We start from the raw sequence: 55,824 nt of genomic DNA on the forward strand, positions 1-55,824 counted from the left end.
AAACGGCTTCGTCCGTTTCGGCAGGTTCACCGAAGCGCCGGTCGCGTTCAACGATCCTGTCCTGTATCGACATAAGGATTTCATACCGAGCGACAACGCTCGTCAGGATTTCCTGATGACGGGAGACTTTCCGCGCTACAATTGGGCATAAAGTCGAAGGCGTTCATAAAGAACTGCCTCCTCGAACTCGCCCTCCGAGAAGAGTTCCATAGCGCTCACGCTCAGGCGCCCCGCCCGCTCGCTTCCTACTGGAATGCTTTCCTCGGCGCATACACGATCAAAGACCTGCTTCAACAGAATCAGGTCGCCAGGATAGGCAATGCCACTCATTGAGCTGCTGCTGGTCATAGACTGTTCCCATTGGGGGCGGACGCGGCGGGCTCCCTCTAGCCGAGCCCAATGCCAAATCGCCTAGGCTTCAAGTCGCACGACCCAGAGCGGATGAAACTACAGCCGCTTCCGTTCCCGGCAGTTCGAACAGCATGGGCAGATGGCGACACTCGGCTTCGTCCACGATCAGCTCCTCGATAGTCGCGATGGAAAGATGGCTTTTAAGGCGCAGCCGGACAACCGCCGCGAGTTTGTGAACGGGGACCGGCACCGCCCCGGCGTGATGGGCTAGCAGACTATTGATCTCAGCAACTACCTTTGGATCGACGGCGTGGGGTAATGGTAGCATGGAAGCCTCCCCTTTCGGAAGAATAACTATAAGCCGATGGGGACGATGAGTCTGGCCACGTACGTTTTTAACCAAACATCGTGGGCAGTTCACGGCCAACACGTACTCACTCGTTGTCGGCCTGATCGATTTCATCAAGCAAAGACCTATGCTCATCCGGCAGCCCCTCTTCTAGGGGAAGATTTAGCGCCTTGCGAAGGTAGTCGCGGATGGCTTCTGACGTGATCCACCGTCGTATAAGGCCGGCGATAACCTTCTGCTTCCTTTTGTCGACCTCAACCATTGGCCGAGCCTGCATGCTACATACAACGAACCAGCGAGGAGCCGGACTTGTTCCTCGGGAATGTTTGGTAGAAATTTCTGAGCGGGGGATGAGTGGCTCGCGTGCCCCCCCGGCGCGCTATGCGGTTCAGTTCGAATTCCGTCCTGGCACGTGCGGCGGGAAAACCGGGGCGGCTTCTACGTCCGTCACCTATCCATCGCGAACGGCTCATGCTCGGGAAGGTGATGATGCAGCACTTCGACAAGGTTTCGCTTGTCGAATGTCTGCCCGCACATTGGACAGAACTCCAAATGCCCCGGTTCGTCGTTGTCCGGCGACCCGTGGATTTTGCCCTTCATAGTTGGCGGATTGTGCTTATCCCGTCTCACGTCGTCACCCATCATAACCTGTTGGGATAGCCCGACGGCATTTGGGGGACGATTGGCCGCTGGGCCTACCTACCGGCTGAGAGCGTTCGCCCCAGCTGGGCCGGATAATACGCCCGTTCATGCATCATTGCTAATTTAATAAAATGATCATGGTACGTTCCCCTAGGCGCCAGTGCGATCGGGCCTAGACTGATTCCGTGCGTAAACCAGTGAGTGCAAGGGCCGCCTCGAGTTCATTCCGCCGATGCAGCCCAAGCTGGTTTCAAAGCCGCCCGAGGGCGAACACTGGATTCACGAGGTCAAGCTCGACGGCACCGCAACGTCAGTGGATGCGGATTGTTGCCCACAGCGTATATTTCTGGAACCTAATATAACCAGAAGGATTGAATGGCGGTCTCGTGAGTGCCGTTCATGCCTTTGCCGTTTGTAGAGCCGTTGATGCCGACCTTGGTGGATAAGCCTCCAGAAGGAGGCGACTGGATCCACGAGGTCAAGTTCGACGGCTACCGCTCGCAGGTCATCATCGACGAAGCGGGCACGCGAATCTTCACGCGCAACGGAATGGACTGGACGGCGAAGTATCCCGACCTGGTCGAGACGGCCAAAGGACTTGTTGTCGACAGCGCCATCATAGATGGGGAAATCATCGTTCCGAATGAAGCTGGTCTCGCCGATTACGCTGCTTTGCGGAAGGCGATTACCCGTCGCCAACATGACCTCTATTTCGTCGCCTTCGATCTCCTGCACCTCAACGGTCATGACCTACGCGACGTGCCCCTTGAACATCGGCGCGAACTGCTGGTTGGCTTGATCCCTGCGGCAAGTCGCATCCAATTCAGTGAAGCTCTTCCGGGGGAGGCCAAAGCTATCTTTCATCTACTTGATAAGGCCGGTCTGGAGGGGATGGTCTCCAAGCGCCGTCGCAGTAAGTATCGCAGCGGGCGGTCGATCAACTGGCTGAAAGTGAAGTGCTACACCGTTGAGGAATATGAACTGCTCGGCGTCGAGCGCGAGGCGGGCAAGCCAGCCTTCGCCCTGATGGGTGAGATCGGCACGCGCAAATATGTCGGACCTGCTTTCATCAATTCGAGCCGAGCGATCCGCGAGCGGCTATGGAAACGGGCCCAGGAACATGCGGGGCCACCGCCCAAGGGCATGAAGCGGCCAGCGACGCAATGGGTCAAGCCGGGGATCAAAGCCCGCGTGAAGCACCTCAGGGGCGAGGAGGACTTACGACACGCATCGTTGCAAGATTTTTGGGATGAGAAATAATCCTACCGGGTCAGCCGTTCGACTGTTTCGATTATGGCCTTGGCCAGAGCCTCGCCCTCGTGCACGGGGCGGGGGCCGTAGAGCACGTTCACCGGTTCCTCGCTTGGCAGCACGCCGGCCGGACAGGTCAGCTCGATCGCCATGCGCACGAGCTGCAGGCCGCTGCGCTCGCCATATTTGTAGTTTTCATCCATCCCCGGATTCTGGTGCGACTCCGGCGGCCGTCAAGCACCTAGTCAAGGGAACCGACCATTTGCAGGATCAGCGTCAGCAGGATAAATCTAAAGGCTGACCCAAAAACTCCCGCCAAAAAAAGGTGCGTTCTTTTCGACGCATGGCCTCCCTCCCAGAAGTACCCCTTGAGGCCTTAAACCACGTTTTTTCGCTTTGGCGAATATGCGCCATCGACTTAGGTGCGGGCCTGTGGATAAACATGGGGGACACCAAACTCCGCCTGGCCAAGGATGCGGGTCCAGTTCGTCGCTCATCTGGTCCTTTCTCGGCTTAGATTGGTCGAAAAGATTCCACACCCGGTCTTGACGATCAAGGAAAATGTTCCTTTTCTGTTCTCATGGCGCACGATCCTATCGACACGCTGGGCAAGGCGACCCGGCACAACATGCTTGTGAAGGCAGAATGCAGCTGCGGCAATGTCCGCTACTTCCGCTCCGCTGACCTGATGATGGTGTATGGCGGCGGCGTCGATCCCCCAAAGCTGAAGTTCGATTGCAGCCGCTGCAAGCCGACGGTGAAGATCACGCTCCTAGAGGTGCACCCGGAGCACCTGCCGAAACGACTGATGATCCACAAGCCAATGAAGATCGACGGCAAGATCCATTGGGCCACCGAACGGTTCCGGGGGTGACAAAAGGCTGGACAGTTCAGGGGCTGATCGTAGCTGGGGCGGCGAAGGGCACAATCGGGTATGATCGTGCCGTACTCACAGCCGGTGCCGAGCAAAGCCGTCGAGCGAACAAGCGATCTGTGACCGACCCACTTGAACCGGCCGAAGCCGCACCCGGCGCTTGAATAATTCAACCGCTGCAAAACTCAAGCTTGATCAAGCCGAAAATCTGTAGACTAAAAACCCGCTCGTTGCAGAACTTGCAACTTCGGGCCAAAGTGGTGCCCCGAACGGGAGATAGGCTGTACCCTATCTCCCCGCCCTCCGGGGAGCCAACTGGCATCCGGGGTTTGCGGAACTTGTCGCTTATTAGGGGACACCGCGAACCCCATGAAGTCAAAAGCGTTTCGGGATTGGCTGTTTGATGCATCCAAGCGACGCCCTTATGGCAAGACTGAAATGCGCCCAAGAAGAGCCACCAGTTCCGCCTGACGTTTCGTTTCGGTCTTGGCGAACAGCGAGGCAAGCTGGGAGCGGATCGTGGTGCGGCTGAGGCGCCAACTGCGGGCAATTTCCAAAGGCGCATCGCCCTGAGCCAAACGCAACGCGAGGTGCGTTTCCGCGCTCGTCAAGCCAAACATCTTTTGCAGTGTCTGAGGATTTGGCCCCGACCTGTTCTCGCGGTCCAGCAACGCCACAATGCTCGTTCCGTCAGGAGCGATAAACCCGTCCTCATCCAATATCACCGGCCTGTCGCCGCTGCTGCGGATCACTACCCACGATAGTGAGCCCGGCAGGAAATGGGCCGGAACATTCGCGATCAGCCGCCTCAAGGCCACCGAAAGCCCGCTGGCCGTATCGGCCACTTCGCCCTGGCGCTCCAGCGTGGTTTGAGCGGCGGCGTTCCATTCGACCACTTTCCTCTCGCGGTTCAGCACGAGATAGCCGCAGCCGATGCGATCAAGCATGCCGGTTATGGATTCCAGGCTGCGTGCTCTTGGCTCCCCGACCCCTGCGCCCAGTCGATCTGATGCACGATCTGAATAGGCATAAGAGGGCCCCTTCGTATGCGCCTCACGGTCATACTTGGTCCTCATCACAATGTATCGGTTGCCGGCTGCAGCTTCAGTGTGTCTATCGATCAGAGTCATTTTCTACCCCTGCCCAAAGTTTCACCAGCCCGAAGCAAGTGGATTCCTCAATCCACGCTTCCACAATACGCGATTCTATACGAACCAAATTGAAGATTGTCGTTAGCTTCGCATCCAGAAACTTATCTCGGAATGCATTTCTTAAGATTTCTTCATGCCGCCAAGCTGCCGATAGTATTCCTGCTCACCTGTTTCCGACACCACACAGCCCTCCCACGAAACGGCAAGATTATCAGAACTTCGTACAGCTCTTTTATCTCAAAACTGACCATAAATATGGGAGATCCCCATGACCACCACGGCCACCACGCCCCGCTCAACGAGCGTTACGAGCACCACCGAGTCAGCCAAGCCGTATCGCGGACGGCGGATGTCAATTTCCCGAAAAGCTCAACCTCAGGGGGCAGCATAGTAAGCAATCTGCCTACGGTCTGCAGGACTAGCATCAACAGAAAAAACCCAAAGAACGACCCAAGAACCCCCGCCACCATAACGGTGCGACGCTTGCCTCGCATGCTTCCTCCCTAGAAAGCGCTTCTCCCTCAGGGGGTAGACATCGCTGCTAGCTAGAAAGCCAGCTAATTGTCGTGGGTGTGTTGCTTGCTCGACCACCAGATCAGGTAGATTGATCCCATCCTAAGCACCGGGACGCGCCTGTCGCGCTCACGGGTAGGCAACTCGCGATAGGTTTTCACCTTCAGAGGCGCGACAACGCAAAGTTCACCGGCCCGGCCTATTTGACAAGCGCGCAAATGGCATATGCTGTCAGCGTCCAAGCCGTTGGGAGCGTAGTGGCTACATGCGCTTGTGCTACCCACCCCGGAGCTGGGGAAGTAACCGGCAAGCTCCTAGAAATTAGAGCATTTGAATTTGACGCGCTGGCACCGCCACCTATCACGACTTTTGGCTTGGGACACCAAGCCTGTGCGGATTTGTCTGGGCTTGTATCACTCGCACTTGCATAGCGGGTGATTTCCCAACCGCTGACGCCGTCCTTCCCCGCTGGACCCTCAGCCCCCATTGCACCTTTAGGTCCCTGCTTGCCGGGCAGACCTTGTGGACCGACAGGCCCTTGGGGCCCTGGGGGGCCCGCCGTTGCGCAACCTGCAAGCAACGCGACACATGCTAGAGTGGTAATAATTCTCATGATCACCTCCCCGGTTTCCCGGTGAGTTTGACGACAAAAACATTCGCCAAATCGAGCGAATGTATCACCACGCGATTGTCGTGGATAGGAACGCGATCGGCGGCTAACCGAACGTCGTATATGCGCCGTGACGACGGGCAGCCAGCAATCGTGGCGTAAAGTGTTGACGCACCTTCCTTGCGGAGTCTTCTCGGTTTCGCCTCATGTGAAACCCTTGCACAATTCCCAGGCGCTCGCCCGGTCATTTTTGCCCGCCCTGGGGCGCCGACAACGCTGCGTCCTTCTTCTTTTTCAAGCGCTGAGGCACTTTAGATCGGACCTCCGCTACGCCGTCAGCAGACTTCTTCCGCAATTGAGGCGTAACAAATTTGTCGGTGATGAAGTGTTCCAAGCTGCCAATGAGAGGATCGAGATCCTTGAACGAAGGGTTCCAGCCACGATGGGCGGAAGCATTGCCGGCATTTATCAGCACCTCGAAATTGTCGCGTTGTGACGGGGTATCAGGCCCGAGTCCTCCATAGTTTTGAGCTTGGCTTCAAATGCCTGCTCTGGATCGATGCCAAGAACTTCCGATGCCACATCGAAGGCAGAGCGGATCCCGATTGCTGCGAGGATATTCAGATCGTGGTCAAGAGCTTTATAAATCTGAAACAGGCAAGCTTCTAGATCGGCTGATTTGTCATGCTCAATGTAGCTATTCAGCCTGTCTAACCAGGCGGTCGCGCTTAAATTTAGCCGGCCAGCTCTTAACTAGAATGTCGTGTAACTAGAATGTCGTGCTCATACTCGACGTTTCCAGCGCTGTCATATCCAACAGGATAGTGCGACTCGGAATCGGTGAACTCCGACTGGGCAAAGACATGATCACAGCCGCAGCAGACGAGCAGATACCAATCCTTCCACCATCGTAGTTCCCTTCGCTGCCAGTTACGCGGTGGTGACCTTTGATTTCACAATTCCGCTCGCCTTTGCACGATGCGCAGAACGCTTTCTGCCTTGAACCGATTCTGTTCTGCTCGCTCACGCAACTGCCCTTGTAATTCACGCCTATTTAGATAGACCTTGTCGCAGGAAATGAGTGAGAGCGCGAGCCAGAACAACCGAGGAACGAGTTGCTACGCTTTTTGCAACGCAACGCTACGGTATCGAACGGGGCGAGGCGTCACGAACAGCGCAAGCAAGCTTCGAAACCGTTGAGGGATAAGGCTTTGCGGGTACGCGGCGGGATGGCTAGGGATGGCTGGTAGCGAATTTCAAGTCCGGTGCCTTGGCAACAGCGCGTCGCGACTGAACGGATTCATGCGACGCGCCTTCCCGCAGCCTTTTGCCGACGAGACTTGACCGCCTCAAGCAGTTCGCGCTCGCTGGTGTGAGCATTTCGAAAAATGGCCACAACCATTACTGTCAAGATTTCGGCCGCCTGGTCCAAAGGGTCGAGATGCTCATCCGCGCAGACCTGATCGAACACGCGTTCGCAAATAGCCAGGTCATGAGGGCTGAGGCAGGTGCGATTGAAATGCCGACGCAGCATCTGTGCGAACCTTTCAGGGCCCGCTACCGTGCTTGCGGCGGGCTTTTGTTGATGAACCGCTGAAGCGATGGCTGTTTAAGTGACAACGTCATCCGCAGTGCATAGGAATCAATTTACTTGGTTCCTGACTGCTCCGTTATTAGTCCTAGCATAAGCGCACACTCACGGGCTTTATATTGTCCGGTAATCATAAGTCTATAGTAATCCTGCCGCTTGTTTTCCGGGACGTGAAATCCGCGCCGAAATTCGGCTGCCTCTTTCGGAGTTCGAGTGCAACCGAGTTTGCTGGCGGTGACTTTCAAACTCGCCAGTGAGCATCCGACCTTTGCCGCAATGTTTTTCAACGGCTCGTTGTTACCGTATCCATCCAGAATTATCCTGCGACGAGCTTCGCTGTTGAGCCTAGTGGCCATTTTGGTGGTCTCCTCAACTGATATTCCACGATGCCCGATTCTATACGCACCAGGTTGAAGAGTGTCGTTGGCGTCGCATCCAGAAACTTATCTCGCAATGCATTTCTTGCCGTAATCCAGCGTGATCGCCGTTTCACTCGACTCGAGTTCACCAGTCTTGCCAGATGCCCGAAGTACACCACATGATTGAGACGGGCATGGGCATACCCGATTCGGATATGGCACCACGCGATGGACACTAAGAGGCAAGACGAGGTCCGTGCGGGGCAGCCGCGGGACCGTGATCGGCGTCGTTGGCCACGCGAAGATCAACCCCACAATGAGGACGCTCCATCGCCCGCGCCGGCGTTCGAACCTCTGCCCTTTTCGACGCTGGAACTGGCGCCAGAGGATCAGTTCGCCGCTTGGCAAGCGCATATGGCGCCGCTTGTCGAGGTCAGGTTGCCGGATGACAAATCGTTGAACGATGGCTTTCCCGCCGACCACACGGCTTGGAATCTCGGTGGCATGCTGATGATTCAACAGCGCGCGCCGGCACATAGCTTCATGCGTTCCGCCGCGAAGCTCCGATCCAGTTCGATCGATCACTGGTATATCGTCTTGCCTCGTACCGGCCGGTCGTGGACGGAGATCGATCGCCGCGTTGCGGAAAACCAGCCGGGCAAGTTGGAGATCAGATCACTTGGCTATCCGTTTCGCGGGAGGGTAACTGACTCGGAAAGTCTCGTTCTCTATCTGCCGCGTGATTTGTTCTCTGATGCGGCGTCAACCCTCGATGCAAAGAACAATTCAATTCTGTCCGGTAACTTTGCCAACCTCTTGGTCGACTACGTCAACAGCATCGAAGCAAGGCTGCGCAGTCTCACCGCTGACGATCTACCCCGCATTGTGCACGTAACACGCAGCATGATCATTGCCTGCCTCGGGCCTCCGGCCGAACAGGCTGCGGCCGCCGAACAATTGAGAAGTGTCGCCCTAATGGAGCGAGCGCGTCGATACGTCCAAAACAATTTGGATGCAGCTCATCTCACACCGGATTCAATGGGCCGGGCGCTCGGCGTATCGCGCTCTCGTCTCTATCAGGTGTTCGAACCGAGCGGTGGCGTTCTCCATTACATACAAAGTCGCCGACTTATGGCAGCCCATGTTGCGCTTAGCGATCCAGCGGACAGGCGGCGCATTGTTGAAATTGCTGAGGCCTTTGGGTTTAGTTCAGCGGCTAATTTCAGCCGAGCATTCAGCAAGGAATTCGGTTACAGCCCCCGCGAAGGCCGCAGTACTGTGGTATTGCCGCGCCCCGCACACTCTGTTTCGCATGCCGGAGACAAGGAGGCCTCTACCTTTGAAGGTTGGCTCAAGGCGCTCGGAAACTGACTACAGGATCGCGAAGCTGATTGGGCTGACTCAGGTGCCCGGGGCGGCGAAGGTCACGCCGCCTCATGGACCACAATATCTTCGTGTCGCGCCTACTGCGCATCAATCACACAGCTGATTCTCGCCAATTCACGGTTTGTTAACGAACTGTGACGGTTCATCGTTATCGATAATTTGCCGCCAGTCACGGCGGAGAATACATGGAACTAGGCTGCGGGCGGCTCTTATTAAGACTGCGATTTGAAAGTTTGCCAAGCTCGACAGTTATGCTACTTTTAGACTGGGGGGCGCGAGTCTGCACCGCCTATGGAGGTGGTTCTTGCCCTCAGAGGCTTCAGGCGTCGGCACGGAGAGTGAGGGGCCTTCATCGAGCGATGCTCCAAGTGTCGGCGAAGGCGTTCTCGCAGACCTTTTGGCGAACACGACCGAACTTTTGTCGTTCTATGACCGTGACTTTCGCCTGACGCACTACGCGGCCAGGCTCAAAGGCTTGTACGGAGGCGCGGTAGCGCCGGGCGCCGCCGTCTGGGAGATCTACCCGAGCTTTCTCGATACGAGCTATCGCGACGAATTTCTTCGTGTGTTCCAAGGTGCCTCTCCGGCAAGCATCGACTTGCCGCGATCATCGGGCGGAGCGCAACGGTCCGTTTTTGTGTTCACCACGGCAAACGGTGCGGGAATCATCGAATCAAGAGAGGACGGCGGGCGGAGCGCAGCGGAGGAACAAGAGCATGTAGTTCTACTCCATCAGGCGACGCACGACGTGCTGACCGGACTGCAGAATCGGCGGCGATTCGGCGAGCGGCTGCAGCAGGCAATCGCGGCCCTCGGCGGATCAAAGCCGAAAGCCGCCCTTCTGCAAATCGACCTTGACGATTTCAAAGCGGTCAACGACACGCTCGGCCATGGAGCAGGCGACACTCTTCTTCAACTCGCGGCGGGTCGTATCCGCGATGCGCTGCAGGACGGCGAATCCGCATACCGGTATGCCGGCGATGAGTTCGCTGTCATCCAATTGGGAAAGGAGCAGCCAGCAGAGGCTGAACGCCTCGCCGGATCTCTAGTCGACGCGTTCAAGGACCCGTTCGTCATCAACGGCATTCCCGTGTTCGTCGGCTCGAGTATCGGAATTGCTTTCGGGCCGGAGCACGGGACCGATGGCGAACAGTTGATGAAAGCCGCTGACATTGCTCTTTACGCGGCCAAGACAGATGGACGCGGCTGCGCTCGAACATTCAACCGTTCGATGCTGCTCTTGCTCGAGCAACGCGAGAATCTCAGGCGCAGCCTTCGAACCGCGCTGGAGCGCGGCGAGCTTTATCTGGAGTATCAGCCGCTCATTCGGCCTCCCTCGTCAGTGACGGGTTTCGAAGCGCTGCTGCGGTGGCGGCACCCCGAGGTCGGAATCATTCCACCCAACGTGTTCATACCGATCGCCGAAGCCGACGGTCTGATGGACGAGATTGGACGATGGGTGATCGAGGAAGCCTGTCGCCAGGCGTTGACGTGGCCTTCCTCGCTGACAGTCGCAGTGAACCTGTCGCCGGCTCAGTTCCTCAGCGGTTCGCTGACGGACACCGTCGCTCAGGTCCTCGACGCAGTTGGGATTGAAGCCGACAGACTTGAACTTGAGATAACCGAGAGGGTCCTACTTGAGAAGACGATTGACAATATAGACACATTGAATACGCTGAATGTCTTGGGAATACGAATATCGCTAGACGATTTTGGAACATACTATTCTTCGTTGAGCTACCTTAAAAATTTTCCCTTCGATACGTTGAAGATAGATCAGTACTTTATTGCGGACTTGGAGACCGATCTCAAAAGCCAAACGATCGTGCGATCGATCATGAATCTGGCGCACGGCCTCGGGATAAATGTCACTGCCGAGGGGGTCGAGACCCCGGCACAGGCACGGTGGCTGATCAAGGAGAATTGCGATTGCCTGCAAGGCAACTTCCTGGGAAAGCCGCTTGGAGCCGAGGCGATCAGCGGTTTCATCAGGCGGTCCCCGCTGAGGGTGGTACGCGCGATGGAGGAATCAAAACAAGCGCTCTAGCGCCTTGCGCCCTTCGTTAACGGTGAGGCGGAGATTTGTAGAACGATCGAGGCAGATACCGCGCAGTTCTTCAAGTCGGTGCGAGACTGACTCATTACGGGCGCGGAGAAATTTTTCATCGCGGAGGCCATCACCCCGCGAGAGCTCAATACTGATGGAACAAGTGAGGATGCCGATGGGACCTGTTCATCATGACCTGGCTGGAGAGCCGACCTTTGAGCCGATGATCCAGATCGACATGGAAATCAAAGCTTTTGTCTCCGCTTGGAAGCATTGCGATTATGTCTCGACATACGTGGCCCGGATGATCAGTCAGAACAGGTCAGACTCGGTCCACCATTCAAATCTCTTTTCCTCTGCCTTCAACGAATTGCTGGAAGTCGCCTTTCGTACTCGCCATGCCGACGGCGAACTGGCGTGCAGGGTGTCTCGCCATGGCGCGACAGATAGGATCGAGTTAACATTTCCTTGCGTGCCAGAGGAGCGCCAATTCTACGAAGAAGCCGTGTCGCAGTTCGTAGGAATGGAGGCCAGAGAGCGGTATCTCAATTCGGTGTCTGGGGATCTCGCGCCGAGCCGCGAGGTCGTACTCCTGGAATTGGCTGTTGACTACAACGCGACACTCTGGATCGAGGACGCCGAGGGCGATGCAATCAAGCTTGTCGTGGACCTTCCGCTTGAGGGCTTGCAACATTGAGCCCTTACGACCTTCTCCCGCGCTTCAAGGCGCAATACGACGCCAATAACCAGGAGTTCTCCATTTCGGGAGTGGTCCGGCCTCAGGCGATCGATGAGCTTGGGCCGAGCATAGCATTGCTCCGCGATGCGATCGGCCATGTGCGCGGCGTTCTCTACGTCAATGTCAGGCGCCTGACGCAGATGAACAACGCTGCGTTTCACAGCTTTTCGAGGATCATCATCGACGCTTGTCGCGCTCGACCCGATCTCAAATTCGTGGTCATCACGTCAAGCGTCGTCGGATGGACCTCGCGAAAATTCGGTCGCCTGAGCGCAATCGAACCGAACATCACGGTCGAGGAGTATGACACCGAATTCTATCCGGGGCAGGGTTTCCTTGAGGAAGGCGGGTTCGTACCCATCCTGCGCACTCAGACAAAGTTGACCTGGCGCCACGAGCGCGCAATCTTGCCGCGACACGGCATGAGGTCCGGGATCGTCATGGCCGACATCTGTTGCGGGATCGGTGATTTCGCCGTGCTCGCGCAGAAGGAGTTCCAGCCGTCGCGGATCGTCGCCCTCGACCACTCCATATCAAGCCTGAACTATGCTCGACGAGTGATGCGGGAGTTCGACATCCGGGGCATCGAATATACCTATGGCGATGCGTCGGAGATGCTGCTCGACGAAGCGCAGTTCGACTTGGTCACCTGCCGACATTCCCTTCAAATCTTCAATCGACCTGAACTCATTCTCAAGGAGCTCTACCGCATCTGCAAGCCGGGCGGTCGGGTCTATATCACCAACGAGAAGAATTCGCATTGCCTGGGCGAGCCGCGCGCCGAAAGCATTCGTTGGACCTACAACGAGGTGGCGAAGCTGTTCGGGCATTTCGAGATGGACGTCGAGCTTGGACCCAAGAGCCGGCGATACCTGATCGAAGCCGGATTCGAAGACATCCGTATGGAGACCTTCATGGTCACTAACCTGGACGGGGATCCGCAGGACTTCGCCGACGTCATTGCGGCCTGGGCGGACGTCTATGCGGGCGAGATGGCGACCAGACGCGGCGATAGACCGGAGTTCGTCGCACGATTCCGGCAGGGCTTCCAGGACCACATTTTCGCTGCGCTCCACCCCAAGGGTTATACGGGTTGGCCGATCTGGGTCGCATCGGGGCGACGGCCGCAATGAAAGCCGACGATGAGCCTACACCGCGATTCGGCCTGCGCTCCTTTCGAGCGAAATTCGTATTGGTCGTTGGCGGCGCCGTGCTGTTCGACCTCCTTTTGAGCGGTGGCCTGGCGCTTTGGAATGTTCAAAAACTGTCGCGCGACGCCACATCCGAAGTCGGTGAGGGCCTGACGACCGCAAACCAAGAATACATTCGTTCCTATGCCGAATCGACAGCGTTAAGCGTCGACCTGCTGCTCGATCGAGTCCATGGGGACGTCAAGGCGCTGGCGGGCGTGCTGCAGGCCCAGATCGACGATCCAAGCAGGCAACAACAGGTCGGGGCCACGCTTTCGAAGGAGGTGCCCGGCTCCGTGAGGGTCGTCTACGACGCACAGGGCGATTGGGCACAGAACCTGCCGGGAGCGCCTTCCGTGGTCAGCGTCTGGGGCTACCTGCTGGACGCCGACCACAGTCCAATGCCAAGCGTTCAGCGGGAAATAGAAGACAGCACCGTGTTGGACCTCGTTGCGCCGACGCTCATGTCCAGCGGGTCGTCCAAACTGCAAATGTACTATATTGGTCCAAAGGAACGGCCGATCTTCAGGACCGTACCGTATACGGACCAGGCACAGACCTTCGACCGGCTCTATCCAGGCCACAACAAGGCGGAGTTCTGGGAGTTTTTCTTTCCGGGAATCTATGGGTCATGGCAGCAATGGGCCAAGGATCCAGCCTCGCGTCCGGTCCCTGACGATATCACCCAGACAGCGCCTTACACCGATGCGATCACGGGAAAGCTAATCGTCAGCTTTTTCCACCCGCTGTGGACGCGCGATCGCACCGGTATCGCTGGTACAGCGGGAGCAGACATTACTCTCGATCAACTCGCGGAAGTCGTCGAACGTGTGAAGATCGCTGAGACCGGGTTCGGCTTTCTCACAATGTCGACTGGCAACGTGGTGGCGATCAATCCGTCAGGCCAGGCAATCATCGGCCTGACTTCATCGAGCGATGCGGGCACCCAGGGCGTCACCGGCCTGGAGAGGTCCCTGCGGGGAAGTACGCAGCCGGCTATCGCGTCGCTGCCTCTCGACCAGAACAATGACGGTGTCATTCAGCATGTCATGCTCGGCGACAAGGGCGAACGCGTACCCTACATTGTTGTCCTCAAAAGATTGAAGCCGACCAATCTGTGGAGTTCGGGACCGATCAAGTCCGAAATGATGTCGGTCGGGATCGTCGTTCCCGAACGAGAGATCTATGCGTCCCTGTTCGCCGCGCAGAAGAGTATTTCCCGCGCAACCAACCGTATCCTGCTCTTTCAGATCGCCGCGATCGTAGTTTCGCTTCTGATTGTTTTTGCCGCCGTGCTTGGAATTTCGAAGCGGATCACCGCGGGCCTCAGGGCGCTTGCCAGCGCCGCCCAGCGGCTCCAGTCCAAAGACTATTCAGTCCGCGTGAGCATCCCAACGCGCGACGAAGTTGGAGCGGCAGGGATCGCTTTCAACCGCATGGCTGAGCAGATCAGCTTTCACACGGAAAACCTCGAGCAACTCGTCGACGAACGAACCAGGGAACTTGGGGACGCAAATCAGGAGATTTCCGCACTCAATGAAAAGCTGCAGGACGAGAACGTTCGCCTTGGTGCCGAACTCGCGGTCGCCAGACAGATCCAGATGATGGTCCTGCCGAAACAATTCGAACTAGAAGCGATTCCGGGGCTGGAGATCGCAGCCTACATGCGGCCGGCCGACGAGGTCGGCGGCGACTATTACGACGTCCTGCAGAACGGGCCACGGGTCAAGATCGGCATCGGCGACGTGACCGGTCATGGTCTCGAGAGCGGCGTGCTGATGCTGATGGTCCAATCCGTTGCACGTGCGCTGCAGGAGACCAACGAGGGGAACCCGCACCAGTTTCTGGATCGATTGAACAGGGCAATCTACAAGAACATAGAGCGGACGAACACCGGCAAGCATCTCTCGTTGGCCTTTCTTGACTTCGAAGATGAGCGGGTAACGCTATCCGGCCAGCATGAGGACGTTCTTGTCGTGCGTGCGGATGGGGAAGTTGAACGTATCGATACGATTGATCTGGGTTTGCCGGTTGGCTTGGAGAATGACATCTCGAAGTTCATTGCCACGCGTGACATCCTGTTCGGGAGCGGCGACGTGATCGTGCTGCACACAGACGGTGTGACGGAGGCCGAAGACCAAGACAGAGAATTGTTCGGGTTCGAGCGCCTCTGCCAGAGCGCACAAAAACGTCACGGCAGCAGCGCCGAGGACATCAAAACCGGGATCATCGACGATCTGATGGCCCATATCGGGATCCAGAAGATCCACGACGACATCACCCTCGTGATCATAAGGCATAAATAGCCATGCCAACGCTGTTCGGTACCCCTGACATTGCAATCGGGATGAAGGAGAGCGCCAGTCGCGTGCGGCTCTTTGACGGACCTCTCGACTTGAGTTGGCGTCATTGTGCCACGACCGCGGACTTCATCGCCGATCTTTTCGCGTTGCGCTTCCGGTCGTCCCGCAATGACTACATAGAAGTGCGGCACAGTATCGGATATCTGGTCAACGAACTCATCGAAAATGCCGTCAAGTTTCGCGCACCAGGTGAGATCTTGATCGAGGCGTCGATGGATTCGGAGTGCTTCAAGCTCAAAGTGTCGAATGAGGTCGATGGTGAAGATGCCTCTAAGTTCCAAAGTCTCCTGGCGGATCTCACGGTTGGCGACCCCATGGACCTGCTGATACAGCGAATTGAAGAGAATGCCAACAACCCCGACATGGCAGGCTCCGGACTTGGATTGCTGACGTTGATGAGCGACTACGGCGCACGCCTGGCTTGGATATTCAGCGCCGCCGACGAAAGCGATCGGATTTGCGTGGAGACATATGCCTCCATTCCGATCTCGCAAATTCACAACTAGATGAAACGAAGCCAGGCTATGGAAATCAAGACAGACGACTACCGTGTGTGGACTGAAGGAAGCGAAATTTTCTTCGACGGTGCAATGCGACTTGCCAGTTCCGACGCCGGGGCGCCTATCACGGCGTTGGCGACCAGTGTTCTTGCCTCGAATCCCGCTTCCATTACGCTCAATCTGAAGGACCTTCAATTTCTCAACTCTTCCGGCATCAACTTGCTGGCGAAATTTACCATCGAGGTGCGCAAGCATCCCGCTGTTCGACTTGTTGTGCGTGGAACGCCCGACATACCCTGGCAATCGAAATCATTGCCGAATCTGAAGAAGCTGCATCCCGCTGTGGTGCTTTTGATGGACTGACCAAGGTCGTCCGAAATGCCAAACGACCGCGTGGTGCAAGGGCGCTGCGGCGAGCGAGATATGTACGCCAGGATAAGTATCTGGATGCGAAGCTAACGACAATTCGGCTTCGTGGGCAGATGCTCGCAAATGCTTGGCGGGGGCTGGCACAGGCGGCAGGCGTCCAGGTTGGGGGGATGTCGGGCCGCCTGTGCCGATCAGTCGCCGCTGCGCAGTCAAAGGTGACGTCATTGAGTAAGCGTGCCGAGGTCAACGGTGGCCGGCTGGAGTTCATTCCGCCACAGATCCCGACTTGGGTAGAGCAGCCGCCCGAAGACCGGGGATGGGTTCACGAGGTCAATCTTGACGGTTACCGAACCCAGATCATCATCGATAAAGGCGGCGTGCGTCTTTTCAGCAAGAACGGCAGTGACTGGACCACGAAATACTGGCCCATCGCGCTGGCTGTCGAGCTTCCATGCTGGGCTGCCATTATCGACGGCGAGGTCATTGTGCCAGGCGACCAACGCGCTCCCGATTGCCCTGCCCTGGAAGCCGTGATCTGGAACGAACCCAGCCGCCTGGTGTTCGTCGCGTTCGACATCCTCCATCTCGACGGTCGCAATCTAGCCTCTTTGCCCCTGCTGCAGCGCAAGCAGGTGCTGTGGCGACTGGTTGAGCACGGCCTCGGCAAGATCCAGTACAGCGAGCATTTCGAGCGCAGTGCGCTAGCGATCTTCCGGGCCATCGAGAAGACGGGGCTCGAGAGCATCATTTCGAAACGCGCCGACAGCCGCTACAGGAGCGGATCGTCGAACACATGGCTGAAGGCCAAATATTTCGAAGAAGCCGATTTCTGAGCGTCGACGACCGCCTTTGGCGCAATCGCGGGCTCGGCGATGTCCGCTTTGGTCGGCGGTCAAGTCGGGAATGGCCGCCATGCGGCGCGAAGCGGCATCCATTGCAGCCCAATGGCGGGCGTACAGGTATCGAATGTGTCGCGCAGTTTTGGCGCGCACAAGGCGCTGGACGATGTCTCGATCGACCACGCTGCTGCGCCAGATCGCAGGCTTCGACTTTCCCGACTCTGGTCGCATCTCCATAGGCGGCGAAAGTGTTGAGCGGGTACCGGTGGAGAAGCGGCGCATTGGCATGGTGTTCCAGAAGACGCGCTGTTTCCCAATATGAGCGTCTCCGACAATGTCGCCTTCGGCTTGTCAGTGCGCGGCGAGCCCAAGGCGGTGATTGCCAGCGAGGTGCAGCGCGCACTCGACCTGGTGCAGCTCAGCAGGCTCGGCGGCCGCCGGCCGCACCAGCTGTCCGGCGGCCGATTGCCGTCGGCCCGGGTACCAAGCTTGCCGCAGGCGCCAAGGCAAGCTGCGCTGTGCGACCCGAACGCATCCGCATCTTCACTGATGCCGAGGCACCGGATGCGTCCAATGCGAATGTGCTGCGAGGGAAGGTGTCAAAAGCGCATCTTCGCCGGAATAGCAGCACCTACTTTGTCGAGCGTGCTGACCAGACGCTCAAGGTGATTGTGCAGAACACCGGTGCTGGCAGGCTGACGGAAGGTCAGGATGTCGTGCTGTGTTGGTCGCCGGAAAGCACGGTCTTGATTGCGGCGCGGTAGCAAGCCACAGACGTGCCACTGCCCGACCCAGATGGGGAGCGTGGATGACATGCGTTTGTGATGGGAAAAAAATTGCGTGCGGCAGCCTGGTTGAGGTCGGCGCCAGAAACCCCGATACGCCCGCCTACGAGACCATCACAATGTTTGGTGACTAGTCGCGAGACCGTTCGCCCATGCCAGAACTCTTGCTACATGCTCACCAGCCAAAAAGGGATGCGCCGTTAACCAGATTTTCTAACCCTCCAATGCTTAATCGCGAGACTGAATGGGTGAGGTGATCGGTGTCAAACATAAGGGCGTTTCCGCTGTATCGGCGGCGGAAGTTGGTCGAGGAAATTGCCCGCGTGCTGGAATCCAAGAACGGGGAGGATGCGAATGCGTTCTGGCGCAGCACCGCCAAGACAATTCTCCTTCAGTTGTCCGAATCAGGAGTTGCGCTCAGGCTCGCCGAACTGGAAGTTGGATCGCTTCTTCATGCCGTCTTAGGCGATATAGCCAGCCGGAGTGCTGCGAAACGCGTACATTAGCGTCGACTCACGAGGATTGATTGCCCCTCGCAGACTCGACTAGGCTTGGCATATGTTACCAGCACTGCTTCCGTCGAACGCAAGGCCTCTCTATCCCCATTGGGTCTAGGCTGGTAGATTCGGCAACCGAGCGGGTGACGCTATTTTGCGTGATTTCGCAGTCCGCATCCAATGTCAGGTGCGGCTCGCAGATTGTTTCGGTCGCGTGGGCGGAATTCGTCTTGGAACTACCAGCCAGGTCGACAGTGCAGGCCGAATTTGGTTCTCGAACGCACGCTGGCCGCTATTCGTAACTCGAGGCCGCTGAAGGAACGGCGGGAGTTCGGCTACACTTTCTCGGCAGGTATGGCACGGCGCAAGTGGACGATCCGGTCACCGATGTGCTGGGGCACGCCGTCGCCGCCAACTATGCCGCAAAGATGGCTGGGCGCAATCGCGTCCATCTGGCGGAGGTCAGGCTTTGGCGTCTGCCAACTCTGACCGGACGCGCTTAGACCGTAGCTTTCCGCTTTGCGGGGCCTTTCCCTGGGGTGGTTTTGCAGTCGCTCTGCGGCCAAGACCGCTAGCTTTAGCCAGAGCAGACCGCTTGGCCGCATAGTTAGGCGCCACCATAGGGTAGTCCCAGGCCAGTCCCCACTTGGCTCTATACTCGTCAGGTGTCATGCCCAGCAAACCCAGGTGACGCTTCATAGACTTGAATTTCCGCCCATCCTCTAGGCTCACGATATAGTCAGCAAATATCGACTTCTTCGGATTTATGGCCGGAGTAAATACCGGTGGCGGTGCCACGACCGGCTGGACTAGGGCCGATAACGCAGAATTGACGGTAGCAATCAGAGTTGGCAGATCGGCCACGGGCATTGCGTTGTTCTGGACATAGGCCGCGACGATGTCCGCCGTCAGGCCCAACAAACCAGTGCTTGTCTGCTTAGTTGCTTGAGCCATCAAGGTCAGTCCCCTCATTAGTCACACGTTCCTATTCCGGAATTTTTACCAACGCAAATCCTAACGACGACTATTTGTTTGGCAGGTAACTACGACAGCAATGCGTGCTCGTAAATGAACGCAGACGCCAGCCATCGCCGACGCATTTGCATTCAGCCCACGCTCAACTCCCAGTGGCTGGCGCCGCCCCTCGGCGGCGGTCCTTCGGAGTCCGCTGCCCGCCAGATATTGCGAGAGCAGGCGCGCGCCGCTGCCGGTATGCGATCGTTCTAGTCGGCTGGACAACTATCCTTGGCCGACTCATCATCCATTGATGCATCTCGGAGCAACTCGAAAAATCCTAGGCTACTTTGATATCGGCCGTCAGGAAGGCGCCGAGGTGCTGACTGGCGGCGGGCGCGCCGAACTTCCGGGCGACCTTGCCGGCGGCTACTATGTTCAGCCGACCGTGTTCAAGGGGCATAACAAGATGCGCGTGTTCCAGGAGGAAATCTTTGGACCGGTGGTCTCAGTCACCATGTTCAAGGATGACGGACAGGCGCTGTCGATCGCTAACTATACCCTTTACGGCCTCGGCGCCGGTGTCTGGAGCCGCGATGCAAATCATTGCTACCGCTTCGGCCGAGCCATCTAGGCGGGCCGCGTGTGGACCAACTGCTACCACGCTTATCCCGCGCATGCTGCGTTTGGCGGTTACAAGCAGTCGGGCATCGGCCGCGAGACCCATAAGATGTGCTTGACCACTATCAGCAGACCAAGAACATGCTGGTCAGCTACAGCCCGAAAAAACTCGCTTTTTTTGATCGATCCGACTGCGCTACCACAACGGCGGGGTTTCCGCCTTGGCTCCGCTGCTGTGTTAGCTTTGTTTGGCACATGCCGTATTCGCCCTAGGAGAACGCTCCGCTATCCTGAGTGTCCGACAAGCAGGTTGACATGGAGATGAGCCGCGCCAAATCGCGTTCGCGGCAGGAGTTGGATTTCACCCTAGCGGGGAAGTCCGCAGCGACTCATTTGGGAGTTGGCAAGCCGGCAGTGTTCTGACGTTGTCAATGAGCCGCGTTTGGCCGAGCCAGGCGGCTGCGAGCAGGCGGGTCGGCCGATCGATGCTTGCTATCGGTTGCAGATCTGCTTCGCCACGGAGTTCCAGGTACTCGACCTCGCGATAGCCTGCGGACAGGATCGCTGCACGCGCTTGGGCAAGCGCTGGGAGGACGGGAGAGCCGTTCGAGAGCCCCTCCGCAGTATCGAGCAGGACCGATGCGAGCCTTGGGGCAATGGCCCGCTCCGCTGGCGAGAGCCGAACATTGCGCGATGACAAAGCCAGACCATCGGGTTCCCGGACTGTCGGACAGGGGACGATGGTAATTGGCATATCCAGGTCCCGGACCATGCGAGTGATAAGTAGAAGCTGCTGAAAATCCTTCTCTCCGAAAAAGGCGAAGTCAGCGCCGGTCTGCAGGAAGAGCTTTGCAACGACGGTCGCCACCCCGTCGAAATGGCCAGGCCGGGACGCACCGCACAGGCCTTCGCTGACGCCGGACACGGACACGGTCGTGGTGAAGCCGTCAGGATACATCTCAGTCGCATGCGGAACGTAGAGCAGGTGTGCGCCCAGTGGAGTGAGTTTTGCAGCGTCTTCGTTTTCGGTGCGGGGATAGGCTGCAAGATCCGCGGCACTGTTGAACTGCTTGGGATTGACGAACAGCGTCACGATCACACGATCGGCCTTCTGAAGCGCAGAACGCACGAGACTCAAATGTCCTTCGTGCAAGGCTCCCATCGTGGGCACCACGGCGATGCTGGCACCAGAACGGCGCCATCCCGCCACAACGGCACGAAGTTCGACAATGGTGCGGACAATCGGCACGCTCATGGGAAATCTCCGGCCTTGGGCGCATCGGCGAAGAGATGTTCGGCGGCTGGAAAGCGCCCTTCCCGCACATCAGCCGCGTAGGCCGCAATGGCAGCTTCGGCCGCTGAGCCCAGTTCAGCATAGCGCTTCACGAATTTCGGCCGAAAACCAGTGAACATGCCCAGGATGTCGTCGATCACAAGGATCTGCCCATCGCAGGCGTCCGAGGCACCGATGCCGATCGTGGGAATTGTGGCTCTCTCGGTTATTCTCCGTGCGAGCGGATCCGTGACCTTTTCCAGCACTATGCTGAACGCCCCGGCCTCGGCAACAGCAATGGCGTCGCGAAAAATCCTGTCGCCGTCTCCGCCCCTGCCCTGGACTTTATAGCCGCCGAACACATTGACCGATTGCGGCGTCAGCCCGACGTGGGCCATGATGGGAATCCCGCGAGCAGTGAGAAAGCGGATCGTCTCGGCCATGCTCTCGCCGCCTTCCAGCTTGACGGCGGCGCATCCGGTTTCCGCCATGAGCCGCGCGCCGTTGCGAAAGGCCTGTTCGGGGCCTTCTTCATAGGAGCCGAATGGCATGTCAACGACCATCAACGCGCGCTCAAGACCGCGTCGCACGGCCTTGCCATGCATGATCATCATGTCGAGCGTGACGCCGAGGGTCGAGGGCAGACCGTGAAGCACCATGCCGACACTGTCGCCGACCAGCACGACGTCGCAATATCTGTCGACGAGCTGCGCAACGGGTGTGGTGTAGGCGGTCAAGCAGACGACCCGATCCTTGCCCTTGCTGGCCGCGATGTCCGGCGGCGTCAACGCCTTCGTTTCTACCGCCACACTCATCGGCACATTTCCCCGGCGTCAGGTTTTAAGCGGTCAACGGTTTTGCATAGTTTTGTGCAGGTGCGAAGGCCAAAATCAAACTGCATCGGAAAAGTTGGTGCATTGCGAAGCGCTTCAAACCAAGGGCTAGAGGCCGCCATTTTCTGCTGCTTCGGCCGAGTTTCGCAGTACCCTTATTGTGATTGTTTTGAGCAAGAGCGTGGTGGTGGTCTCAAGGGGTGTGCTTCAGCTCGAACGGTTTGACTGCCGCAACAGCGCGGTTCACGTTCAGAATCGATCTCAGGCCACAAGGCGTACCGAAATGCATTGTGGCGAAAAAAATAGGCAATGACTGAACACGGGACCAAAGCTGTAAGGCAACGCATAAAAGCCGGCGAGCGCCATGCTATCGCCGCGGAACTGATTGCGGTTTTGGTCGCGGTGACGGCTGGCCAACCGCGTATCATAACGATTGGAGACGGCAAAGCCTTGCCTTCCGGCCCGTTCGAGCTTGGACATCGATCCTGCAATCCGGCCTGAGAGACTGGGTCGAGCAGCAGACGCGCCATCCGCTGGGCTACATCGAGCAGCTCTACACCTTCGCCGACCGCGACCGGTCAGGAGACGGGGGCGCGCAGCGGGGTGATTTCGATTAGCTATCTCGCCCTGACCCGCGAGGAGCAGGCTGAACCTGCCGATAAGGCCGCCTGGCGCAACTGGTACGCTTATTTCCCATGGGAACATCATCGCGCTGGCGCTCCGTCGACATTGCCTGAGGCGTTTGTCCCACGCCTGAAGGCGTGGGCCGAGGCAGCCGATGATCGCGCAGTGAGCCACGATCGCTGGCGGCGCGCGGTGATCGCTTTCGGCCTTGAGAACCACGCTTGGATGAGGACTTGGTGCTGCAGCGCTACGAACTGCTTTACGAGGCGGGGTTTGTGGAGGAAGCCCAGCGCGGTCAAAATGACGCTTACGCCCCATCAATCTTCGGCCGAGCCATGCAGAAGGATCACCGCCGCCCTTCAGGATCGGTTTTCGCAAAAGTCGGCTTGTAGCATCAATTTTCATCAGATAGAATCGTTTTTCATAGTATTTGGCTGAGCTGCACCAAAATTCGAGGAAAGGATCCCCTTTTCATGCCTGTGGCGCAGAAGCACCAATTTTCAGGTCCTGTTCTCGTTTTTCAGGAAATCCGCCTTCCGGAGATGGTGACCCCGGCCGGGTACAGCGCCCTGATCGGAGCCTACGAGCTCGCCGTCCCCTTGCCCCGGACGCTGTCGGCCACTGGCGAGCATCATCGCATTACCGAACGGGATGGTTGGCGGATCATGACGCCCCGCCATGCCCCACATCCAACACTCGAAGGCCACCTGACCTTCGCGCTCAAGTACGAGGGGCTCGACCTTGCCGTCCTCAAACGGCTGTTCCAGGTGACCGGTCCCGCACCGATCGAGGCGCTCGTCCGTGAAAGCCCCACAGGCAGCTATGCCCGCCGCATCTGGTTTCTATATGAATGGCTGACGGGCACGCGTCTCGATCTGGCGGACGCGGAGGCCGGACGATACGTTTCGGTTGTCGATCCCGAGCTGCAGTGGCCCGGATCCGAGAAGACCGCTTCGCGCTACCGCACAAGGGACAATCTCCCCGGCACGCCTGAGTTCTGCCCGCTGGTGTTCCGAACCAAGACTCTCGAAAAATTCATCGCCCTTGAACTACCGCGGCGCGCGGAGGCAATCGTAGCGGACGTGCCGCGCGACCTCCTTGCTCGGACCGCCGCCTTTCTTTTGCTCAAAGACTCGCGATCAAGCTATGCGATCGAGGGCGAGCGCCCGCCGCAAGATCGCATCCAGCGCTGGGGCCGCGCCATCGGCGAAGCCGGCCGCTGGCCGATCGATCGCGATGAGCTGCTGCGTCTGCAAAGAATTGTACTTGGCGACGCCCGTTTAGTAAGACTTGGCTTCCGAAAAGAAGGGGGTTTCGTCGGTGAGCATGACCGAGACAACGGCACGCCCCTGCCCGATCACATCAGCGCTCGGCCCGAGGACCTGCCGCGGCTAATCGATGGAATGGCGGCCTTCGATCAGGGCCCCGCGCAGAACCTTGATGCAGTCATAGCCGCCGCAATCCTCGCCTTCGGCTTTGTCTACATCCACCCGTTCGAGGACGGAAACGGCCGCATTCACCGCTACCTAATCCACCACGTCCTTGCCATGCGCGGCTTCAATCCGCCGGGAGTGGTCTTTCCCGTCTCGGCCGCGATCCTGGACCAGATCAACGAGTACAGGGGCGTGCTCGAGAGCTATTCGCAGCGCCTTCTGCCGTTGGTGGAATGGGAACCGACGCCGCAATTCAACGTCCGGGTGCTGAATGACACCGGTGATTTCTACCGGTTCTTCGATGCAACCCCGCACGCCGAATTCCTCTATGCCTGCGTTCGGCGGACGATCGAACGGGACCTTCCCGAGGAAACCGCATTTCTGCAGCGCTACGATCAATTCCGGCAGCAGGTGGACGCCTTTATCGAGATGCCCGAGCGGTTGACCGATCTGCTCTTCCGTTTTCTTCACCAGAATGATGGACATCTGTCGAACCGCGCGCGCGAAAAGGAATTCGCCGCGCTGACCAGTGACGAGGCAGGAAGAATCGAGGCGATCTACGCGCAAACCTTTGGTGCCCATTGAAGGCGTGATCATCAGGATCGATTTTTAGTCCGACCGTTTGCGATTCCCTTGTCCCTGCCTTCATCTCCCACGCTTGACTTGTCGCCGAGACATGCACGATTTTTTCCGCACGGTCTGACCGGCCGCCGATCGGCCGCGGCCAGAACGCGCTTGACAAACCGGCGCCGGCCCGTTCAACCTGACGCATTCACCAGGGGAGTCCCGGCAAGGGGCTGAGATACTGCTTGCTTTCGCGGCGCAGTGACCCGTTGAACCTGATCCAGTTCATACTGGCGTAGGGACGGTGCAAGCGCTTTGCGGGAGTTTACGCCCCAGGTCCTGTTTCGGCAGGTCGACAGAAGCGTCTTTTCATCCTTCCGGCACAGAACTGGGTCTCCAATGCATGAGCAAAGGAGCCTCAAGATGAATGCCCTCACTCCCGCCGTCTCGACGGGACCGCTGCCAGCCTCGCGGAAAATCCACAAGCCCGGCGTCCTCCATCCGCAGATCAGGGTGCCGATGCGCGAAATCTCCGTCCATCCAACGGCCGGCGAGCCGCCCGTCACCGTCTACGATCCGTCCGGCCCCTATACCGACCCGGCTGTCGAAACCAGCATTGAAAACGGTCTTGCCCGGCTTCGCCACGAATGGATCACGGCGCGCGGCGATGTCGAGGCCTATGACGGCCGCCGCGTGCGGCCGGAGGACAACGGATTTGTGACCGGTGAGCGCCTGACGCCGGAATTTCCCATTCGCAACCGGCCACTCAGGGCCAAGGCAGGCAAGGCGGTGACCCAGCTTGGCTATGCGCGCGCCGGCATCATCACCCCCGAGATGGAGTTCGTCGCCATCCGCGAGAACTTCGGCCGTCAGATGTTGCGCGGCAAGCTGCAGCGCGACGGCGAAGCCTTCGGCGCGGCCATCCCCGATTTCGTAACGCCGGAGTTCGTGCGCGACGAGGTGGCGCGCGGACGCGCGATCATTCCCGCCAACATCAATCATCCCGAGAGCGAGCCGATGATCATCGGCCGCAATTTCCTGGTCAAGATCAACGCCAATATCGGTAATTCGGCGGTCACCTCCTCGATGGCCGAGGAAGTGGAAAAGATGGTGTGGGCGATCCGCTGGGGCGCCGACACGGTGATGGACCTGTCGACTGGCCGCAACATCCACAACATCCGCGAATGGATCGTGCGCAATGCGCCGGTGCCGATCGGCACGGTGCCGCTCTACCAGGCGCTGGAGAAGGTGGGCGGCATCGCCGAGGATCTGAGCTGGGAGGTCTATCGAGACACGCTGATCGAGCAGGCCGAACAAGGCGTCGACTACTTCACCATCCATGCCGGTGTGCGGCTGCATTACATCCCGCTGACCGTCGACCGGGTCACGGGCATTGTCTCGCGCGGCGGCTCAATCATGGCCAAATGGTGCCTGCACCATCACCGGGAAAGCTTCCTCTACGAGCATTTCGCGGAAATCTGCGACATCTGCCGCGGCTATGACGTCTCCTTCTCGCTCGGCGACGGGCTTCGTCCGGGCTCGATCGCCGACGCCAATGATGCGGCGCAATTCGCCGAGCTGGAAACGCTCGGTGAATTGACGAAGATCGCCTGGGCAAAGGACTGCCAGGTGATGATCGAGGGGCCGGGCCACGTGCCGATGCACAAGATCAAACAGAACATGGACAAGCAGCTCGCCGTCTGCGGTGAGGCGCCGTTCTATACGCTTGGCCCGCTGACGACCGACATCGCGCCAGGCTACGACCACATCACCTCAGGTATCGGCGCCGCCATGATCGGCTGGTTCGGCACAGCCATGCTCTGCTACGTCACGCCCAAGGAGCATCTTGGCCTTCCCGATCGCGACGACGTCAAGACCGGCGTAATCACCTACAAGATCGCCGCCCATGCCGCCGATCTGGCGAAGGGTCATCCGGCTGCAAAGGTTAGGGATGATGCCCTTTCCCGGGCGCGCTTCGAGTTCCGCTGGGAGGACCAGTTCAACCTGTCGCTCGATCCCGAAACCGCGCGGTCCTTCCACGACCAGACCTTGCCCAAGGAGGCGCACAAGCTGGCACATTTCTGCTCGATGTGCGGTCCGAAATTCTGTTCCATGCGTATCTCTCACGATATCCGCACGGAGGCCCAAAAAGAGGGAATGGCCGCGATGGCGGCGAAATACCGCGAGGGCGGCGACCTCTACGTGCCCTCGGACGAGACCGGCGCACCGCTTGTGCCGGAGGCACATGAGCGATCATGAGACTGCTGGTCAAAGGGGCTGGCGTCGGCGGCCTCACCGTCGCCTTCGAACTCGCCACGCGCGGCGCGGCTGTGACCGTTGCCGAGACAAGGCACAGCCTTGGCGGCAATGCGTCATGGTTCGCCGGCGGTATGCTGGCGCCATGGTGCGAGCGTGAAAGCGCGGAGCAGCCAGTGCTGGATCTCGGACGCGATGCCGCCGACTGGTGGGATGCGGTACTGCCGGGTCACGTGACACGGGCCGGAACCCTGGTCGTGGCCGCGCCGCGCGATGCGGGCGAGCTCGACCGGTTCGCCAGCCGCACCTCGGGTCATCGGCGTGTCGATGAAGATGAAATCGTGTTGCTCGAGCCCGACCTCGCCGGCCGCTTCCGCCGCGGACTGCTCTTCCCCGACGAAGCCCATCTCGACCCGCGTCAGGCGATGGCGGCACTTCATGATAGGCTGGCGGCGATGGGCGTCGAGTTCCACTTCGGCGCCGACGCTTCGGCTGTTTCCGGTTTCGATCGCCAGATCGAATGCACGGGAATGGCGGCGGGCGATGACCGACTGCGCGGCGTTCGCGGCGAGATGCTAATCCTGAATACGCCTGATGTCTCGCTGTCGCGCCCAGTCAGGCTGCTTCATCCGCGCTTTCCGCTTTATGCGGTGCCACGCACCGACCACCGTTTCATGATCGGCGCGACGATGATTGAAAGCCAGTCTGTCGGACCGGTCACGGCGCGATCGATGATGGAGCTGCTGGGTGCCGCCTATGCCCTCCATCCGGCCTTTGGCGAGGCCGAGATCGTTGAAACCGGTGTTGGCGTCCGTCCAGCCTTTCCCGACAACCTGCCGCGCGTGGAAACGAACGGCGAGATCATAGCGATCAACGGACTCTATCGTCACGGCTTTCTCCTCGCCCCCGCTATGGCGCGCCAGGCTGCCGACCTGATTTTCAGTCAAGACAGAACCAAGGAGCTTGCCCATGAAACTAACGGTCAATGGCGAAGCGCATGAGGTTGCCGCCACCACGCTGGCGGAGCTGCTTGCCGCGCTCGACTATGAGGGCGATTGGCTGGCGACGGCCGTCAACAGCGACCTCGTGCACAAAGCCAACCGGGCGGAATTCCAGTTGAGCGACGGCGACCGGATCGAAATCCTCTCGCCGATGCAGGGAGGCTAGCATGTTCGATCTTCTCGGGACAACGCTTCCCTCCCGCCTGCTTCTCGGCACGGCTCAGTATCCTTCGCCGGCCATCCTTGCCGATGCGGTCAAGGCGTCAGGCACGTCGGTGGTGACCGTCTCCTTGCGACGTGAGATGGCAGGCCGCAGGGAAGGCGAAAAATTCTGGTCGCTGATCCGCTCGCTTGGCACGAGAATCCTTGCCAACACCGCAGGCTGCCACTCCGTCAAGGAAGCGGTCACAACCGCGAAGATGGCGCGCGAGATCTTCGGGACGACCTGGATCAAGCTCGAAGTGATCGGCGACCACGACACGCTGCAGCCGGATGTGTTCGGTCTGGTCGAAGCCGCCCGCATCCTGTACGAGGACGGTTTTGCGGTATTCCCCTATACCACCGACGACCTTGTTGTCGCCGAGCGGCTGCTTGCGGCGGGCTGCAAGGCCTTGATGCCGTGGTGCGCACCGATCGGTTCCGCCCTCGGGCCGATCAACCTCATGGCGCTGCGCTCGATGCGTGGGCATTTCCCCGACGTTCCCATGATCGTGGATGCCGGGCTCGGACGGCCGTCGCACGCGGCGACCGTCATGGAACTCGGCTTTGACGCCGTGCTCCTGAACACGGCGGTCGCCAAGGCGGCCGATCCGGTCGGCATGGCGCGTGCTTTCGGCAAGGCGGTCGAGGCCGGTCGTGAGGCCTTCTGCTCGGGAATGCTCGAACCGCGCGACGTCGCCGTGCCGTCGACGCCGGCGATCGGCAGGGCAGTTTTTTCATGAAGCTCGATCCCTTCTACCTGATCGTCGACAGCGCTGCCTGGATCGAACGGCTAGTGCCGCTTGGCGTCAGGCTGGTGCAACTGCGCATCAAGACCATAGATGAGGCCAGGTTGTGCACCGAAATCCGGAAGGCGAAGGCCCTGTGCGCCGAGCACCAGTGCCAGCTCATCGTGAACGATCATTGGCGCCTGGCAATCGAGGAGGGCTGCGACTTCGTGCATCTCGGCCAGGAAGATCTGCAAACCGCCGACCTCTCAAGGATACGGTCAGCCGGTGTCAGGCTCGGGTTGAGCACGCATGATCATGTCGAGCTGGCGATGGCCATTTTTGCCGATCCCGACTATGTTGCGCTGGGTCCGATCTATCCCACCATCTTGAAGAAAATGAAGTGGGCACCGCAAGGGCTAGAGCGGATCAGCGAGTGGAAGCGGCGGGTGGCGCCAATCCCATTAGTCACTATCGGCGGCCTCAACCCTGGCCGCCTCGATGGCGTCTTTGAAGCCGGCGCCGACAGCGCCGCAGTGGTCACCGACATCACTTTGAGCTCCGATCCCGAAGCGCGCACCAGGGAATGGATCGAAAAGACGGACCGATGGCGATGAGACGAGAACCGCATGTGCTTGTCGTTGGCGGATCGGATTCCAGCGGGGGTGCTGGAATAGCACGCGATATCGAAACGATCGCATCCATTGGCGTGCGCACCTGTCTGGCCGTCACAGCGCTAACGGTGCAAACGCACGACGCCGTGACGGAAATTCATCATTCTCCACCAAGCCTGGTCGCCGATCAGATGCGCGCCGCGCTGCGGGCCAACGAAGTGGCGACCATCAAGATCGGCATGCTCGGAACAGCCGAGATCATCGCTGCGGTTGCCGCCGTACTGCGCGAAAATCGACAGGTGCCGGCAGTACTCGATCCAGTGCTGGCCTCCACCTCAGGCCGGGCTCTCCTGGAAGCAGGCGCTATCGCCGTCATGAAGCGCGATCTGATGCCGCTTTGCTGCCTGGTCACGCCCAACCTTCCTGAACTGGCGCTCCTTATTGGCTCCGAACTGGCAGTGGATGAGAACGGTGCGCTCCAACAAGGACAAAGACTGCTGGCCGCCGGCCCTCAGGCAGTGCTGATCAAGGGTGGGCATGCCTCGGGACCCCAATCGACCGATATTCTGCTGCGCTCCGATCATCAACCCATCCATGTCGATCTACCGCGCCTTGCCACATCGATGCGCGGAACAGGTTGCATGCTGGCCAGCGCGATTGCGGCGCATCTGGCGAAGGCGAAGCCGCTCGAAGAGAGCGTGCGCGAAGGCAAGCGGCTTGTCTTCGCCACGTTTCAGAAGAATGGAGCAGAATGAACCCGGCTTGTGCGGTACAAGCAGCTTTTGCCGCTAGTACGCCGGATCCTGAGCGTTTGCTCGCTGTCGCAAACTCTTCGACGAAAATCGCAACAACACGGCGGTTCGAACCCGAACTCGTGGCAGCAATTCGCCAGCGGTCGCGGCAAAAGGCGTTGAACAACAAGGCTTGAGCTTAGGCACCAATCGGTTGGCCGAATCTCTTCCCTCCCCTAAAACAGGCACGTTGCGCCGCTGCCTTGGCGGTCGCTGTCGGGATTGCGACGGGTGTTCGCATAGGGGCCAGGAATTCGCGACCGATCTGCTCTCCCCGGAAATATGGCGCGAGAAGATTGCGACCACAGCCATTTGAGCCATTGCTGTTGTTCAGCCCGTTTCCCAACCACTGCACAGTTTCGGGCGAAATGCACAAAAGCCAGCCGGTGACCGGAGGCGGTCATCGAAGCAGCCAATGCCCTGGGCCCGAGCTCAATGGGGAGGCGCGTAGCACCACGTTTCAAGGTCGGTGAGCCTAGGAGGGCGGTGATCCCAGCGACTTTGTGAGAAACACACCGAGATTCGATGGTCGAGGACCTTCAGCGGCTTTCAATCAGGTAGATTGCGATGATCCCGTCTTGCGAAGCTCGCGGGCGCCTACCGAAGCCAATTCTCAATGATAGCCGCTCCGCGACGGCATGACTGTCGTTTCTTCACTGTCTGCCAGGACGAGTGAGCGTCGGATGCCGCAGCCTTCTGACTGCCCCTGCGACGCGATCGCCGCCACGACTAAACCGACGACAAGCGAAATGGCCAGGGCGACACTTACCGACAGATGATGCATACCGGCGTTCCTACCGAGCGCACCTACAACCGTCGACCAACGTTTTGAATCCAGCCTGCGACGGTCTCAGACATACCTAACGAAGGCTTAATTTCAGTCGGGACGAAACTGAGTAGACGGCAATATTGGAACAGTCGCCTGGCCCTCTGCATAGCCCTTCGGATGCGTCTTCATCGTAGCTTGAGGAACGCGCCCGTGTAGGTCTGGCCGGCAAGCGTAACGGTTCCGGCCAGTGCTCCGTCCGGCCGCATGACAAAACTGACGTCGGCGCCATTCGGCAGGCGCTCAAGCTTCAACGTCCTCCCTACAATTCTTCCAGCGCCGGCGGCCTCTCCCGGATAGTTGTCGCCCAGATTTCCCCACGCATAGGTGACCGTCACCTTCCCATTGGAAGAAACCGTTTGAACAGCAAGTTTGGCGTCATACATCCCCTCCAATCGGCCGGCCCATAGACCGGAAAAATCGGCGTACTTTGTTGGAACGCCCTTGCCTGGCGGAGTGACCGCCACGGATTGATGCATGATTGCTGAGCCGGAAGGAACCCCGGCAGCAGCCAAGGGCGGTTGGAGAGGAATTCCCGATTCTAACGCAGGTTCGAGAGTGACGGGTTGCGGCGTTTCGGGGGCCGATTGGCACGCGGCTAAGACAAGCGCGGCGAAGCCAAGCATTGCGTTGTACATTTGGTGGGCCATCTTCTGGTGCCCCGGCCATCTTTGAATCTAGCGCAGACCGAACTTATCACGCGTTTTCACAACATGTGTCTAGGCGTCCATCATTTACAAAGCCGCCGGCAGAGGGTGCACTCACTTCGGCGGAAGGGCCAAAGGGGCCGCCGGCGAGGCGAAGTGCTTCCGCGCGGTCCCGATCGCGTTTTTCGCATATTGTATGCTCGCGGCGGATCCTGGCGCAGTGCTATGGAGAATTCGTAATTCGCCGCTTCATCGATCCCGGGGAGCCATCGCCTTTTCTACGCCAAGTCGCGATTTTGACGCCGGCGTGCGATTTTTCCCTACGCTTCGATCTCGTGTCAGAGCATCGAGGACAGATGAAATCAAGCGCAGAATAGCGGCCTCGCCCGCCCCCGCCTATTCTTCGCAAGCCGCGATCGCCGGACTGACGACGCAGATGCTTTTTCGTGTTATGATGGGCTTGCAACGCGCGTAATCTCGACCTCGGCAATATGGCAGAGGTCGAAAGCTATTGCCTTGGCACAGGAAGCTTTCGCCCCAGCACTTGATCGCCTCCGAAACGCTGGGTGCTGCTTTCCCTGACTGACCCGGGCGAGGAGGTTGTCCATGTCCACGAGTAGTGTTGACCGCCCGCTGCAGCCGGGCGACCGGGCACCGAATGTTGTGCTCAATGCGATCTCACGCGAAGGCAAGATCGCGCTCGATGATTTTCGAGGCCGTAGCCCGTTGTTGATCGGTTTGTTCCGAGGCCTGCACTGTCCGTTCTGCCGGCGCCATGTCGCGGCGATGGCGCAACTCAAGCCGGCCCTGCGTGAGAAAGGCGTCGAATGCCTGGCTGTGGTCAATACGCCGGTCGAGCGGGCGCGGCTCTATTTCCGTTACCACCCGGCACCCGATCTCCTCGCCGCATCCGACCCGGAGCGCGCCTCGCACCGTGCTTTCGGCTTGCGCGAGGTCGGGATGGACACGGTCATGGCGATATCGTTCCATCTCCCGGGCGAGTTGCCCGAGCCTATGGACGTCATGGCAATGAATGAATTTCTTAACAAGAAGGAAGGATATGAGATTACGGAAGTCGATCAGCAGGCGATGGCTTCCAGCCAGGCGCAGCTTGTCGGTCAGTTCCTAATCGACCGGGCGGGCATCGTACGCTGGAACTTCACTGAAGTTCTGGAGGATGGCCTCAACACCTTCAGAGCGCTGAATCCCGAGGAATTGATGTCGGCAGCTTCGCAAGTTGCACATTAAGAGGCTGCGGAAATGGGCTGCTGAAAACTCGCTCGACGGCCACCGTCCTGTGGTGATTCTTTGGATTTAACAATCGTCGAAATGCTCAGCGCGGGAGGCTAAGGTCTGCCCGTGGGCTTCGTAGCGATTTGGTCGTCGGCTTTTGCTTGGCTCTTGTCGCGACAACACTCCGGGTTCCCAGGATTCCGGTGATCAGTCACCTGACTGACCTCTACGTGTCCTATGCCCGGAGTGTTCCCGTCGTCCTGCAGTTGTTCGTCGCGTTCTACGGGCTGCCCTTGTTGGTGATCCTGTTCGGCGCCGAGGATTTTATTTCTGCAACGATCGCTGCGATGGTGGGGCTGAGCCTCTATCATGGAGGGTATCTGTCGGAAGTCATGCGACCTGCATACCTGGCTGTCGATCCCGGCCAGCATGATGCGGCCGACAGTCTGGGATATACCTTCCGACAGAAGATCACCCGCGTAGTCGGCCCGCAAGCGGTGCACTTCGCATTGCCGGGCTATGGAAACTCGATCATCTACCTGATCCATGACGTTGCGCTGGTCATGTACATCGGGGCTGCGGACGTGATGGCGACCGCGCACTTGATCGTGGAGCGCGACTATAACCAGTACCAGTTCGAAACGTACCTCGTGCTGGCGGTTATCTATTCGCTGATGTGCCTTGTCGCGTGGCTCATCGTGCGCTTCTTCGAGCTCCGCTCACCAATGCAAGCGCCAGAGGCGACGACAACAGCTCAGATCAAGAACGCGGCCGTCGCGAGCGTGTGACGAAAGGGTAATCCGACCATGTTTGATACCGAAATTCTGCTCCAGGACTCGCAGGAAATTCTGGGCGCCGTACCCGTGACGCTCGGCATGGCTTTCACGATTTTCATCCTGTCCACGATCGTCGGCAGCCTTTTTGCGCTCGTCGAATATAGGCGGCAGCTTGAACCTGCGACCCCATCGTCCCGAACGATGTGCGCTACCAGCAAAGCTGCAGCTTTTTGGGCTCGATCGTCACACTTGCTTCGCAATGATTGCGTTTCCCTTCGAGCTTTGGGTGGGGAGCCTACAGGGCGCCCCTGCCGAGTTCATGTTTCATTGTCACCTGTCCTGAGACCGATTTCGTCGCCTTGGCGGCGACCTGCTTCTTGGCGATCTTCTCGGCGGCGTCAGCCTGGAAGTCGGGGTGATGGTGGCCATAAGTTTCAATCAGAACATCCACGGTGATGCCGAGAAAGCCCGCCGCCTGCCACATGTCGGCGCCGGCCCGCATAAGCCATGTCGCAGCGGTATGGCGAAGCGTGTGTGAAGTGACGTCGGGACCGAGGCCGGCCGCGTCGCGAGCTCTCCTAAAGCTCTTCTTTACCGACACCACCGGCTTGCCATTCCACTCCACGACAAAATCTTGCGATATTTTTCGGCCGATATTTGCGCTTTTGCCGCGCGCCTTGGTTCTGATATCGAGATCGGTGCACGCCCAGCGGCGGAGGTGAGCCAATAGCCGGTCCGGCAGGCGCACGGGCGGCTGGCGTTTTTTGGTCTTCTTTGCGCCATCGGCGCTGCGGTAAAAGATGCCGCGGTCAAGGTCCACATTACCACGCCCTTTGGTTGGACGGACGGCGGCGCCGCAGACTGCGGCCGAGCGTGTTCCTGTGTAAAGCGCGACAAGCATGAAGCGGGCGAGGTGTCGTCCGGTACGCCGGCCGCTCTCCTGGCCCTTCCATTTCTGCTTCATACGCCACGCTGCCCAGATGAGGGCGGCCGCTTCACTGCGCGTCAACCAGCGCTCGCGTGCACCGGCCTTGTCGGGCAGGACAATCGTCGGTGCGGCAGTCGTGTAGCCTTCCCTGCGATAGTAGTTGATGGCCGCACGAAAATCCTCGAGTTGCCGGCGCGCAACGGCTTCTGTGGGACAGCACGCGGTGTAGTCGCGGCAGAGTTTGCCGTTGATAGCGGCGAGCGTCTTTTCACCGAAGAAATCGAGGATTTTGTCCAGCCGAGCCGCCGTCTCTTCTGGCGCGGCATGCTTCGGTGCAACCTCTCTCAGGTAGATGTTGATGACCTCGGCAATCAAGACATCTTCGGCGCCGCGCACTCGGTGGTACTTGCTGGCGATGTAGGCCGCGAGCGCCTTTTCAGCTTCAGGTCCTGGACGGCCTTTTTCGCAGCTATCAGCGCTGATGAACGTTGTTCTATCGCGGATAAACCATCCAGCTTGGTTTCGGAGTGTTCCGTCCTTTTTCCAGCTTTTGTCCCGCCAGACGAGGTGTGGCCCTTTCGACGTCCGCGGCATAATTCCCTCATTCTGGTGATCGCCAGCAAGGTCACGTACTCCTTTCCGGCGATTAGCTCGGTTTCAAGTCGACCAGCGTCACGCTCCTTGCGCAGGCCCGCCGCGCGCATCGAGCCGTCCGGAAAGGCAATTCGTGCTGCAATCTCGACGCGGAGAGGCGTGGTCTCATCGAATTGGTCGGGGATTTTCAAAACGGAGCCCTCAGCCAAATCTTTATGATCCGATAGTTTCACTCGGAAACAGTCGGATCGCGGGTCTCGTTGAGCGCATCTTTTTTCCTATCTCGCCGTGCCGGATGCCCTGCCGCGCGATCCTTCCTCTGACCACGCTGCTGCGAAAAGCGCCAACTGGAGCTGCTGCGGCAAAGGTGCTCCTTCGACCTGCTAATCGGAACGGTTGTCCTAACACGCTTTCGCCTTTGCGCCTCGACGCTCCGCGAGCCTTTCGGCTGGCTGCGCACCCGTGGCCGGTCAAACGGCTCCCGACTGAACTTCGGCCATCTGTGCGGCTTCCGTTTCCATGGACTCACTGGCCGGCCCTCGGGCTGGAACCCGCGCGCCGCGCATTTGGGGGTTCTGCTGATCGCCTCACGCCGCGGTTTCGGAAATCTCTCTCGAGTTGGTCGGCAGCCGAATCTTCGTTCGCGTTCCTAGAGTTAGAGGGCCGCGCTTGGTGCACTGACGGGTTGAAAGCAGGGAGAGAGGCTCCCCGCGCCCGGCGCGGAGACTGGCAATGCCCAAGCATCGGCACGAAGCTGCCCCCACCCGGGCCAGCTTATATGACGAAATCACCAATAAGATTATCGGCGAGTTGGAGGACGGTCGGCTACCCTGGGTTCAGCCATGGGGGACGGCGGCCGCGAAAGCGCCGCTGGCCTTGCCGAAGAACGCCGTCACCGGCCGGCAATATTCTGGGATAAATATCCTGATCCTCTGGGGTTCGGTGATCGAGCAGGGCTTTTCGGGACAGAGCTGGCTGACTTTCCGTCAGGCGCTCTCGCTTGGCGGCAGCGTCCGCAAGGGTGAGCATGGAACGACGGTCGTCTACGCCGACCGATTCGTGCCCGAGGACGAGAAAAAGCGCGCCCACGAAACCGGCGAGCAAGCCCGATCGATCCCATTCCTCAAACGCTTCACGGTGTTCAACGCCGCGCAGTGCGACGGGCTGCCCGACGATGTTGCGATAGCCATACCCCCACCCTTGTCCGTCCTGATCGAGCCCAAGGTCGAGACGCTGATCAAGAAAACCGGGATCGATTTCCGGATCGGGGGCAGCCGCGCCTTCTACGCTCCGGCCCACGACTATGTGCGGATCCCGCCACCCCAGGCCTATTTCGATCCGATCAACTGGCACCAGACCGCCCTGCATGAGCTTGCGCACGCCACGGGTCATGTCTCACGCCTCAACCGGGATTTCTCTGGTTCCTTTGGCACCAAGAAGTATGCCTTCGAAGAGCTGGTTGCCGAGATAAGCGCGGCTTTTTGCTGCGCCTCGCTTGGCATCACGCCGACCGTGCGTCACGCCGACTATGTCGGCTCGTGGCTAGAGGTGCTGCGCGAGGACAACCGTGCGATCTTTCGCGCCGCCGCACTGGCAAGCAAGGCTGCGGATTATCTCCTGGGGTTCTTGCCTGACAGCATCGCCACTGACGATGATCAGTGAGAGGCAGCGTGATTGCCGCCTGCTTCCAGGTCGGCTTCTCCCTGCGAATGCGTTTGTGATCGAAGTCTTCCTCGATGCCGGACGCCGCTGCGGCGAAGTCGTTGCAGGACGCCAGGACCGAGATGCAGCTCCGCGACAAACGTGGCGTGGCTGTCGAGCACATCGGAGGGAGAGGCGTGTCGGAATTCTCATGACGGGTTTGGAGGTCGAAAGAGAGGCTCTCGGCTGCCCGTCGCGGAGTAAATCCCAATGGCTACTGCCGTTCAGAAGATCACCCTGTCGTCCTCGCGCGACATCCCCTTCAACAAGCTGGTGCTCTCCCAGTCCAACGTCCGGCGCGTCAAAGTCGGCGTCTCGATCGAGGATCTCGCTGGCTCGATCGCCCGCCGCGGCTTGATCCAGAGCCTCAGTGTCTTGCCCGTCGTCGATAGCGACGGCAACGAGACTGGCATGTTTGAGGTGCCTGCCGGAGGCAGACGCTTTCGCGCCCTTGAGCTGCTGGTGAAGCAAAAGCGCCTCGCCAAGACCGCGCCGGTGCCCTGTGTGGTGCGCGACCGTCACAGCACGATCATTGCTGAGGAGGTGTCGCTCACCGAAAACATCGAACGTGCGCCGCTGCACCCGCTCGATCAGTTTCGCGCCTTTCAGGATATGCAACAAAAAGGCATGAGCGAGGAGGAGATTGCTGCAGCCTTCTTCGTGTCGGTCAACGTCGTTAAGCAACGGCTTAGGTTGGCTTCTGTCTCGCCAGTGCTGCTCGAAGTGTATGCCGATGACGGCATAGCGCTGGAGCAACTCATGGCTTTCACGGTCTCCGAAGACCGTGCCCGCCAGGAGCAGGTCTGGGAAGCGATCAGAAATAGCTGGTCGAAAGAGCCCTATCAAATCCGGCGCATGCTGACCGAGACGACGGTACGAACATCAGACAAGCGCGCGGTCTTCGTGGGCATTGATGCCTATGAGGCTGCCGGTGGCATCGTCATGCACGACCTGTTCCAGTCGGACAATGGCGGCTGGTTGCAGGATGCAGCGCTGCTGGACCGCCTGGTTGCGGAAAAAATCAAAGAGGTTGCGCAGGAAGTTGCAGCCGAAGGTTGGAAGTGGGTCGAGGTCGCTGTCAGTCTCCCATACGGCGCAACACGTGGGCTGTACCAGCTGCAGGGTGATCCTCTCGACCTCTCTGCCGAGGAGCAAGCTGCCATTGACGCCCTCAGTGCCGAGCACGCCAAACTTGCAACCGAATATGAGGGTGCTGACGAGCTGCCCGAAGAGGTCGATCAGCGGCTCGGGGAAATCGAGGCCGCGCTCGCCACTTTCGACAAGCGCCCAAGGCAGTTCGATCCGAGCGACATCGCCATCGCCGGCGCGTTCGTCAGCATCGACGCCGACGGCTCGCTCGCGGTAGAACGTGGGTTTTTCCGTCCTGAGGACGTGCCGCCAGTTTCACTCGATGGCTCGAATGAATCGAAAAATGACGGCGGGTCCGGGGCTCCCGGCGACCCGTCGGTGCACCGTGCCGTTGTCACCATGGGCGGCCAGGCAGTCGAGCGCGAGGAAGACGAGGACGATGCGGTCAGGCCCCTGCCGGACCGACTGGTGACAGAATTGACCGCGCACCGGACGCTGACGTTGCGCGATGCGGTTGCCAGCAATCCCCACGTCGCCATGACAGCGTTGTTGCACAAGCTGGTCACCGACACGTTCCAGCACCGCACCAGAACCGGGTGCCTGGAGGCCTCGATCCGTCACGTCTTCTTCCCTCTGCAGGCAGATGAACTGAAGGACAGCCCCTCGGCGAAATCGGTGGCCGAACGCCATGAGGCCTGGAAATCGGACCTGCCGACTGACGACGATGCACTTTGGGACTGGATTGCCGCACTCGATGAGACCAGTCGTGCGGCATTGCTCGGCCATTGTATCAGCTACGGCGTGAACGCGCTCCACGAGAAGGGCGACCGTTACGGCGGCGCTATCTCGGCGCGTGGTGTTCAGCAGCGGATCGCGCAAGCTGATCGACTGGCCCGGGCCGTCGGTCTCGATATGATCGAGGCGGGTTGGATGCCGACTGTCGAAAACTATCTCGGCCGCATCACCAAGTCTCGCATTCTCGAGGCGGTGCGAGAGGCGAAGGGTGAACAGGCCGCGCAGCTTATCGACCATCTGAAGAAGGGAGATATGGCGAAAGAAGCCGAGCGCCTGCTGGCTGACAGTAGCTGGCTGCCCGAGCCGCTGCGCCTGGTCGACCTTGACGGTAGTGCCGGCGCTGATAGTGGCACCGGAGCCGAGGGCTATGGGGAAGAGCTTCCCGAATTCCTCTCAGACGATAGTGCGCAGATTGAAGATAGCGGACCGCATATGGCCACCGAATAGATCGCCTCGCGCGGGGTGGCTTCGGCCGCTCCGCGCTCTTTCCTACCACCTACCGGATGCTCGCTTCCCCTGGCCAACCGGAGGGGCAAAGCCAATTGGCCAGTTCTGCCGCGTCCCTCCTCGCTCGGCCGCTGCTGCTAACCCGCCATTCCCACTGCGCGCCAAGATTTCGCCCGCCTATCGACCGCGTTGCCGCCGCCACCATTGGGCTGACGGCGTGCAGCGGCGTAGAGCCGGATCGAAGAAGGCCCGCTATCGGACAGACCGCAGTCCAGAGGAGAGAGGCCGGCCAGGACGGATTTGAGCCGGGTTGGTCGAGAGAGAGGGCCCCCCGATTCATCCCGTTCCGCTCTCCTCGAGGTTTTCTCCATGCTTGACGTTTCCGCTTCCAAGACTGCCGCTTCGGCGGAGCCGCTTCCGCTTGTCTCATCCCCGGCGGCCGAACCAGCCGCATCTATCCAGCTTCGGCGCAGCCGCATCATGGGCGTCAACCGAATCGAACTGGCGGACTTCAACGACACCATGCGAGAGCGCCTTTCGACCTACGGCCTCTTCGGCGAGATCATCTCCTGGAAACTGCGCATGTTCGCACCCACCGACGCATCTGGCCCCGCAATTCTGGGCAAGCTGCTGGAGCGCTATCCCGTGCGGCGCATCGAGACGCGGGAGGATGCATGATGCCCCGGCACGACGCGTCCAACCTGGCGCAACGCTTGGGCCGGCAGGCCGAGGCGGTTTGTCGCCACTATCTATCGAACGGACATCGCGAGGGCCGCTACTGGTTTGTCGGCGATGTCCGAAACACGCCGGGCCGCTCGATGTTCGTGCGGCTCGTCGGCTCGCAGAGCGGAAAGGGCGCAGCCGGCAAGTGGACTGACGCGGCGACCGGGGAGCACGGCGATCTTCTCGATATCATCCGCGAAAGCCGCGGCTTGAGCGACTTCAGGGACGTTGCCCATGAGGCAATAGCGTTTCTCGGCTTACCGCATCCCGAACCAGAGCAGGCATCAACCCGGTTGAAGTTGGTGGCCGCGCCGTCGGAAACGTCGGAGAAAGCGCGTCGGCTGTTTGCGGTGTCGCGGCCGATTGCAGGCACGGTCGTAGAGACGTATCTGCGCAACCGCAGTATTACTGCTTTGCACGGGACCGAAAGCCTGCGTTTTCACCCCCACTGCTATTATCGGCCCGACCAACACTCGCCGACTGAGACCTGGCCGGCGATGATCGCGTCCGTCACCGATGTCTGCGGTCATTTGACCGGCGCACATCGCACCTGGATTGACCCTTCCGGCAGGGGCAAGGCACCGGTAGATACCCCGAGGCGCGCTATGGGCGACCTTCTCGGGCATGCGGTTCGCTTTGGTCCGCCCAGCGAAGTCATGGCGGCCGGCGAGGGCATCGAGACGGTCCTGTCGCTTCGGTGTATCTTGCCCGACATGGCCATGGCCGCAGGGCTCTCGGCCGCGCATCTTGCTGCCATCCTGTTCCCCGTCACCCTCAGACGGCTCTACATTGTCCGTGACCCCGATCCAGCCGGTGACGGCGCGCGCGATGTCTTGATCGAAAGAGCAAATGCTGCCGGGATCGAAGCGATCGTGCTCTCGCCGGCATTTGGCGATTTCAACGAAGATCTCTGTAGGCTCGGCATCGCTGATCTTCGAGCGCGCGCCCGGGTCCAACTCGCCCCGCAGGACATCGCCCGATTTATGCCAGTGGCGGCATAGCTCGGAACCGGCCGCTCCCCGCGTAGTGGCATTGCTCGGGTGCTCCTGAGATCGGAGAGAAACCGTGCCTCCGGCCTTCAAGAGGGCGATCGGCCAGCAAACGACCCGGCCTCGCAATGTCTTCGGCCGACTATTTTCCGGCGCGCTCCCAAGGGAGCGCTTTCCATCGCGAAGCAAAATAGCCGGCCTGCGCCCTCCTCCGCTGACGCTCCGGCCCTCCGCTTCGCTGCGGGTGCAGGACCGTCCCGCCCGCCGGCTTTCTGCCATGAAGGCCGCGAGGGTCGCGGTCCAACCGACGGAGCATCCAAATGAGCGAGCATGACGACTACGAACCACAGCATTCGTCTTCACCGATCGACCACGCCCTCACCGAACTCCAGCTCTATGGCTACCGGCCCTTCGCGGATGAGCCGGATCCCCGACCGCTTCCGGAGGGCCACCGCGTCGCCGGCGCGATTGCAGACATCTTCGACGCGTTCGTCGCCACCCTGCAAGATACCCGCCTCGAGCCCGACCTCGACGATCTCCTTTGGTCGACCGTCAACGTCTTTCACCGCGCCGCAGATCGGATCGAGCGTGAACTTGACCATAATGAGCAGGCGCAGCGCCGCAGCCAGCGTGAGCAGGACGGCAGCGAAGTGAAATCGGTCGAGCTGGAACGCCTGACGGCCGAAGGACAGACTCTCATCGAACGCCAGAACGCCTTCGAACTGATGCGCGATCAGGCCGCCGAGTACTATGAGCGCCACACCGGATCGAACTGGCGACCGCGCAGCGGATCAATGGTCAACCACCGCAACCTGACCTCTGCGGTGATCGACAGCCGCGATTTTCTCAGCGCCAAGAAACGCGCCTCGCAGGAAGTCCTTTTGCCACCAGGTCCGAAAATCGCCTTCACCGCCGGTCTCGACTTCAATGATCACCAGTTGATCTGGGCCAAGCTCGACCAGGTCCACGCCAAGCATCCTGATATGGTCTTAATGCACGGGAAATCGCCGAAAGGTGGCGAAAAGGCAGCCTCCTGCTGAGCCGACCATCGTAAGGTACCGCAAATCGGCTTTGCCCCCGATTGGACAAAGCATGCGAAAGCCGCCCCGTTCAAGCGCAATGACGCTATGCTGGACGTGCTGCCGATCGGCGTCATCGTCTTTCCCGGGACTGGAATTCAGGACAATCTTGCCGACAAGGCAAAGAAGCTCGGCATCCCAGTCCTCGACTTCCGCCCCAAGGGAGGCGGCGCATAGCGCCGCTCTCTTACCTTTTGTCCGTTGCACGATACAGCCGCGGTCGGGCCGGAGGCTTTCTCCCGTTCGTTGGATTGGATGGGTCCGGGATGCCGGATTTCCGCTCCCGCCGACGCCCCTCGGTTGCGATAGTCAAATCCACGTCCATGCGCAGGTGGCGCGACACTATCACGCTTACCTTCACGTTTCAGCTGCTTCGCCGCCGGCACTATCGGCTAGATAGTGACGTCCGTTCAACCGGACGGGGCGTGGATCGGGGCGAACTCACCGAAGGACCGAGGGGATCGGATGCTGTTTCTGACCAGGCTGTGCATCGCTTCCGTTGTCGCTGACGCGACATGGCGCGACGCACGCTTCGGATTCGCCACGACTGCCGTCCCGTTCCAAAGATGGCGAATATCCGGCGATGCACGTCAGCAGCCTTGAACTGAGCCATGGCGTGCGTGTCTTAAGCGCGGTGCTAGCACCAGCTTACGGTTTCCGGAAGTCTCCTCAGGGGGAGGCATCGACAGCGGTGATCGCGGTAACCAGGATTTCGCCAGTGCGATGGTTCGCCGGAAATCCTCCGTTGATGTCTCTATCTGGTCTGCCGCTCCAGACGGCCTCTTCAACGGGCTGATCTGGCCGAAGGTCGGCTTCGCCTCAATCGCCTAAGCCGCAATGGCGCCGATCGACTTTCTTCCCCTGCCGGCTTCGCCGTCATTCCTCGCGAAACAACAAAGTCGCTTGGCTGCCATCCTCCGCTGACGCTGCGGTCCCAAGCGATGCGGCGTCGATCGCCTCCGGCCCGCAGATCGCCATCGAGGCCGCAATGGTGCGGGCTCGAAACAGAGTTCAAGGAGAAAGTTCATGGCGACCATCGGAACCTTCAAAAAGACCGGCAACAACGAGTTCACCGGCGAAATCGTCACCCTCTCGCTTCAGGCCAAAAACGTCCGCATCGTGCCCGAGGCAAACCACACCGGCGACAGCGCCCCCAGCCATCGCGTCTTCGTAGCGCAGGTCGAGATCGGCGCCGCCTGGGCCAAGCGCTCCAGTGAGGGCCGCGACTATCTCGGCCTGAAGTTGGACGATCCAAGCTTCACCGCTCCGATCTACGCCAACCTCTTCGACGATGAGGACGGAGAAGGCCACAGCCTCATCTGGTCCCGGCCCAACGGCCGCCGCAACGGCGATTGAGAAAGCCGCGAGCTCCCGCCCGCGAACCGAGCGGGAGCTGTCGTTGCTTGTGGACGCTGCAGTGGAGTGCCGTTGCAGTTCACAGCGGCCATCAAAATCGCAATCCGAGAATCGTCCGTATCATCTTTGAATATTCGGTGCAGGACGTCTGAGCAGATCTGCGGCCTCGATGCCGAGAACGTTTGCCAACTTGTCGACAACGTCTATCGTCGCGCCGTAGACGCTGCGTTCCAATGCACTGATATAGGTGCGATCAACGTCCGCACGGTGGGCAAGTTCTTCTTGCGAAAGCGCCGCCGCCTTTCGGTGCTGCCTCAGATTGTGCGCAAATACCTCGCGTATTTCCATGTCCGCGAGTGCAATGCTTGTCGAGTATTCAGCCACGGAGTATTCTCGACAAATTGACTTCGACGATTGGAAATCGCTTGCTCAAGCCACTGCTCGATCCTGATGTCGCCGACATTGCACCGGATGCCCCGATCCTGACCGGCTATGATGAGGAGCGGCTACTTACCTACATTCGCCTGCTCGACGCGGCGGCGGAAGATGCCGACTGGCGAGAGGTGGCCAGGATCGTCCTGCACATTGACCCAGAACAGGAGCCGGAGCGGGCGTTCCGGTCTTGGGAAACCCATCTTGCACGCGCGCGATGGATGACGACCAGCGGCTACCGGTACCTTCTCGCGGGCGGCGCTCCGCACTGAGCGCCTTGTCATGCTTTGCTGAATCCGCGCAACGATTTGCCGACTCTCCAACTATTCAAATCTCTCATCACTCTGAATGTTGGTGCCGGGGCCTTAGATGCGGTTATGCGGAGAGGACAGGAACCGTGCAGGGCGATTGGACCGAACCGGCGGCCTACGTGCACATGTGCAGCTACCAAGCTGAGGAGTTCGCCGCCGAATATCTGATCCGGAACAATAAATTCATTGCCGAATGCCGCCAGATCGCCTCGCGGCTCTCAGGTTCCGGAGATCCTGTCGATCAGCGCGACTTCGCTGCCCGTTGGGGTGCGCGATTTCAAAACTGCCGGTGCCGGATTTCCGCAGGCTGAGAATATCGTCTGGACAGAACAGGCCTCGCCGCGCGTGCTGCGGGCCACGCGGATGTCCGCTTCCATCAGCCCCTCTCATCAGAGAATTCGGCCTTCCAGACTTATCGGAGCCAGCATTTGGCAGCAGAAGGAAGGACTTCACATTCTTTGGTCTGCTTCAACCGGGAAGAGCCATCTGGTCTGCGAAGACCGCTCCGGCGAATTCGATGCTATCTTATTGCCGCTCGACGCTGCATTTGAGACGCGACTCGATGCGGCGCGCCGGCTCTGGCGGGCGCTGAATGGCCGAGCTGTCAGTCCATCCTACGGCTCGCTACCGCAACAGACCAAGATCAGGCACATCCTCAATTTGCGCGCGCATGATGGTCGCCACATGGGTGCAACCTATCGTCAGATCGCGGAGGTGCTGTTGTCGCGAGAGCCGATTGTACCGCGGGACTGGCGTGATCATCATCTCCGGCACAAGGTCCGGGCCATCTTGCGCCGTGCAGCTTTTTTAGTCGCTGGCGGCTATCGCGATCTTCTCTTCTACCCCCACAGTCGCAGCGCGAAGTCCGGCCGCCGAAGACTTTCTTCGGGGTAGCAACAACACGCCCCCCGATCTTTGCCCTCCCTCCCTTTTCCCCATTTCGAGCATGGTCCGCTTTGCGCGTCCCGGCAGGCCAGGATGACAGCACAACCGAATGGAGATCGAGCAATGTCGAAGGGTCCCGCGGACGCGCCCCGAAAATACCTGCGCACGAAGGAGGCAGCACCCATCGTGGGGCTCTGCGCCCGTACTCTCGAAAAGCACCGGACCTATGGCACCGGGCCAAAATACCGAAAGATCGGCGGACGCGTCCTCTACGACATCGACGACTTGCATGCCTGGATAGAGCTCGGCGCACGCACCTCCACCAGCGATGCGAACGCGACCAATGTTCCGCCGGCAAAACCACATGCAGCCCGCGCGCCGGCTTATGTCGGCAGGCGCGACTGCAGCTCCTGATCTGTGGCACAATGAAAATGCAGTATCCCGAGACCATTCAGCAGCAGCTTGCGCTGCCTCATGCCTACTCATCTGGCTTCGCTCTACGCGGTACGCGGGATCTTATGGCGTGGCTGCTCGCCCCGTTGGTGAAATCCCGCCGCCTAACACCGATCCACTCTCATGCGGACAAGGAATCGCCCTGCGTTGAGGCGGCGAATATGCCTGGCATGGCAACGATTTGGAACGCTGACATCGGTCTGGGCCGCGCCGCAAATCATCCACGCCAATGCCAGGAAATTGCGACAGCGCCTGCTCGCGACGAAACAGCACCAAACGCCGACCTTCATGTGGCCTGGTCAACGCGTCCACAGCCAGACGGCAGCATGCGAGCAGCCGAGTTCCTACAGGCGCAAGCGTCGTAACGTTTGCCTGCTGCGCCCCAGGATCGAGTCATGAGCAAGCACATGAAGATCATCGCCGCGATGGTTGGCGGCTCAGTGCTCGCCGCGGCGCCGGCACTGATTAGCCATCCGCCGCTGGCCATCTGGAACGCGTCCGCGAGCGTCCCCATCGGGCTCTATCGCATTCTGCCGGCCGACAAAATCCGTGCTGCCAGCATCGCCGTCATCGTGCCGCCCGAGCCATTGGCGGCCTTCATGGCAAGACGCGGATATCTGCCGAAAAACGTGCCGCTCCTGAAGCAGGTTTTGGCACTCGGGGGCGCGACCGTCTGCCGCAAAGGTACAGCGATCATCGTCAACGGCAGGACCTATGGACATGCACGCGAGCGTGACAGCCGCGGTCGCCCCCTGCCCAGCTGGCGGGGCTGCCGCGAGATCGCCGACGACGACGCCTTCCTCATGAACCCGGACGCTCCCGAAAGTTTTGACAGCCGCTATTTCGGCCCGCTCCCGCTCTCATTGATTGTTGGTCGCGCCGTTCCCGTCTGGACCACCGAGCGCGCCGCTCCGGCGCTGGATGTCACCAACAATGTTTCCCGGCGAACCGTCACGTCTCGGCCTCAACGCCCACTAAACACTCATGAAAGGAGCACTGCAATGCCCCAGATCGGCACCTTCACGCGCAATGATGACGGCTTCTTCGGCAATCTCTCAACGCTGACAATCGAGGCGAAGATTGCCATCCTGCCTGCTGAGAAATCCAAAACCGAAAACGCGCCCGACCACCTCGTCTATTGCGAGGGAATGGCGGTCGGCGCGGCGTGGGACCGCACCGGAGACAAGGCTGGGGACTATATCTCCGTCTCAATTGACGACCCGTCCTTTACGCAGCCGATCCGCGCGAAGCTGTTCCGGTCCGACGCCGAGAACCGCGTCTGGAGCCTGCACTGGAACCGGTCATCGAAGCGCGAGGGGCGAGGCTGAACAGATGTTGTTTGAGCCCTTCGATGAATCTCTCTCGTCAACGTCTTTGACCGAGCGGACGCCGGTCAAACCCTTGGAGAGGATCGCCAGTCCGGCAGCAGCACGCGACGAACATCAGAGGCGGCCGGACACTTGCTTTTCACTCCAGAGGCCGATTTCATCAGCGTTTTGGCAAAGCTGGTCCGGCCAGCGAGGCGTCGCGCTTAGCGGAAGTGAACACCGAAGCGGGCTGGCAGCTCATCGGTTCCGGGGTCGGCGGGATGCCGTCCACAGAGGTGTGACAAGGATTGCCACATGCGTCGTGCTCGCCTTCGCGACTCCGGAAGCTGTTGCAGACGCATGCTCTCATGGTGAACGGCCGGCTCACTCCGAGAGCACGATCTTGTCGGCTGGCCAGTGGTCGCGGCATATCCGGGAAGCGGCTAAACGGTTCGCCATTCCGGAGCGTTTGCTTAGCGGCGTCATGCATGTCGAGAGCGTCGGCGATGTTCGAGCGCGTTCAAGAAAGGGCGCAATAGGGCTGATGCAGATAATGCCGGCGACGTGGGAAGAACTGCGCGTTAAGCATCGACTCGGCGACGATCCCTATCAGCCTCGTGACAACATTCTTGCAGGCGCTGCGTATCTTCGCGAAATGCTCGACAGCTTCGGGCGCAGCGGCTTTCTTGCCGCTTACAATGCCGGCCCTGGACGGTACAAGGAACATCTGTCAACCGGCCGTCCGCTGCCACGCGAGACGGTCGACTACGTCAGGAAACTCGCGCCGCTGATCAATGGCGCAATTCCCAGTCCGACGTGTGCACGGCAAGGAAGAGACAGAGCCAGCTCACGCAGAACCGCGCTTTTTGCGCATACCAATGACATTCGGAACGCCGCTGCATTGAATGGCAATGGTTATGCAGACACGACCTTTACGGCGATTCATTCGTCCACAATGCGGTCGCTAATGGGCAATTCTGTTGCTGACCTGACCGCGATCGAGCCGTGGCCAGGTGAGACCCGTTTCTGGTCGAACCACGCTGTTCCTGGGCTATTCGCTCAGCGCGCTTCACCCGCATTGCGATGATCGGCACATTCCTCCTCGATTGCATTCCGGCCTGCTCCGTCGCCGAAATTGCGGCGGAAGGGTTGGCCGCAGATGAGGGCGGAGAGATTGGCAGGATAAAGGGCCGCGAGGTGCGGCTCGGTCGGCCGATTGTTTTCCTTGTGAGTTTCAACTCAATTCGCGATGTGCTGGCACAAACGGCGATGTGCGCTATTCCTATTTTTCGGTTTTTCCAACGGAAACCGCACCTCTTGGCCGCCTAGCATGAAACGTGACGATAACTTTCGCGTCCGCCCTGGTCGCATCCGCTCCCGCGCCGGCCAGCGCGCGCGACCCTTCATCTTCCAGGCGCTTGCGGCCACACAGCGCGCTGGCGGTCACCTTACAAGCAAAGGCCGGATCACCTCGCCACGAGCTTCAACGTTTGGCCGCGGCAGGTCGGCGGCCATCCGCACCAGTCACCTCATCTCTGAGCGCTCACGAGGCGCCGTCGTCAAGACCCGTGTGGTGCGGCAGTTCAGGGGGTCTCCACCACTCGCCACCTATCTCAAGTACCTTCGCCGCGAAGGTGTTACACGTGATGGCGAGAAGGCGAGGATGTTCGGTCCCGGCACCGAAGAGGCAGATGATGACGCCTTCTCCGACCGCTGCAAGGACGATCGGCATCACTTCCGTGTCATCGTCTCGCCGGACGATGCAACGGAGCTCGGTGACCTCAAGAACTTCGCTCGTGAACTGATGGTCGACATGGAGCGCGACCTCGGCACGAGGCTCGACTGGATTGCCGTCGATCACTGGAACACCGAACATCCGCACGTTCACATCCTCGTTCGCGGCGTTGCCGACAATGGCGAGAATCTTGTCATCTCTCGCGACTACATCCGCCAGGGCATGCGCGATCGGGCGAGCGACATTCTGACCCAGACGCTGGGGCTCCGCACCGACCTCGACATCCGCCAGGCCATCGAGCGGCAGGTCGACACTGAACGCTGGACGCAGCTCGATCGCCAGCTTGCTCGCGACATCAACCGTCATGGCGTCATTGAAGTGGCACCACATCCTGATGGCCAGCCCGACGAGTTCCTAGGGCCTAAGGTCGGCCGGCTCCGGCAACTGGAACGCCTAGGCCTCGCTTATGAGATCCATCGGGGCCAATGGATGGTGGCCGAAGAAGCTGAGGCGACTTTGCGCGCCCTCGGCGAACGCGGCGACATCATCAAGCGCATGCACCGCAGCCTCACCGCGCAGGGGCTAGAAAGGGGGACAACCGACTATGTGCTCGCGGCCGAAAAGATTGATGCGCCCGTGATCGGACGACTGCTCGAACGCGGCCTCGACGAACTGCGCGGCACGGCCTACGCCATCGTCGACGGCATCGATGGTCGCCCGCACCACATTCGTTTCTATGACCCTGATGCGGCCGGGGACTCTGCCCCAGGCTCGGTCGTGGAGTTGTGCCGCGATGCGGGTGCAAATGGCTCTGGCAGGGTCAGTCTCGCCGTCCGCTCTGACCTTTCGATCGAACACCAGGTGCATGCTTCCGGCGCGACTTGGCTCGATCGGCAACTTGTTGCGCGCGAGCCGGCCGAACTCCGCGACGGCGGCTTTGGCAGGGACGTAAGACAGGCACTGGAAGATCGGGTCGACGAGCTTGTCAGGCGCGATCTGGCCAGGCGCGAGGGACAGCGCGTTATTCTAGTGCGAAATCTGATCGATACGCTACACGATCATGAGGTGGAATCGCTCGGTGCCCGCCTCGCCATCGAGACCGGCCTGTCATTCAGAAACACTGCCAACGGCGATCATGTGGCTGGGATTTACCGGCGGCGTTTCTCGCTGGCTTCCGGCCGGTTCGCGATGATCGACAATGGACTAGATTTCAGCCTCGTGCCCTGGTCGCCTTCGCTCGATAAGCGCTTTGGCAATCAGGTTTCCGGAGTCGCGTGTCTGGATACAGGGAGCATGGATTGGAGCTTGGGAAAGAAGCGCGGCATCGGGTTGTGAAACGTACAGGCACAGATTCTATCTGATGCTAGCGACAGGAAGCCAGCACCGTGCGTTCTGTCTGTACCTTCCCCCCCGAGCGCCATGGCCTCTTTCAAAACGAAGCTCGCAAAATCTTCAATCAGTCCGCTGTCAGCACGACCTTGACACTCTGTGAACGGTCGGCGGCAAGACGGAAGGCATCGGGGGCGGAAGAAAGCGTGCGCTCCGCTGTCACCAGCTTCAGGACGTCCACCTCACCCGACACGATGAGATCGACCGCCCGGCCGAACTCCGTGCCGAAGCGGAAGGTGCCTTTGAGGTCGATCTCCTTGGCCATCACCGCATTGGCCGGCAGTGGGATCTGGCCACCGGGAAGGTTGCCGACCTGGACCACCGTGCCGCCACGCCGGACGCTGGCGATCGCAGCGGCAAGGCCGGCCGCGCTGCCCGAAATCTCGAACGCCACATCAAGCGAACCGCCGGCCGAGAGCGCCTGGAGTTCGGCGTCGCCGCTGGAAATGTCGACCGTCCTGTCAGCGCCCAACCTGCGGGCGAAGGCGAGCGGCGCGGCGACGATATCGACGACGGTCAGTTCAGCGCAGCCGGCAAGCCTGGCCGCAAGCATGGTCAAGAGACCGATGGGGCCGGCACCAAACAGGACGACGTTGCGGCCCCTGATGTCGCCGGCCCGCGCGACGGCGTGCAGGCTGACCGCCAGGGGTTCGGCAAGTGCCGCCGCCTGGTAGGCCACATCAGATGGAACCTTGAAGCATTGCGCGGGCGTGGCGTCGAACAGACTGGCGAAGCCGCCCGGCATATGCGGTGTCTTCGATGCCGAGCCCATGAAATAGATGTTTTCGCAGAGATTGGCGCGCCCCTCCAGGCATCGCGCGCAATGCCCGCACCAGCGCGACGGATTGACCGCGACGTGGTCGCCGACGCCGAGTCCGGGCGCGGCGCCGTTGATCTCGACGATTTCGCCGGCGATTTCATGGCCGAGGACAAGCGGCGAGGTGACGACGAAGTCGCCGGTGCGGGCATGGCGGAAATAATGCAGGTCGGAGCCGCAGATGCCCCCTGCCCCGAAGCGCACCCGCACCATACCTGGTGCCAGCGGTTCCAGCGGATGCTCCACGACGCGCAGGTCCTGCGGGCCGAACAGCGTCGCCGCAATCACCTGGCCACTCACCGGATCAGGCCCATCTCGGTGGGCAGCCAGAGCGTGATGGCGGGTATGAAGGTGATCAGAAGCAGCGCCACGATAAGCGGCACCAGCCACGGCAGTATCGCCATGGTGGTGCGCTCGACCGAAAGCTTGGCGACACGTGACAACACGAACAGCACCATGCCGAGCGGCGGGTGCAAAAGCCCGATCATCAGGTTGAGCGTCATGATCAGCCCGAAATGCACCGGGTTGATGCCGTAGACGGCGGCGACCGGCAGCAGGATGGGCACCAAAATCGTGATCGCGGCGATGGTATCGAGGAAGCAGCCGACCACCAGCATCAGGATGTTGACCAGGATCAGGAAGACCCACTTGTTTTCGGTCAGCGCGAAGATGAAGGTCGAGAACAGCTGTGCTGCCTGGCTGACGGTGAGCAGCCAGGCGAAGATCGATGCGGCGGTGACGATGAACAGCACCGACGCGGTCGTTTCGATCGTGTCGAAGCTGGCCTTGGCAAGCAAACGCAGCGTCATCGTGCGGTAGCGCACCAGCCCGAGGAAAAGCGACCAGATCACGGCCGCCATCGCCGCCTCGGTCGGCGTGAACCAGCCCATCGTCATGCCGCCGATCAGGATGACCGGCGTCATCAGCGCCATGACCGCGGAGAAATTGAAATACCAGTCCGCCGCGATCAGCACCAGCAGCGCGATGCCGACCGCGATGTTGATCGACAGGCCAAGCTGCACAAGCACGTAACAGCCAATCGGAAAGGCAGCCACCACCAGCACCTCGCCCGCCGCTTCGGCCAGCCGCCGAAGCTCGAAAGGTGTGTCGGAACCCCAGCCGCGACTGTAGGCAAAGATGGCGACCGTAATCATCATCAGCACGGTCATGACCACGCCTGGCAGGATGCCGGCCATGAACAGCGCGCCGATCGAGACATTGGCCATCATGCCGTAGATGACGAAGGGCAGCGAGGGCGGAAAGATCGGCCCGAGCGTGGCGGAAGCGGCGGTGACGCCGACCGCGGCGTCGATAGGATAGCCGTGGTCCTTCATCGCCTTGATTTCGATGGTGCCGATACCGGCGGCGTCGGCGAGTGCAGTGCCCGACATGCCGGAAAAGATCACCGATCCGATGATGTTGACCTGCGCCAGGCCGCCCTTCATCCAGCCGACCAGGGCAAGGGCGAAGGAATAGATTCGCCCGGTGACGCCGGCGATGTTCATGAGGTTGCCGGCCAGGATGAAGAAGGGAACGGCGAGCAGCGGAAAGCTCTCCACCCCGGCGATCATGCGCTGGGCCGCGATGATATCGGGCGCGACGCCGTAGATGACGAGGTAAAGGATCGAGGCGGCCGCCATCGAAACAGCGACCGGCACGCCGATGAGCATCAGGACAAGAAAGCCCCCGACCAGAAGCAGCATCGCTCAGACCCCCGCCGTCTCGAACGCACCGGGACGCTCGAGCACCGAATAGCCGCGTCTGTAATTGCCGATGAAGACCTGGATCGAGCGCAGAAGCATCAGCACGAAGCCGGCCAGTACGGCGTAGAAGAACCAGCGCCGCGGCAGGTTCACGGTGACCATGCGCTCATGCGCCACGATCGTGACGTAGCGCCACATCAGCCATGTTCCGTAGGCGAAAAATGCGACGCGGATAATATCGACGGCGAGCGCCAGCCAGCGACCGACGCGCTCCGGCAGATAGTGGTAAAGCACGTCGACATGGATATGGCGCGACAGGCGCACGCACATCGCGGCGCCGAGAAAGACAACGACCACGAGCGCGTTGATGGCGATCTCCTCGGTCCAGGCAAGGCTGTTGTTCAGCGCATAGCGGGTGAAGAACTGCAGGAAGACACAGACGACCATGCCCCAGAATACGGCAAGCGTGATCCAATCCTCGATGCCGTGGTCCGACAGGTCGACGTGTACCGGCACCTCCTCGAAGGCGTGGGCGATCTCTTCGACGGTGATCTCGGTGTGGTGTTCCTCGGCCATTGGCGCGGGCTCCCGAAGCTGGTGGATCGTCAAGGATTGGAAAGGCCGTCCGGCACACTTTGAAGCCGGACGGATGGGCAGGTTAAAGCGGCGAATCCGATTGCCGCCCTATCCTCTTGATTGAGCATCCGATTTGCCGATGCTCTACTTGATGGCGCGGATCGCTTCCCAATCGGCCTTGTTGTAGCCGAACTCCTCGAAGGTGACCTTCTCAAGCACATTCTTCTCGAAGTCGGCACGGTCGACATCGGTTACGCTGATGCCGCGGTCCTTGAATACCTGCACCAGTTCCTTTTCGCGGGCGACGATCTTTGCCGTGGCGCGGGCGGCAGCCTCCTGCATCACCTCGGTAAAGATCTTCTTGTCCTCGTCGGACAGCGAGGCCCAGCGCGACGCCGATATGATGGTGTTGAGATGATCGACGATATGGCCAGTCATCACGATGTTCTTCTGCACCTCGTAGAATTTCTTCGCCTCGATGGTGGTCAGCGGGTTCTCCTGGGCCTCCACCGTGCCGTTCTGCAGGGCCAGGTAGACCTCGGCGAAGGCAATCGGCGCGGTGTTGGCGCCGCAGGCGCGCGGCATGGCCAGATAGGCCGGCACGTCGGGAACGCGCATCTTCAAGCCCTGCATGTCGGAGCACTTGGCGATCGGCCGATTCGAGGTGGTCTGCCGCGTCCCGTAATAGGTCGTGGCGGCGATGTGGTTGCCGGTTTTGTCCTCATAACCCTTGGTCAGGGCCTTGTAGACGTCGCTCTTGGTGTATTTCAGCAGATGGTCGGCATCGCGGAAAGTATACGGGAAATAGGTGACGCCGATCGGTGGATATTCGCGCGCCGCGAAGCTCGATCCGGAAATGATGATGTCGACGGTGCCGAGCATCAGGCCCTGGTTGATGTCTGCTTCCTTGCCAAGCTGCGAGGCCGGATAGACGTCGATGGCGTAGCGGCCCTGGGTGCGCTTCTTGATCTCGTCGGCCGCCCACACGGATTCGGTATGGAAGGGCTCCGTCGTCTCGTAGACATGTGCCCATTTCAGGACCGTTTCCGCCGAGGCCGACGCCATGGGTATGGCAATTGCGGCGATCGCACCGAGCAGAACTGCGTATTTTCTCAGCATCTAATTCCTCCCTGGTTGAATTTGACGGCCAGATCTCCCCCCGGCCAACTGCTATTCCGCAACCTCCTTGGCTGCGGCTCTCTCATCGAAATTGCGTGAGAATCTGATTTGCGACTGGCGCAGATGCTGCTGCATGGCGGCCTTGGCCCGCTCGGGGTCGCGCGCGGCAATCGCATCGCGCACGGCACCATGCTCCTTTGCCGCGATCTGCCAGGAATCGCTGGTCTCGAAATAGATCGACAGGCGTTCGAAGTACGGGTTCATGCGCTGGTCGAAAAGCTCGCCGATGAAGCGTACCAGCACCGCGTTCTCGAGAATGCCGGCGACTGCAGTATGGAATTCCCGGTCGAGCGCAATGGTCATCTTGTTGGGGTGACGCATGGCCTCCATCCGGCGCAGCACGTCGTCGAGCCGTTCGATATCTGCAGGCCGGACGTGTAGAGCCGCTTCGGCGGCGATCGCACCTTCGACGAATTCGCGCGCGCGCAACAGCTCGAACGGACCTTCCTCCATTTCGGGTTCGGAGGCGGCGGCGCTCGGCGGATCGGTGACGTAGATACCCGAGCCGACGCGGATGCGTATGCGGCCTTCGACCTCCAACGCTATCAGCGCTTCACGGACCGTCGGGCGTGAAATTCCGAGCTGGTCGGCCAGATCCCGCTCGGTCGGCAGACGGTCGCCGACGGAAAACTCGCCGGCATCGATCAGCTGCCTGAGCTGATCGGCGACCTGTCGGTAAAGCCGGCGTGGTTCAACTGCCTGGATCGGCATGCGCGTTTAGTTCCCTCCCGGGCCATCCCTGGTACATTGGTCTGACCCATTGACCACAGCTTAGACAGAGGATGCAGAGAGTCAAGCTCGATAGAACCGCGGCCTGCGCAACCGGAACGCGGCGGCATTGCGCAAGCATTCCATGCGTCAGCGCCGTCCGCGAATGACCAGGACGTTCCCGGCGGCGACGAGGACGAGCCCGATGATCGCGTAAGCGGTCCAGGCGTAGCCTTCCAGCGCTGTGGAGATCAAAAGCGCAAAGACGGGAAATATGACGGTCGCATAGCCGGCGCGGGCGCCGCCAATGCGTCCGAGCAGCGTCAGGTAGGCGGCGAAAGCCATGACCGTCGATATGACGGCGAGGAAAACCAGCGAGCCGATATAAGAGGCGGTCGTCGCGAACACGAACGGCTCACCGAGTAGGAAGGCCAGGAACGCCGACCACAGAGTGCCATAAAGCATGCCCCAGGCGCTCGTTGAAACGAGCGGCAGGCCGCGGCGCTGGTTTGCGACGGAGACGAGATTACCGGCGCAGAAGCTCAGCGTGCCGCAGAGGCACAGCAGAAGGCCCACCAACGTGCCGCCGGAAAGCCCGTTCGCGGCGATTTCGGGAAAGAACATCAGCGCTATTCCGGCGAAGCCAATGATGCCGCCGGCGAGAATGCGCGGCGCCGGGCGCTCGCCGATGACCAAGGCACCGAGCACCATGTTGATGACCGAGGCGAGTGAGAAGACGACCGAGAGCAAGCCGCTGACGAGATAGCCGGCGCCGTAATAGAAAAACAGGAAGTTCGATGAGAAGATGAGGATGCCGAGCACAGCAAAGCGGAAATGATCGGTGATCGGA

Annotated in this window: 56 protein-coding genes, 4 pseudogenes and 1 riboswitch (1 of these 61 only partly in view); of the genes and pseudogenes, 38 read left to right on the forward strand and 22 right to left on the reverse strand. The window is 60.0% G+C overall.

From position 1 onward, the window contains the following. Window positions 1–135 precede the first annotated feature (135 nt). The 3 genes from NKH23_RS18630 to NKH23_RS18640 form a co-directional block, all read right to left on the reverse strand. Window positions 136–348, reverse strand: a complete 213-nt coding sequence (locus NKH23_RS18630; RefSeq protein ID WP_352716669.1) for a hypothetical protein — start codon at window positions 346–348, stop codon at window positions 136–138. Window positions 349–418: 70 nt separating this feature from the next. Then, a complete protein-coding gene (locus NKH23_RS18635) occupies window positions 419–679 on the reverse strand; it encodes a hypothetical protein (RefSeq protein WP_352716668.1) in 261 nt (86 codons plus the stop codon). Between the two features lie 106 nt (window positions 680–785). Continuing rightward, a complete protein-coding gene (locus NKH23_RS18640; RefSeq protein WP_352716666.1) occupies window positions 786–962 on the reverse strand; it encodes a hypothetical protein in 177 nt (58 codons plus the stop codon). Between the two features lie 779 nt (window positions 963–1,741). Between NKH23_RS18640 and NKH23_RS18645 the strand changes: the two genes are divergently transcribed. After that, window positions 1,742–2,602, forward strand: coding sequence for an ATP-dependent DNA ligase (locus tag NKH23_RS18645; protein ID WP_352912384.1), 861 nt, complete (start codon window positions 1,742–1,744; stop codon window positions 2,600–2,602). Window positions 2,603–2,604: 2 nt separating this feature from the next. Here the strand turns inward: NKH23_RS18645 and NKH23_RS18650 are convergent, their stop codons facing one another. Then, the gene (locus NKH23_RS18650) at window positions 2,605–2,796 is read right to left on the reverse strand and encodes a hypothetical protein (RefSeq protein ID WP_352716663.1); all 192 of its coding nucleotides are present in this window, start codon (window positions 2,794–2,796) and stop codon (window positions 2,605–2,607) included. Window positions 2,797–3,173: 377 nt separating this feature from the next. On the opposite strand from NKH23_RS18650, the gene NKH23_RS18655 reads away from it, so the two are divergent. Then, window positions 3,174–3,467: a hypothetical protein gene (locus NKH23_RS18655; RefSeq protein WP_352716661.1), complete on the forward strand. Its 294-nt coding sequence runs from the start codon at window positions 3,174–3,176 to the stop codon at window positions 3,465–3,467. Between the two features lie 422 nt (window positions 3,468–3,889). On the opposite strand, the gene NKH23_RS18660 is transcribed toward NKH23_RS18655, so the two are convergent. The 3 genes from NKH23_RS18660 to NKH23_RS18675 form a co-directional block, all read right to left on the reverse strand. After that, complete coding sequence (locus NKH23_RS18660; RefSeq protein WP_352716659.1) at window positions 3,890–4,414, reverse strand: helix-turn-helix transcriptional regulator; 525 nt, start codon at window positions 4,412–4,414, stop codon at window positions 3,890–3,892. A gap of 1,571 nt (window positions 4,415–5,985) precedes the next feature. After that, window positions 5,986–6,216 (reverse strand): hypothetical protein, encoded by a 231-nt coding sequence (locus tag NKH23_RS18665; protein ID WP_352716657.1) that lies wholly within the window; start codon window positions 6,214–6,216, stop codon window positions 5,986–5,988. 825 nt (window positions 6,217–7,041) lie between these two features. Next, on the reverse strand, window positions 7,042–7,275 hold the full coding sequence (locus tag NKH23_RS18675) for a hypothetical protein (RefSeq protein WP_352716655.1): 234 nt from the start codon (window positions 7,273–7,275) through the stop codon (window positions 7,042–7,044). 644 nt (window positions 7,276–7,919) lie between these two features. Between NKH23_RS18675 and NKH23_RS18680 the strand changes: the two genes are divergently transcribed. The 9 genes and pseudogenes from NKH23_RS18680 (at window position 7,920) to NKH23_RS18720 (ending at window position 17,888) form a co-directional block, all read left to right on the forward strand. Then, the gene (locus tag NKH23_RS18680) at window positions 7,920–9,062 is read left to right on the forward strand and encodes a helix-turn-helix domain-containing protein (RefSeq protein WP_353035144.1); all 1,143 of its coding nucleotides are present in this window, start codon (window positions 7,920–7,922) and stop codon (window positions 9,060–9,062) included. Window positions 9,063–9,381: 319 nt separating this feature from the next. Continuing rightward, window positions 9,382–11,124, forward strand: a complete 1,743-nt coding sequence (locus tag NKH23_RS18685; protein WP_352716652.1) for a putative bifunctional diguanylate cyclase/phosphodiesterase — start codon at window positions 9,382–9,384, stop codon at window positions 11,122–11,124. Window positions 11,125–11,299: 175 nt separating this feature from the next. Further along, entirely contained in the window at window positions 11,300–11,821 is a 522-nt protein-coding gene (locus tag NKH23_RS18690) for a ubiquinone biosynthesis methyltransferase UbiE (protein WP_352716774.1), read from the forward strand. Continuing rightward, window positions 11,818–12,996, forward strand: a complete 1,179-nt coding sequence (locus NKH23_RS18695; protein WP_353035146.1) for a methyltransferase domain-containing protein — start codon at window positions 11,818–11,820, stop codon at window positions 12,994–12,996. Before NKH23_RS18690 ends, NKH23_RS18695 begins: the two co-directional genes overlap by 4 nt. Beyond that, a complete protein-coding gene (locus NKH23_RS18700) occupies window positions 12,993–15,359 on the forward strand; it encodes a SpoIIE family protein phosphatase (RefSeq protein WP_352716649.1) in 2,367 nt (788 codons plus the stop codon). Before NKH23_RS18695 ends, NKH23_RS18700 begins: the two co-directional genes overlap by 4 nt. Window positions 15,360–15,361: 2 nt before the next feature. Continuing rightward, entirely contained in the window at window positions 15,362–15,922 is a 561-nt protein-coding gene (locus NKH23_RS18705; RefSeq protein ID WP_352716648.1) for a slr1658 superfamily regulator, read from the forward strand. Window positions 15,923–15,940: 18 nt separating this feature from the next. Next, window positions 15,941–16,279 carry a slr1659 superfamily regulator gene (locus NKH23_RS18710; protein WP_352912389.1) on the forward strand — a complete coding sequence of 113 codons (339 nt, stop codon included), beginning with the start codon at window positions 15,941–15,943 and terminating at the stop codon, window positions 16,277–16,279. Window positions 16,280–16,455: 176 nt separating this feature from the next. Beyond that, the gene (locus tag NKH23_RS18715; protein WP_352716646.1) at window positions 16,456–17,118 is read left to right on the forward strand and encodes an ATP-dependent DNA ligase; all 663 of its coding nucleotides are present in this window, start codon (window positions 16,456–16,458) and stop codon (window positions 17,116–17,118) included. A 111-nt stretch (window positions 17,119–17,229) separates the two neighbouring features. Next, window positions 17,230–17,888, forward strand: a pseudogene (locus NKH23_RS18720) (TOBE domain-containing protein). Between the two features lie 196 nt (window positions 17,889–18,084). Here NKH23_RS18720 and NKH23_RS18725 read toward each other — a convergent pair. Beyond that, window positions 18,085–18,288: a hypothetical protein gene (locus tag NKH23_RS18725; RefSeq protein ID WP_352716785.1), complete on the reverse strand. Its 204-nt coding sequence runs from the start codon at window positions 18,286–18,288 to the stop codon at window positions 18,085–18,087. Between NKH23_RS18725 and NKH23_RS18730 the strand changes: the two genes are divergently transcribed. After that, window positions 18,233–18,415 carry a DUF6074 family protein gene (locus tag NKH23_RS18730; RefSeq protein ID WP_352716772.1) on the forward strand — a complete coding sequence of 61 codons (183 nt, stop codon included), beginning with the start codon at window positions 18,233–18,235 and terminating at the stop codon, window positions 18,413–18,415. The genes NKH23_RS18725 and NKH23_RS18730 overlap by 56 nt on opposite strands. Window positions 18,416–18,868: 453 nt before the next feature. On the opposite strand, the gene NKH23_RS18735 is transcribed toward NKH23_RS18730, so the two are convergent. Continuing rightward, a complete protein-coding gene (locus NKH23_RS18735) occupies window positions 18,869–19,378 on the reverse strand; it encodes a Ros/MucR family transcriptional regulator (RefSeq protein WP_352716645.1) in 510 nt (169 codons plus the stop codon). Window positions 19,379–19,691: 313 nt separating this feature from the next. Here NKH23_RS18735 and adh point away from each other — a divergent pair. Beyond that, a pseudogene (gene adh, locus NKH23_RS18740) lies at window positions 19,692–20,161 on the forward strand (aldehyde dehydrogenase); the annotation flags it as partial. A 181-nt stretch (window positions 20,162–20,342) separates the two neighbouring features. Here adh and panC read toward each other — a convergent pair. From panC to NKH23_RS18755, 3 genes are all read right to left on the reverse strand, one after another. Next, entirely contained in the window at window positions 20,343–21,236 is an 894-nt protein-coding gene (panC, locus tag NKH23_RS18745) for a pantoate--beta-alanine ligase (protein WP_352716644.1), read from the reverse strand. Then, window positions 21,233–22,069 carry a 3-methyl-2-oxobutanoate hydroxymethyltransferase gene (panB, locus tag NKH23_RS18750; protein ID WP_352716643.1) on the reverse strand — a complete coding sequence of 279 codons (837 nt, stop codon included), beginning with the start codon at window positions 22,067–22,069 and terminating at the stop codon, window positions 21,233–21,235. Before panB ends, panC begins: the two co-directional genes overlap by 4 nt. A 279-nt stretch (window positions 22,070–22,348) precedes the next feature. Then, window positions 22,349–22,567 (reverse strand): hypothetical protein, encoded by a 219-nt coding sequence (locus NKH23_RS18755; RefSeq protein WP_352716783.1) that lies wholly within the window; start codon window positions 22,565–22,567, stop codon window positions 22,349–22,351. A 365-nt stretch (window positions 22,568–22,932) separates the two neighbouring features. On the opposite strand from NKH23_RS18755, the gene NKH23_RS34630 reads away from it, so the two are divergent. The 8 genes from NKH23_RS34630 (at window position 22,933) to NKH23_RS18795 (ending at window position 30,260) form a co-directional block, all read left to right on the forward strand. Beyond that, entirely contained in the window at window positions 22,933–23,103 is a 171-nt protein-coding gene (locus NKH23_RS34630; protein WP_502908462.1) for a hypothetical protein, read from the forward strand. A gap of 81 nt (window positions 23,104–23,184) precedes the next feature. Next, entirely contained in the window at window positions 23,185–24,729 is a 1,545-nt protein-coding gene (locus NKH23_RS18765; protein ID WP_353027417.1) for a Fic family protein, read from the forward strand. A 182-nt stretch (window positions 24,730–24,911) separates the two neighbouring features. Further along, window positions 24,912–25,028: riboswitch (TPP riboswitch) on the forward strand. A 103-nt stretch (window positions 25,029–25,131) separates the two neighbouring features. Further along, a complete protein-coding gene (gene thiC / locus NKH23_RS18770) occupies window positions 25,132–26,967 on the forward strand; it encodes a phosphomethylpyrimidine synthase ThiC (RefSeq protein ID WP_352716642.1) in 1,836 nt (611 codons plus the stop codon). Beyond that, window positions 26,964–27,965 carry a glycine oxidase ThiO gene (thiO, locus tag NKH23_RS18775; RefSeq protein ID WP_352716641.1) on the forward strand — a complete coding sequence of 334 codons (1,002 nt, stop codon included), beginning with the start codon at window positions 26,964–26,966 and terminating at the stop codon, window positions 27,963–27,965. The genes thiC and thiO overlap by 4 nt, the downstream gene beginning before the upstream one ends. Continuing rightward, window positions 27,934–28,131, forward strand: a complete 198-nt coding sequence (thiS, locus tag NKH23_RS18780) for a sulfur carrier protein ThiS (protein WP_111545250.1) — start codon at window positions 27,934–27,936, stop codon at window positions 28,129–28,131. Before thiO ends, thiS begins: the two co-directional genes overlap by 32 nt. A gap of 1 nt (window position 28,132) precedes the next feature. Continuing rightward, window positions 28,133–28,906, forward strand: coding sequence for a thiazole synthase (locus NKH23_RS18785; RefSeq protein WP_352716639.1), 774 nt, complete (start codon window positions 28,133–28,135; stop codon window positions 28,904–28,906). Next, entirely contained in the window at window positions 28,903–29,508 is a 606-nt protein-coding gene (locus tag NKH23_RS18790) for a thiamine phosphate synthase (RefSeq protein WP_352716638.1), read from the forward strand. The genes NKH23_RS18785 and NKH23_RS18790 overlap by 4 nt, the downstream gene beginning before the upstream one ends. Next, a complete protein-coding gene (locus NKH23_RS18795; RefSeq protein WP_352977283.1) occupies window positions 29,499–30,260 on the forward strand; it encodes a hydroxymethylpyrimidine/phosphomethylpyrimidine kinase in 762 nt (253 codons plus the stop codon). The genes NKH23_RS18790 and NKH23_RS18795 overlap by 10 nt, the downstream gene beginning before the upstream one ends. Window positions 30,261–30,909: 649 nt before the next feature. Here NKH23_RS18795 and NKH23_RS18800 read toward each other — a convergent pair. Together NKH23_RS18800 and NKH23_RS18805 are read right to left on the reverse strand one after the other, a co-directional pair. Further along, on the reverse strand, window positions 30,910–31,080 hold the full coding sequence (locus tag NKH23_RS18800; RefSeq protein ID WP_352716635.1) for a hypothetical protein: 171 nt from the start codon (window positions 31,078–31,080) through the stop codon (window positions 30,910–30,912). A 170-nt stretch (window positions 31,081–31,250) separates the two neighbouring features. Continuing rightward, window positions 31,251–31,760 (reverse strand): hypothetical protein, encoded by a 510-nt coding sequence (locus NKH23_RS18805; RefSeq protein WP_292655108.1) that lies wholly within the window; start codon window positions 31,758–31,760, stop codon window positions 31,251–31,253. Window positions 31,761–32,375: 615 nt separating this feature from the next. Between NKH23_RS18805 and NKH23_RS18810 the strand changes: the two genes are divergently transcribed. From NKH23_RS18810 to NKH23_RS18820, 3 genes and pseudogenes are all read left to right on the forward strand, one after another. Next, entirely contained in the window at window positions 32,376–33,017 is a 642-nt protein-coding gene (locus NKH23_RS18810) for a peroxiredoxin-like family protein (RefSeq protein ID WP_352716634.1), read from the forward strand. 128 nt (window positions 33,018–33,145) lie between these two features. Continuing rightward, window positions 33,146–33,790 (forward strand): amino acid ABC transporter permease, encoded by a 645-nt coding sequence (locus NKH23_RS18815; RefSeq protein WP_502912362.1) that lies wholly within the window; start codon window positions 33,146–33,148, stop codon window positions 33,788–33,790. A gap of 18 nt (window positions 33,791–33,808) precedes the next feature. Beyond that, window positions 33,809–33,946, forward strand: a pseudogene (locus tag NKH23_RS18820) (amino acid ABC transporter permease); the annotation flags it as partial. Between the two features lie 127 nt (window positions 33,947–34,073). Here the strand turns inward: NKH23_RS18820 and NKH23_RS18825 are convergent. Then, window positions 34,074–35,300, reverse strand: coding sequence for a tyrosine-type recombinase/integrase (locus NKH23_RS18825; RefSeq protein WP_352716632.1), 1,227 nt, complete (start codon window positions 35,298–35,300; stop codon window positions 34,074–34,076). Between the two features lie 732 nt (window positions 35,301–36,032). Between NKH23_RS18825 and NKH23_RS18830 the strand changes: the two genes are divergently transcribed. The 6 genes and pseudogenes from NKH23_RS18830 to NKH23_RS18855 all read left to right on the forward strand — a co-directional run bounded on the left by NKH23_RS18830 (window position 36,033) and on the right by NKH23_RS18855 (window position 43,479). Further along, complete coding sequence (locus NKH23_RS18830) at window positions 36,033–36,962, forward strand: ArdC family protein (protein WP_352716631.1); 930 nt, start codon at window positions 36,033–36,035, stop codon at window positions 36,960–36,962. Window positions 36,963–37,211: 249 nt separating this feature from the next. Then, a complete protein-coding gene (locus NKH23_RS18835) occupies window positions 37,212–39,332 on the forward strand; it encodes a ParB/RepB/Spo0J family partition protein (protein WP_352912396.1) in 2,121 nt (706 codons plus the stop codon). Between the two features lie 480 nt (window positions 39,333–39,812). Further along, window positions 39,813–40,010 carry a hypothetical protein gene (locus tag NKH23_RS18840; protein ID WP_502908385.1) on the forward strand — a complete coding sequence of 66 codons (198 nt, stop codon included), beginning with the start codon at window positions 39,813–39,815 and terminating at the stop codon, window positions 40,008–40,010. Continuing rightward, window positions 40,010–41,056, forward strand: coding sequence for a DUF7146 domain-containing protein (locus NKH23_RS18845; protein WP_352716768.1), 1,047 nt, complete (start codon window positions 40,010–40,012; stop codon window positions 41,054–41,056). The genes NKH23_RS18840 and NKH23_RS18845 overlap by 1 nt, the downstream gene beginning before the upstream one ends. Window positions 41,057–41,364: 308 nt before the next feature. Then, window positions 41,365–42,300 (forward strand): annotated as a pseudogene (locus tag NKH23_RS18850) (DUF2493 domain-containing protein). 849 nt (window positions 42,301–43,149) lie between these two features. Then, window positions 43,150–43,479, forward strand: coding sequence for a DUF736 domain-containing protein (locus NKH23_RS18855; protein ID WP_352716627.1), 330 nt, complete (start codon window positions 43,150–43,152; stop codon window positions 43,477–43,479). 120 nt (window positions 43,480–43,599) lie between these two features. Here NKH23_RS18855 and NKH23_RS18860 read toward each other — a convergent pair whose 3' ends face one another. After that, entirely contained in the window at window positions 43,600–43,827 is a 228-nt protein-coding gene (locus NKH23_RS18860) for a helix-turn-helix domain-containing protein (RefSeq protein ID WP_352716766.1), read from the reverse strand. A 77-nt stretch (window positions 43,828–43,904) separates the two neighbouring features. On the opposite strand from NKH23_RS18860, the gene NKH23_RS18865 reads away from it, so the two are divergent. The 8 genes from NKH23_RS18865 (at window position 43,905) to NKH23_RS18900 (ending at window position 49,937) form a co-directional block, all read left to right on the forward strand. Further along, the gene (locus tag NKH23_RS18865; RefSeq protein WP_352716625.1) at window positions 43,905–44,183 is read left to right on the forward strand and encodes a DNA -binding domain-containing protein; all 279 of its coding nucleotides are present in this window, start codon (window positions 43,905–43,907) and stop codon (window positions 44,181–44,183) included. Window positions 44,184–44,347: 164 nt separating this feature from the next. After that, the gene (locus tag NKH23_RS18870) at window positions 44,348–44,533 is read left to right on the forward strand and encodes a transcriptional regulator domain-containing protein (RefSeq protein ID WP_352489765.1); all 186 of its coding nucleotides are present in this window, start codon (window positions 44,348–44,350) and stop codon (window positions 44,531–44,533) included. Between the two features lie 52 nt (window positions 44,534–44,585). Then, complete coding sequence (locus NKH23_RS18875; RefSeq protein ID WP_352716622.1) at window positions 44,586–45,116, forward strand: DUF2285 domain-containing protein; 531 nt, start codon at window positions 44,586–44,588, stop codon at window positions 45,114–45,116. Window positions 45,117–45,230: 114 nt separating this feature from the next. Continuing rightward, window positions 45,231–45,521 carry a helix-turn-helix transcriptional regulator gene (locus NKH23_RS18880; protein ID WP_352716621.1) on the forward strand — a complete coding sequence of 97 codons (291 nt, stop codon included), beginning with the start codon at window positions 45,231–45,233 and terminating at the stop codon, window positions 45,519–45,521. A 446-nt stretch (window positions 45,522–45,967) separates the two neighbouring features. Then, window positions 45,968–46,888: a DUF736 family protein gene (locus NKH23_RS18885; RefSeq protein WP_352716619.1), complete on the forward strand. Its 921-nt coding sequence runs from the start codon at window positions 45,968–45,970 to the stop codon at window positions 46,886–46,888. A 382-nt stretch (window positions 46,889–47,270) separates the two neighbouring features. After that, the gene (locus tag NKH23_RS18890) at window positions 47,271–47,954 is read left to right on the forward strand and encodes a lytic transglycosylase domain-containing protein (RefSeq protein ID WP_352716618.1); all 684 of its coding nucleotides are present in this window, start codon (window positions 47,271–47,273) and stop codon (window positions 47,952–47,954) included. Further along, a complete protein-coding gene (locus NKH23_RS18895) occupies window positions 47,951–48,196 on the forward strand; it encodes a hypothetical protein (RefSeq protein ID WP_352716616.1) in 246 nt (81 codons plus the stop codon). The genes NKH23_RS18890 and NKH23_RS18895 overlap by 4 nt, the downstream gene beginning before the upstream one ends. A 1-nt stretch (window position 48,197) precedes the next feature. Next, window positions 48,198–49,937, forward strand: a complete 1,740-nt coding sequence (locus tag NKH23_RS18900) for a relaxase/mobilization nuclease domain-containing protein (RefSeq protein WP_352716614.1) — start codon at window positions 48,198–48,200, stop codon at window positions 49,935–49,937. 121 nt (window positions 49,938–50,058) lie between these two features. Here the strand turns inward: NKH23_RS18900 and NKH23_RS18905 are convergent, their stop codons facing one another. The 6 genes from NKH23_RS18905 to NKH23_RS18930 form a co-directional block, all read right to left on the reverse strand. Continuing rightward, window positions 50,059–51,108: an L-idonate 5-dehydrogenase gene (locus tag NKH23_RS18905; RefSeq protein WP_352716613.1), complete on the reverse strand. Its 1,050-nt coding sequence runs from the start codon at window positions 51,106–51,108 to the stop codon at window positions 50,059–50,061. Then, window positions 51,105–52,511 (reverse strand): TRAP transporter large permease, encoded by a 1,407-nt coding sequence (locus tag NKH23_RS18910; RefSeq protein WP_352716612.1) that lies wholly within the window; start codon window positions 52,509–52,511, stop codon window positions 51,105–51,107. The genes NKH23_RS18905 and NKH23_RS18910 overlap by 4 nt, the downstream gene beginning before the upstream one ends. Before the next feature lie 3 nt (window positions 52,512–52,514). Further along, window positions 52,515–53,087, reverse strand: coding sequence for a TRAP transporter small permease (locus NKH23_RS18915; protein ID WP_352716611.1), 573 nt, complete (start codon window positions 53,085–53,087; stop codon window positions 52,515–52,517). A 144-nt stretch (window positions 53,088–53,231) separates the two neighbouring features. Continuing rightward, on the reverse strand, window positions 53,232–54,206 hold the full coding sequence (locus NKH23_RS18920) for a sialic acid TRAP transporter substrate-binding protein SiaP (RefSeq protein ID WP_502908384.1): 975 nt from the start codon (window positions 54,204–54,206) through the stop codon (window positions 53,232–53,234). Window positions 54,207–54,257: 51 nt separating this feature from the next. Beyond that, window positions 54,258–54,977 (reverse strand): FadR/GntR family transcriptional regulator, encoded by a 720-nt coding sequence (locus NKH23_RS18925; RefSeq protein WP_352716610.1) that lies wholly within the window; start codon window positions 54,975–54,977, stop codon window positions 54,258–54,260. A gap of 147 nt (window positions 54,978–55,124) precedes the next feature. Continuing rightward, on the reverse strand, window positions 55,125–55,824 hold the 3' portion of the coding sequence (locus NKH23_RS18930) for a DMT family transporter (RefSeq protein ID WP_352716609.1). The gene runs 209 nt beyond the window's last position; only the last 700 of its 909 coding nucleotides appear in the window; its start codon lies beyond the right edge, outside the window; it ends in the stop codon at window positions 55,125–55,127.

Origin of the sequence: Mesorhizobium sp. M1328 (assembly GCF_040318075.1) — a bacterium.
Taxonomy (GTDB): domain Bacteria; phylum Pseudomonadota; class Alphaproteobacteria; order Rhizobiales; family Rhizobiaceae; genus Mesorhizobium.

Bases quoted from the DNA above. Each gene is read 5' to 3' on its own strand.
- panB (WP_352716643.1), bottom strand. From the start codon at position 22,069: ATGAGTGTGGCGGTAGAAACGAAGGCGTTGACGCCGCCGGACATCGCG.
- NKH23_RS18840 (WP_502908385.1), top strand. From the start codon at position 39,813: ATGGGCGTCAACCGAATCGAACTGGCGGACTTCAACGACACCATGCGA.
- NKH23_RS18690 (WP_352716774.1), top strand. From the start codon at position 11,300: ATGGGACCTGTTCATCATGACCTGGCTGGAGAGCCGACCTTTGAGCCG.
- NKH23_RS18915 (WP_352716611.1), bottom strand. From the start codon at position 53,087: ATGGCCGAGGAACACCACACCGAGATCACCGTCGAAGAGATCGCCCAC.
- NKH23_RS18635 (WP_352716668.1), bottom strand. From the start codon at position 679: ATGCTACCATTACCCCACGCCGTCGATCCAAAGGTAGTTGCTGAGATC.
- NKH23_RS18910 (WP_352716612.1), bottom strand. From the start codon at position 52,511: ATGCTGCTTCTGGTCGGGGGCTTTCTTGTCCTGATGCTCATCGGCGTG.
- NKH23_RS18800 (WP_352716635.1), bottom strand. From the start codon at position 31,080: ATGCATCATCTGTCGGTAAGTGTCGCCCTGGCCATTTCGCTTGTCGTC.
- NKH23_RS18785 (WP_352716639.1), top strand. From the start codon at position 28,133: ATGTTCGATCTTCTCGGGACAACGCTTCCCTCCCGCCTGCTTCTCGGC.
- NKH23_RS18630 (WP_352716669.1), bottom strand. From the start codon at position 348: ATGACCAGCAGCAGCTCAATGAGTGGCATTGCCTATCCTGGCGACCTG.
- NKH23_RS18705 (WP_352716648.1), top strand. From the start codon at position 15,362: ATGCCAACGCTGTTCGGTACCCCTGACATTGCAATCGGGATGAAGGAG.
- NKH23_RS18655 (WP_352716661.1), top strand. From the start codon at position 3,174: ATGGCGCACGATCCTATCGACACGCTGGGCAAGGCGACCCGGCACAAC.
- NKH23_RS18920 (WP_502908384.1), bottom strand. From the start codon at position 54,206: ATGCTGAGAAAATACGCAGTTCTGCTCGGTGCGATCGCCGCAATTGCC.
- NKH23_RS18925 (WP_352716610.1), bottom strand. From the start codon at position 54,977: ATGCCGATCCAGGCAGTTGAACCACGCCGGCTTTACCGACAGGTCGCC.
- NKH23_RS18700 (WP_352716649.1), top strand. From the start codon at position 12,993: ATGAAAGCCGACGATGAGCCTACACCGCGATTCGGCCTGCGCTCCTTT.
- NKH23_RS18870 (WP_352489765.1), top strand. From the start codon at position 44,348: ATGTGCAGCTACCAAGCTGAGGAGTTCGCCGCCGAATATCTGATCCGG.
- NKH23_RS18680 (WP_353035144.1), top strand. From the start codon at position 7,920: ATGGACACTAAGAGGCAAGACGAGGTCCGTGCGGGGCAGCCGCGGGAC.
- NKH23_RS18880 (WP_352716621.1), top strand. From the start codon at position 45,231: ATGTCGAAGGGTCCCGCGGACGCGCCCCGAAAATACCTGCGCACGAAG.
- NKH23_RS18650 (WP_352716663.1), bottom strand. From the start codon at position 2,796: ATGGATGAAAACTACAAATATGGCGAGCGCAGCGGCCTGCAGCTCGTG.
- NKH23_RS18860 (WP_352716766.1), bottom strand. From the start codon at position 43,827: ATGGAAATACGCGAGGTATTTGCGCACAATCTGAGGCAGCACCGAAAG.
- thiC (WP_352716642.1), top strand. From the start codon at position 25,132: ATGAATGCCCTCACTCCCGCCGTCTCGACGGGACCGCTGCCAGCCTCG.
- NKH23_RS18765 (WP_353027417.1), top strand. From the start codon at position 23,185: ATGCCTGTGGCGCAGAAGCACCAATTTTCAGGTCCTGTTCTCGTTTTT.
- NKH23_RS18640 (WP_352716666.1), bottom strand. From the start codon at position 962: ATGGTTGAGGTCGACAAAAGGAAGCAGAAGGTTATCGCCGGCCTTATA.
- NKH23_RS18795 (WP_352977283.1), top strand. From the start codon at position 29,499: ATGGCGATGAGACGAGAACCGCATGTGCTTGTCGTTGGCGGATCGGAT.
- NKH23_RS18805 (WP_292655108.1), bottom strand. From the start codon at position 31,760: ATGTACAACGCAATGCTTGGCTTCGCCGCGCTTGTCTTAGCCGCGTGC.
- NKH23_RS18895 (WP_352716616.1), top strand. From the start codon at position 47,951: ATGATCGGCACATTCCTCCTCGATTGCATTCCGGCCTGCTCCGTCGCC.
- NKH23_RS18845 (WP_352716768.1), top strand. From the start codon at position 40,010: ATGCCCCGGCACGACGCGTCCAACCTGGCGCAACGCTTGGGCCGGCAG.
- NKH23_RS18755 (WP_352716783.1), bottom strand. From the start codon at position 22,567: ATGTCCAAGCTCGAACGGGCCGGAAGGCAAGGCTTTGCCGTCTCCAAT.
- NKH23_RS18735 (WP_352716645.1), bottom strand. From the start codon at position 19,378: ATGAGGGGACTGACCTTGATGGCTCAAGCAACTAAGCAGACAAGCACT.
- NKH23_RS18900 (WP_352716614.1), top strand. From the start codon at position 48,198: ATGAAACGTGACGATAACTTTCGCGTCCGCCCTGGTCGCATCCGCTCC.
- NKH23_RS18675 (WP_352716655.1), bottom strand. From the start codon at position 7,275: ATGCTGCGTCGGCATTTCAATCGCACCTGCCTCAGCCCTCATGACCTG.
- thiO (WP_352716641.1), top strand. From the start codon at position 26,964: ATGAGACTGCTGGTCAAAGGGGCTGGCGTCGGCGGCCTCACCGTCGCC.
- NKH23_RS18645 (WP_352912384.1), top strand. From the start codon at position 1,742: ATGCCTTTGCCGTTTGTAGAGCCGTTGATGCCGACCTTGGTGGATAAG.
- NKH23_RS18790 (WP_352716638.1), top strand. From the start codon at position 28,903: ATGAAGCTCGATCCCTTCTACCTGATCGTCGACAGCGCTGCCTGGATC.
- NKH23_RS18855 (WP_352716627.1), top strand. From the start codon at position 43,150: ATGGCGACCATCGGAACCTTCAAAAAGACCGGCAACAACGAGTTCACC.
- NKH23_RS18710 (WP_352912389.1), top strand. From the start codon at position 15,941: ATGGAAATCAAGACAGACGACTACCGTGTGTGGACTGAAGGAAGCGAA.
- NKH23_RS18830 (WP_352716631.1), top strand. From the start codon at position 36,033: ATGCCCAAGCATCGGCACGAAGCTGCCCCCACCCGGGCCAGCTTATAT.
- NKH23_RS18660 (WP_352716659.1), bottom strand. From the start codon at position 4,414: ATGCTTGATCGCATCGGCTGCGGCTATCTCGTGCTGAACCGCGAGAGG.
- NKH23_RS18810 (WP_352716634.1), top strand. From the start codon at position 32,376: ATGTCCACGAGTAGTGTTGACCGCCCGCTGCAGCCGGGCGACCGGGCA.
- NKH23_RS18715 (WP_352716646.1), top strand. From the start codon at position 16,456: ATGTCGGGCCGCCTGTGCCGATCAGTCGCCGCTGCGCAGTCAAAGGTG.
- thiS (WP_111545250.1), top strand. From the start codon at position 27,934: ATGAAACTAACGGTCAATGGCGAAGCGCATGAGGTTGCCGCCACCACG.
- NKH23_RS18875 (WP_352716622.1), top strand. From the start codon at position 44,586: ATGTCCGCTTCCATCAGCCCCTCTCATCAGAGAATTCGGCCTTCCAGA.
- panC (WP_352716644.1), bottom strand. From the start codon at position 21,236: ATGAGCGTGCCGATTGTCCGCACCATTGTCGAACTTCGTGCCGTTGTG.
- NKH23_RS18835 (WP_352912396.1), top strand. From the start codon at position 37,212: ATGGCTACTGCCGTTCAGAAGATCACCCTGTCGTCCTCGCGCGACATC.
- NKH23_RS18825 (WP_352716632.1), bottom strand. From the start codon at position 35,300: ATGCCGCGGACGTCGAAAGGGCCACACCTCGTCTGGCGGGACAAAAGC.
- NKH23_RS18885 (WP_352716619.1), top strand. From the start codon at position 45,968: ATGAAGATCATCGCCGCGATGGTTGGCGGCTCAGTGCTCGCCGCGGCG.